Below are 54208 nucleotides of genomic sequence, written 5' to 3' on the forward strand. Positions count from 1 at the left end.
CATTGTCATTTCATGCACCGCCGTTAGTTTCGGATCGGGCAGAACCGAACCGGAGCAATGAACATGGCGAGAAGGCCCATCGACACGGCGCCAAAGGACGGCAGCAAAGTCGAGGTGTGCTGGACCGACCGCGACGGCCAGGAAAACCAGTCCGTGGCGCACTACCGTTCGCTCGAAAGGCTGCGGATGGCGGGCGGCGACTGGGACGAGGCGGATACCGGCTGGTGGGCTTATATCGACAGCGAGACGCAGAAGAAGATTTCGCCGCATAGCTGGGTATCAGCGGAAGAAGACGACGAATGACCGCTGAGCGCTCAGCTCTTTTGTTCCAGGGCAAGCTCGCCAGCCCCATTGTTGTTCGGTTTCAGCAACAGGCCGCGGATTTCCGCCAGCGCAGCGTCGGCCGCCGCCAGACGGGCACGGTTGCGCGGCGTCAACAGATCGGGCCGCTGCAGCTTCAGGCGCGCCGTGGCGTAGGCGGCGAGTTGGGCGGCATGGACGCGGGAAAGTTCGCGGAGCGCTTTCTCACCGGTGTAGGGCGACGGCATTGCGGTTCTCCTTCGATCGCCAACGTCCGATTTCGTACAAAGTTTCGTCGCAACCGAAAGCTTGGTTAAGAAAACCGTAACCGTTCGGCCGATGACATTTCGCCCCGCCCCTCGCCGGCCTTGGCCCTGCCGAAGACCGCTCCTGTTGGTCCAGCGGCGTGGAGAGTGGTTTGTTACTTGATCTTGGGCGAGCCATTTGCATCATCGCGAGCCAAAAGACGGGGTTTTGATGCAAGCGATTTTCGACGGCCATAACGACGTTCTGCTCCGCCTCTGGAACCGCCGCAAGGAAGGTGCCGATCCGGTAGCGGATATGAGCGGCGGGGTGGCGGCCGGCCATATCGACCTGCCACGCGCACGTGCCGGCGGCCTGGTCGGCGGTCTTTGCGCCATATACATCCCGTCCGGCGGCCTGGTGCTCGACCAACCCAAGGCAGATGGACGCTACGCGACGCCGCTTTCCAAACCGCTGGAGCGCGCGCCGTCGCTTGATATAGCCATCGAAATGACCGCGATCGCCTTGCAGTTGGAACGCGCCGGCTGCTGGAAGCTCTGCAGGTCGAGCGCAGATATCGACGCGGCCATGGTCGGCGAAAAATTCGCCGCCGTGCTGCACATGGAAGGCTGCGAGGCTATCGGCGAGGATCTGGCCGCGCTGGAGGTGTTCTACGCTGCGGGGCTGCGCTCGCTCGGCCCGGTCTGGAGCCGCAACAACATCTTCGCGCATGGCGTGCCCTTCGCCTATCCGATGAGCCCCGATACCGGGCCCGGCCTGACCGATGCCGGCCGCGCGCTCGTGCGCGAATGCAACCGCATCGGCATCCTGATCGACCTGTCGCACATCACCGAGAAGGGCTTCTGGGACGTGGCCGAGCTCAGCGATCAACCGCTGGTGGCCAGCCATTCGAACGCCCACGCCCTCGTGCCCGTCGCCCGCAACCTCACCGACCGGCAACTCGACGCCATTCGCGAAAGCAAAGGCCTGGTCGGCCTGAACTTCGCCGTCACCATGCTGCGCGCCGACGGCCGCGAAAACGCAGACACGCCCATCAGCGAGATGGTTCGCCACATCGACTACCTCGTCGGCCGGCTCGGCATCGACGGGGTGGCGATCGGATCGGACTTCGACGGCGCGCTGATCCCCAGGGAAATCGGCGACGCAAGTGGGCTTCAGAACCTCGTTGCCGGACTGAAAAGCGCCGGATATGGTGACGCCGATCTCGCGAAAATCTGCCGCGAAAACTGGTTCAGGGTGCTGCGTTCCGCATGGAAGGAGCATCCGGCGAACTGATCCAAAGACAAAAACTCGTCAACAAAAACAGGGAACAGCCAAAATGATGATGGGAAAGATCAACGGACGCTTTCGCGTTCTCCTCGCAGGCGCCGCGCTTTCGGCGCTGGTTTTCGCAGGTGCGCCTGCATATGCAGAAACGCCGGCCGACACTCTGGTCCTCGCCTGGGCGATCGACGACATCATCACCCTGGACCCGGCCGAATCCTTCGAGATCAGCGCCGGCGAGATGATGGGCAACAGCTACGACCGGCTGGTGCGCTTCGATCCGGCCGATCCGTCGAACATCTATGGCGACATCGCCGAAAGCTGGACGGTTTCGGACGACGGCAAGACCTTCACCTTCAAGATCAAGCCCGGCCTGAAATTCGCTTCGGGCAATCCCGTGACCGCCGAGGACGTCGCCTTTTCGATCCAGCGCGTCGTCAAGCTTGACAAGAGCCCGGCTTTCATCCTGACCCAGTTCGGCCTGACCAAGGACAATGTCGACGAGAACGCCAAGGCGACAGACGCCAGCACCTTCGTCTTCGTCACCGACCAGGCCTATGCGCCGACTTTCGTGCTGAACTGCCTGACTTCCAACCCCGCCGCGGTGGTCGACAAGAAGCTGGTGCTCGAGCATGTCGAGGCGGTGACGCCCAGCGAAGAGAACAAGTTCGACAATGATTTCGGCTACGCCTGGCTGAAGACCAATTACGCGGGCTCGGGCCCGATGAAGATCCGCGACTGGCGCGCCAACGAGATCCTGGTGCTGGAGCGCAACGACAATTATTACGGCGACAAGGCTCCGCTCGCCCGCGTCATCTACCGGCACGTCAAGGAGAGCGCCACGCAGCGCCTGATGCTTGAGAGCGGCGACATCGACATCGCCCGCAACCTCTCGCCCAACGATCTCGACGCCGTCAGCGCGAACGAGAACCTCGCCGTCACCTCGACGCCGAAAGGCACCGTCTATTACATCAGCCTGAACCAGAAGAACGAAACGCTGGCCAAGCCGGAAGTGCGTCAGGCCTTCAAATATCTGGTCGACTACGACGCTATCGGCGAAACACTGATCAAGGGCATCGGCGAAATCAACCAAACCTTCCTGCCCAAGGGCATGCTGGGATGGGCCGACGACAAGCCGTTCACGCTCGACGTGGCCAAGGCCAAGGAGCTGCTTGCGGCCGCCGGCGTCCCCGAGGGGTTCTCGGTGACCATGGACGTCCGCAACACGCAGCCGGTCACCGGCATCGCGGAATCCTTCCAGCAGTCGCTGGCCGAGGCCGGAATCAAGATGGAAATCATCCCCGGCGACGGCAAGCAGACGCTGACCAAATACCGCGCCCGCAACCACGACATGTATATCGGCCAGTGGGGCGTCGACTATTGGGATCCGCATTCCAACGCCGACACCTTCACCTCCAATCCGGACAATGCCGACGACGCCAGCTCCAAAACCCTGGCCTGGCGCAACGCCTGGGACATCCCGGAATTGACCGCCGAAACCAAATCCGCCGTGGTCGAGCCGGATTCGGCCAAGCGCGTCGAGATCTACAAGAGCTTGCAGAAGAAGTTCGCCGACACCAGCCCTTTCGTCATGATCTTTCAGCAGACGGAAGTGGCGGGCATGAGCAAGGCCGTGCAGAACTTCAAGCTCGGACCGTCGTCCGACACCACCTATGTCTACAAGGTTTCGAAGAACTGATCTGAAGTAAAACTTCGTGACTGTCGTTGAGATCCCGACCAAGAGCGGGCGCAATCGCGCCCGGTCTTGGTCGATGTCGATCGGGCGCTTCCTGATCATCGTCGCCACCACCTATCTCGGCCTGCTCGCGGTCACCTTCTTCATCGGCCGGGTCATCCCGATCGACCCCGTGCTGGCCATCGTCGGCGATCGCGCGCCGGCCCATGTCATCGAGCGGACGCGCGAGGAAATGGGCCTCAACCTGCCCTACTGGCAGCAGTTCCTCCTCTACGTTAAAGGCGTGTTCCAAGGCGATTTCGGCCGCTCCGTGCTGACCACCAACCCGGTCATGGAGGACATCCGCCGTGTCTTTCCGGCGACTGTCGAACTGGCGACGCTCGGCACGCTGATTGGCGCGCTGATCGGCGTGCCCTTGGGCGTGCTCGCCGCCGTCAAGCGCGGCAGCGTCACCGACCAGATCGTGCGCGTCATCGGCCTTATCGGCTATTCCGTGCCGATCTTCTGGCTCGGCCTGCTGGCGCTGCTGGTGTTCTACGCCAGGCTGCGCTGGACCGCCGGGCCGGGCCGCATCGACGTCGTCTTCGAATACACTTTCACCCCGATCACCGGCTTTTATCTGCTCGACTCGATCCTGCGGCGCGACTGGGCTGCGTTTCGCGACATCTTCGCCCACATCGTCCTGCCCGCCTCGCTACTCGGATATTTCTCGCTCGCCTATATCAGCCGCATGACGCGCTCCTTCATGCTGAACGAACTCAGCCAGGAGTACATCGTGGCGGCCCGCGCCAAGGGGCTCAGCGAAACGCGCATCATCTGGGCCCACGCGCTTCGCAACGCCGCCGTGCCCCTGGTCACGGTGATAGCTCTCTCCTATGCCGGGCTTCTCGAAGGCTCCGTGCTGACCGAGACGGTATTCGCCTGGCCGGGCCTCGGGCTCTACATCACGGACTCGCTGCAGAACGCCGACATGAATGCCGTGCTGGGCGGCACCATCGTCATCGGTTCGGTGTTCATCGGCATCAACCTGTTTGCCGATCTGCTTTACCGCACGCTCGATCCAAGGACGCGAAACGCATGAGTCTCGCCACGATGACCCGCCGCGATTGGCTGCTCAGCGAGCGGCCGCAATCGCGTATGCAGGCAAGGCTCGGGCGCACCTATGTCACCTGGCGGCGCTTTTCGGCCAACCGGCTGGCGCTGGCCGGGCTTGCCATAATCGTCGCGCTTCTGATCGTCGCCGCACTTGCCGATGTGATCTCCCCTCATTCGCCGGTCATCGGCGACCTGCGCGGCTCGCGCCTGCTTCCGCCCGGCCCGGAGCACTGGCTCGGCACCGACGGCCAGGGTCGCGATATTCTTTCCCGGCTGATCCATGGTTCGCGGCTGACGCTGTTCGTCGTCGTTCTCGTCGCCATCATCGCCGCGCCGGTCGGGCTGCTGGTGGGAACCGTCGCCGGCTATGCCGGCGGCTGGACCGACGCGATCCTGATGCGCATCACCGACATTTTTCTCGCCTTTCCCAAGCTGATCCTGGCGCTGGCCTTCGTCGCAGCGCTCGGGCCGGGCATCGAAAACGCAGTGCTGGCCATCGCCATCACCTCGTGGCCGCCCTATGCCCGCATCGCGCGCGCCGAAACAATGACGGTACGCAATTCGGACTATATCGCCGCCGTCCGGCTGATGGGCGCTTCGCCCTTGCGCATCGTCATCCTCCACATCATGCCGCTCTGCATTTCCTCGCTCATCGTGCGCGTCACTCTCGACATGGCCGGCATCATCCTGACCGCTGCCGGGCTCGGCTTTCTCGGCCTCGGCGCGCAGCCGCCGCTGCCCGAATGGGGCGCGATGATCGCCGACGGCCGGCGCTTCATTCTCGACCAGTGGTGGGTGGCGGCGGCGCCCGGCGCGGCGATCCTGATCGTCAGCCTCGGCTTCAACCTGCTCGGCGACGGGCTGCGCGACGCTCTCGACCCGCGAGGCGGCGGCCAATGAGCACAATGCTCGCCGTGGAAAATCTGAGCGTCAGCTTCCCGACGAGAACCGGGATGATCGAGGCGGTGCGCGGCATCTCCTTCTCGCTCGGCCGCGAGCGGCTGGGCATTGTCGGCGAATCCGGCTCGGGAAAATCGCAGACCGGCCGCGCGATCATGGGGCTGACGCCGCCCAACGCGCTGATTTCCGCCGACAGTCTCGAATTCGACGGCATCGACCTCCTGAACGCACCGCCGCAATTGCGCCGCGACCTGCGCGGCAACCGCATCGCCATGATCCTGCAGGATCCGAAATACTCGCTGAACCCGGTGATGAGCATTGGCCGCCAGATCGTCGAGACCTTGCGCACGCATGGGAATGTCGGCAAGGCGGAGGCGCGCGACCGGGCGCTCGCCATGCTGGAAGCCGTGCAGATCAGGGATGCGCGGCGCGTCTACGACCTTTACCCGCACGAGGTTTCCGGCGGCATGGGGCAACGCGCCATGATCGCAATGATGCTGATCGCCGGCCCGGAACTGCTCATCGCCGACGAGCCGACATCGGCGCTCGATGTGACGGTGCAACTCGACATACTCGGCATTCTCGACCGGCTGGTGCGCGAGCGCGGCATGGGGCTGATCTTCATCTCGCACGATCTGCGCCTCGTGTCGTCCTTCTGCGACCGGGTCATCGTCATGTATGCCGGCAGGATCGTCGAGGAACTGCCCGCGACCGAACTCGCCAATGCCGAGCATCCCTATACGCGCGGGCTCCTGAACTGCATGCCCGAGATCGGCGTCGGCCGCCACCCGCTGCCTGTCCTCGACCGCCGGCCGGAGTGGGCGCTATGAATTCTGCGCTCAGCATCGACCGGCTCGAGGTCGCCTACGATCATTTCCGGGCGCTGAAGGGCGTCAGCCTCGATGTCGCCGCCGGCGAATCCTTCGGCCTGGTCGGCGAATCCGGCTCGGGAAAATCGACGCTGCTGCGCGCCGTCGCCGGCCTCGCGCCGGTCAGCGGCGGCACGATCATCGTCAACGGCGAAAAGCTCGGCGACAGGCGCGACAAGGCGTTCTACCGCGAGGTCCAGATGGTGTTCCAGGATCCGTACGGCTCGCTGCATCCGCGCCAGACCGTCGACCGGCTGCTGCTGGAGCCGCTGGTCATCCATGGATTCAAGGACATCGAGCCGCGTATCATCCGCGCCCTGGACGAGGTCGGCCTGGGTTCAGGTTTCCGCTTCCGCTATTCGCACCAGCTCTCAGGCGGCCAACGCCAGCGCGTGGCGATCGCGCGGGCGCTGATTCTCGAACCGTCGATCCTGCTTCTCGACGAGCCGACTTCGGCGCTCGACGCCTCGGTGCAGGCCGAGGTGCTGAACCTCTTGGAACAGGTGCGCCGCGACCGCCGCCTGACCTTCGTGATGGTCAGCCACGACCTCGCGGTGATCACCCATATGTGCGACCGGCTGATGGTCATGCAGGATGGCGAGGAGGTCGAGCGGCTTTCAGCGCCCGATCTCTCGGCGCGCCGGGTCACCAAAGATTATACGCGCAACCTTTTGGTCGCCTCTGAAGGCTTTCGCCGGACTGCCTGAAAGCCGCAGGAAAAGACGTTTCATCTGTGGGTTTTCTCTGTCCGTTCGCACATCCGCGTTGCCGTGGTGATAAGCAGGGCGGCAAGTTCGGCCCGACCGAGTCTCGGCCAACAACACAAGAGCGGAATATGACAATGCTTGCGCGGGCCGGAAAATCCGCATGAAAGTCGGCATCGACATGGGGGCGACGTCCACCGGGACGGCGGCGACGCTCGATCTCGAGGAACTCTTGGCGACGCGCCTTCTCGTCCAGGGCAATTCCGGCTCAGGCAAGTCGCATCTGCTGCGCCGCCTGCTCGAACAGAGCGCGCCCTGGGTGCAGCAATGCGTCATCGACCCGGAAGGCGATTTCGTCACGCTGGCGGAAAAGTTCGGCCATGTCGTGGTCGACGCCGCCCGCACCGAGGCAGAACTCACCCGCATCGCGGCGCGCATCCGCCAGCATCGCGTTTCGGTGGTGCTCAATCTCGAAGGCCTCGATGTCGAGCAGCAAATGCGCGCCGCCGCTGCCTTTCTCGGCGGACTGTTCGATGCCGAGCGCGACTACTGGTATCCGGTCCTGGTGGTTGTCGACGAGGCGCAGCTCTTTGCGCCGGCGGTGGCTGGCGAAGTCAGCGACGACGCGCGAAAACTCTCGCTCGGCGCGATGACCAACCTGATGTGCCGCGGCCGCAAGCGCGGGCTTGCCGGCGTGATCGCCACGCAGCGGCTGGCCAAGCTCGCCAAGAACGTCGCGGCGGAAGCCTCCAATTTCCTGATGGGCCGAACCTTTCTCGACATCGACATGGCGCGCGCCGCCGACCTGCTCGGCATGGAGCGGAGGCAGGCGGAGATGTTCCGCGATCTCGGCCGCGGCCATTTCGTCGCGCTCGGTCCGGCAATGTCGCGCAGGCCGCTGCCCATCACCATCGGCACGGTCGAGACCGCGCCGCGCTCGTCGAGTCCCAAGCTGACGCCGCTGCCCGACGCGCCGGAAGACGCGAGCGAACTGATCTTCACCCCCGGCCCGGAGGAGCGGCGGCCGATCGTCCGCCGTCCGCCCCCGCCTCCAACGCCGACCTCGACGGCTGACATTCTCGCCCAGTTGTCGCGTCCGAAACCCCAGGCGGAACCGGCGGCCGAGCCGCAGTTTCCGGCGATCGACGAGGCCGAGCGCGAGGCGCTGGTCGAGAGCGTGCTGCGTGAAATACTGGAGGACGCCGACGCTTCGTTCCGCTCCGACGCCGTGCTCTACCAGGATTTCCTGGTGCGCTGCCGCATTCGCCGCGTGCCGGGTGAGCCTTTGACGCTGCCGGCTTTCCGGCGAAGATTCGCCGTCGCCCGCGCCGGCGTCGACCAGAAGACGGCTTCCGGCGAAGCCTGGCAGCAGGCGCTGGCGATATCAGAGAGCGTTCCCGACGACATACAGGGCGTGTTCCTGCTGGTCGCGCAGGCCGCAATCACCTCAGCACCCTGCCCCTCCGACGCCGAACTGGCGCGCGCCTATGGCAGCCATTCGGCAAGGCGCGCGCGGCGGCTCCTGACCTATTTCGAGGAGCGCGGGCTCCTGGTGCTGCGCACCGATTTTCGCGGCAACCGCGTCGCCGCCTTTCCCGATCTCGGCTGCGAGACCGCGCCGGGCGATCCGAACCGGCCGGACGCGGCATTGGACGAGCAACTGGCGGCAGAATAGGCCGGCCGAAAATATGCTGAAGAAATTTTTAAAAATCGGCCGGAACTTTTTTCGTGCGCGCCGGTTGTAGCGATGCAGCAGGCATCAGGATCCCCTCCACCAGCCTGTTGCAAGCATAAAAAAGCCGCCTTCCCCCCGAGGCGGCTTTTTTATGCGTCAACGATTTGGCGCAGCGAAAGCTCGAAGCAGATCGTTTTTCAGACTTTGCTGAAACCTATTCGCAGACGATCCGAATGCGGCCAGCCGCCTGAGAGTCGTTCCGGCAGACCAGCGGCTTTGACGGCTCGGCCTGGGTTGCCGGCTTGCTGCTGGCTGCCGGCTGCGGCGGCACTGCCGCCGTGACGGGGCGTGGCCGCGGGCGCGCCTTTGGCGGCGCTGGTTTGGTGCGGGCTACTTGCTGAGGCGCGGGCGGCTTGCGCGGAAATTGTGCCGCGGCGCTTTGCACGGGAGCCGGCTGCGATGCTCGCCAACTGGGGAGCCGGAGTTTGAATAAGTTCGGAATCCTGGGCTGCGCAAGTTCGAGCCTGTTGAGCTCGATGGAGCCGTCCGAAGTCCGCGTGCAGGCGGCAGTCGCCAGAAGAGCAAAGCAGGCCAGCATGACCGCCGCCAGCCTTGCTGTTTCGAACCGTTTTGTCTGAAGGGAGCCTGGCACCGATTTCACCGCTTGCGTAGGCCGTCGGAAGACGGCTTCGCCCCGAATAGCCCATGTGTCGCGAAAATCTGGTACGCCCAAGGGGAATCGAACCCCTGTTTGCGCCGTGAGAGGGCGCCGTCCTGACCGCTAGACGATGGGCGCTGACAGTTCGGCGCGTATAGTCCGGCCGCCAGAAAAATGCAACCGCGATTCGCGACACCTTGGTAGTTCGATTCCAGTGCGCGGCCTCATGCCTCAGCTACGCGGCTCGATCAGATCCCAGAGATTGCCATAGAGGTCGGCGAAGACCGCGACCGTTCCATAGGCCTCACGGCGCGGCTCTTTGCGAAACTCGACGCCTCGCGCCAACATGGCTTCATGGTCGCGAGAGAAATCATCGGTCTCAAGGAACAAGAAAACCCGGCCGCCGGTCTGGTCGCCCACATGTGAGCGCTGCCTGTCGCCATCGGCTCGGGCAAGAAGGAGATCTGCGCCGGCACCGCCCTTGGCAGGGCGGACCGTGACCCAGCGCCTGCCACCACCGAGGTCAACGTCCTGGACGAGCTGAAAGCCGAGCTTCTGCGTGTACCAGGCAATGGCTTCGTCGTAATCGGCTACGACCAGCGCGACCGTGGCGATCTTTCGCGCGCCTTCAGCCATCATCCGCTCACTCGGATTTGAGGTCGAAGCGGCCGATGACACGCTTCTCGGCGATGTCGTAAAGGAAAATCGCCCGCCCGCCCCCGGCAAGCTCGGCATCCAGCGTGATGCGGTTTTCCGACAGCGAGTGGGAAACGAGCCTCGCCCCGGCGGGAAGCATGATCTCGCCGGCGATCACGCCACTTTCGGCGGGAGCTGGCACGGCCTCGTTGCCCCCGACAGTCGCGACCTCGCTCGGCGCGCCGGTTTTGTAGACAATCGCCGCCAGCACCGCCATAAGGGCCAGGAACAGCAGGCCGAGATTGATCGCTACGAAGCGGACGAGTTTGCGGCGCACCTTCTCGACGGCCGGATCGAGCGGTTTTTCCTCGTTATCGTCAATCGTCGGCCGCGCCATAGTGGGAAAAACCTGGAATTTGTCTGCGATGAGCGACCCTGATAGCGAAGCCGGCGCTGCATTGAAAGGGCTGACGGCCGGCCCCGACGCCGCAGGGCTGCGGCTCGACCAGTGGCTCGCGGCAGCCCTTGGTCCGGATTTTTCGCGCAACCGAGTCCAGGCGCTGATAAGACAAGGCGCGGTCCGCGTCGGTGGCGCGGTGGTCAGCGAGCCCAAGCGCAAGATGGTTTCGGGCGACGCCGTGGCGCTGGAATTGCCCGAGCCGGAACCGGCTGAACCTGTCGGCGAAGACATCCCGCTCGACATACTTTACGAGGACGATCAGCTGATCGTGCTGAACAAGCCGCCCGGCCTTGTGGTGCATCCCGGCGCCGGCAACTGGACCGGCACGCTGGTCAATGCGCTGGTCCATCATTGCGGCGACAGCCTTTCGGGCATAGGCGGCGTCAGAAGGCCTGGCATCGTCCACCGTCTCGACAAGGACACCAGCGGCGTCATGGTGGTTGCCAAGACCGACCGCGCGCACCAGGCGCTGTCTGAGGCCTTTGCCGATCACGGCCGCGCTGGCGACCTCGAACGCGCCTATATGGCGCTGGTCTGGAACATCCCGCAGCGCAGGGCCGGCACGATCGACGCGCCGTTAGGCCGCGCCTCCGACAGGACTAGGCGGGCGGTGGTGCCGGAAGGCCGCGACGACGCCCGCCACGCCGTAACCCACTACGCCGTGCTGGAGCGCTTCGGCGAAAAGCAGGAGGAATTCGCGAGAGCGGCTTTGGTCGAGTGCCGGCTTGAAACCGGCCGCACGCATCAGATCCGCGTGCACATGGCCCATATCGGCCACCCCGTGATCGGCGATCCCGACTACGGCGCGGCCTTTCGCAGCAAGGCGAACCGCCTGCCCGAACCTCTAAAATCGAAGGTCAATGCCTTCCCGCGTCAGGCCCTGCATGCCTGGCTGCTGGCCTTCCGCCACCCGGTTTCGGGCGAGTTGATGCGCTTCGAGGCGCCGCTGCCGACCGACATGGAAGAGCTCGTCGCCGGCCTTCGGAATCTCTGAACCTCGGTTGAGAAAACCTGACTGGCGTTGTTCACTTTGGCGTGACACACTGTTTAAGGTTGAACAAATGCTAGATTTTCCGGTTTTGTTCCTATATAAGAGTGTTTGTCGCGGACGGGCGACAATGCCACCGCGCCATATGCCCGCCTTGTTCAGGGGGCAAATTTTCGAGAGGAGGGTGCTTTATGGCCCAGACACTACCAAGCATTGTTTCCGGGGAAGGCGGCCTCAGCCGCTATCTGGAAGAAATCCGCCGTTTTCCGATGCTTCAGCCGCAGGAAGAGTACATGCTCGCCAAGCGGTATCAGGAGCATGAGGATACAGGCGCGGCACACAAGCTCGTGACCAGCCATCTGCGTCTCGTGGCCAAGATCGCCATGGGCTATCGCGGCTATGGGCTGCCGATCGGCGAGGTCATTTCCGAGGGCAATGTCGGCCTGATGCAGGCCGTCAAGAAGTTCGAACCGGAGCGCGGCTTCCGGCTGGCGACCTACGCCATGTGGTGGATCAAGGCCTCGATCCAGGAATACATCCTGCGTTCGTGGAGCCTCGTGAAGATGGGCACCACCGCCAACCAGAAGCGTCTGTTCTTCAACCTGCGCAAGGTGAAGGGTAAGATCCAGGCGCTGGACGAAGGCGATTTGAAGCCGGAGCAGATCGCCGAGATCGCTACCCGGCTAAACGTCAGCGAGGCCGAAGTCATCTCGATGAACCGCCGGCTGTCGGGCGACGCTTCGCTCAACGCGCCGATCCGCGCCACCGAAGGCGAATCCGGCGAATGGCAGGACTGGCTGGTCGACGACCATGACAGCGCCGAGACCATTCTGATCGAGCAGGACGAGCTGGAAAACCGCCGCTCGATGCTTGCCGGCGCCATGTCGGTCCTCAACGATCGCGAAAAGCGCATCTTCGAGGCCCGCCGCCTGTCGGAAGAGCCACTGACGCTCGAGGAACTGTCGAGCGAGTTCGACATCAGCCGCGAGCGCGTCCGCCAGATCGAGGTGCGGGCGTTCGAGAAGGTGCAGGACGCGGTGAAAGCCGCAGCCAAACGCCAGGCGCAGGCCCTGCGCACCATCGAAGCCCAGCCGGCGGCGTAAGCCCCGCGCTTCGGCGAACTGAACTGGAAATAAGAACCGCGTCGGCCTTGCCGGCGCGGTTCTTTGTTGAGGTGCGACTACTCCTTCCGCACCGCCAGCTTCAGCGCCAAATCTTCCATCCGCTGCGCCAGGCCGCTGAGCGCGCCGGTCAGTGCGGCGTCGTTCTTGTCGGCCTTGATCAGCGCGTCGTCACGGGTCTTGCGCAGGGTCATGATCTCGCTTTCCATGCCCTTGACGCGCTTTTGCAGTTCCGCAAGCTCATCCATGACCATGATGCCGGCCATAACGGTCAGCCGCTGGTCGCCGATCTCGCCGAACGAATCCTTCAGATGCGAAACGTAGCGGTCGAAGCGCTGGGCGAGGTCGATCAGATGTTCTTCCTGGCCTTCGTCACAGGCCATGCGGTAGGCTTTGCCGTCGATCGTGACTGTCACTTGCGCCATCGGATCACCTGTCCAGAACCGCGCGGATGGTTTCCATGGCGGTTACGAGACGCCGGGAAACTTCCTTGTTGGCTTCCTCCAGCCTCTCGGCACGGGCCTCGGAATTGTCGAGCTCCTGCGCCAGTCGGCTGCGGTCGGCGTTCATGCGCTGCACTTCGGCTTCGGCTTCGGAATAATCCTGCTCGTGTTCGAGGCGGGCCGCGACGCCCTGTTCCAGCGCATCGATGGCCTTGCCGAGCCGGCTTATGACTTCTTTGAGCGTCGTTTCCCCGGTCATGGCTCCTGTCCAACCCCGCCCATCACCGAATCGTCCGCGTTCAGAACGATTTATCCCCGAAACATTAGGCGTCGTGTGAAGCAGCCGTCAACAAAGTGATTCGGGCTGTCCCCTGCTATCGCGCCACAACCTGCCGCGAGGCGGCCGAACCGGCGTGGAAAGAGCGCCGCTTTTGTTGACTCACGCGGCGCGCCTGCTATGTGTCGCCTGCCTTTTTCGGGGGACACGACGCCGCTGTTGCCCCGCCGTCCACTCTGCAGCGAGCACATGATGAACCAGCGTGAAAAACATGACCGGATGGCCAATGCGATCCGCTTCCTTGCGATGGACGCGGTCGAAAAGGCGAATTCCGGCCATCCCGGCCTGCCGATGGGCGCGGCCGACATGGCGACGGTGCTCTACACCCGCTTCATGAAGCATGACCCGAAGAACCCGTCCTGGCCGGACCGCGACCGCTTTGTCCTCTCGGCAGGCCACGGCTCGATGCTGCTCTACTCGCTGCTCTATCTGACCGGCTACGAAGACATCACCATCGACGAGATCAAGCACTTCCGCCAGCTCGGCTCGCGCACTGCCGGCCATCCCGAATACGGCCATGCCGCCGGCATCGAGACCACGACCGGCCCGCTCGGCCAGGGACTGGCGAACTCAGTCGGCATGGCGCTCGCCGAGCGCATCCTCAACGCGCGCTTCGGCGACGCGCTGGTCGACCATTACACCTATGTGATCGCCGGCGACGGCTGCCTGATGGAAGGCATCAGCCAGGAGGCGATCTCGCTTGCTGGGCACCTGAAGCTGTCGAAGCTGATCGTGCTTTGGGACGACAACAACATCTCCATCGATGGCCCGGTATCCCTTGCCGATTCCACCGACCAGCTTGAGCGCTTCGCCGCTTCCGGCTGGAATACCATGCGCTGCGACGGCCATGACCCGGACGCCATAGCCGACGCGATCGAACTCGCACACCATTCGGACCGGCCGACGTTGATTGCCTGCAAGACCACAATCGGCTTCGGCGCACCGACCAAGGCCGGCACCAACAAGGCGCATGGCTCGCCGCTCGGCGCCGAAGAGATCGCGGCGACGCGCAAGGCGCTGGGCTGGACTGCCCCGGCATTCGAGGTGCCTTCCGACATTCTCGACGCATGGCGCCTGTCTGGCCTCAATGCCGGCAAGAAGCGCAAGGAATGGGAACAGCGCCTCGCCGTCGCCGAAAGCGAGATCCGCACCGAATTCGAGCGCCGCATGCGCGGCGAACTGCCCGGCGGCCTGGATGGAGTGATCGCGGAGTACAAGCAGAAGCTCGCCAGCGACAGGCCGAAGGTCGCCACCCGCAAGTCGAGCGAAATGGCGCTCGAGGTCATCAACGCGGTGGCGCCTGAAACCATCGGCGGCTCGGCCGACCTCACCGGCTCCAACAACACCAAAACCAGCCAGACCAAGCCGATTTCGGCCGGGAACTACGGCGAGCGCTACGTCCATTACGGCATCCGCGAACATGGCATGGCGGCTGCGATGAACGGTATGGCGCTGCATGGCGGCGTCATCCCCTATTCCGGCACCTTCCTGGTCTTCTCCGATTATGCCCGCCCGGCGATGCGGCTTGCCTCGCTGATGGGCATACGTTCGATCTTCGTGATGACGCACGATTCCATCGGCCTCGGCGAAGACGGCCCGACGCACCAGCCGATCGAGCAACTGGCGGCGCTGCGAGCCATCCCCAACCACACCGTGTTCCGCCCCGCCGACGCGACGGAGGTCGCCGAATGCTGGCAGCTTGCGCTGGAATCGGCGAAGACGCCGTCGACCATTGCGCTTACCCGCCAGAACCTTTCGGCGGTGCGCACCGAGTTCGTCGAGGAGAACCTCTGCGCATATGGCGCCTATGAACTCGCGACGGCCAACGGCGACGCCGAGGTCACCATCTTCGCCAGCGGCTCGGAGGTCGAGATCGCGCTTGCCACCCGCACCGCGCTGCAGGCGCGCGGCCATCCGACCCGCGTCGTGTCCGTGCCCGCCTTCGAACTGTTCGAGAAGCAGAGCGACGATTACAAGGCAGCGATGATCGGCAATGCGCCGGTCAAGATCGCCATCGAAGCGGCGATCCGGCTCGGCTGGGACCGCTTCATCGGCCTCGATGGCATCTTCATCGGCATGACCGGCTTCGGCGCCAGCGGTCCGATCGAGCAGCTCTACCCGCATTTCGGCATCACCGCCGAAGCGACGGTGAAGGCTGCGGAAGCGCAGCTGCACAAGAAGTCACATTGATCTTTGCCACGGGCGCGTTGATCTTGACCCCGCGGCACCGACTTTCGCCCCCCAAGGAGAACCGAGCATGACTGTCAGAGTTGCCATCAACGGATTTGGCCGCATCGGCCGCAACATCGTACGCGCCATCTACGAATCCGGCCGCACGGATATCGACGTCGTCGCCGTCAACGATCTCGGCCCGGTCGAGACCAACGCACACCTGCTGCGCTACGACAGCGTGCACGGCCGCTTCCCGCGCGAGGTGGAAGTCAACGGTGACATGATTAGCGTTGGCAAGGAGAAGTTCAAGGTGCTGGCGGTGAAGGACCCGTCGCAGCTACCCTGGAAGGATCTCGGCGTCGACATCGCGCTGGAATGCACCGGCATCTTCACTGCCAAGGACAAGGCGTCCGCGCATCTTGCCGCCGGCGCCAAGCGCGTCATCGTCTCGGCCCCTTCGGACGGCGCCGACCTGACCGTGGTCTACGGTTGCAACCACGATAAGATCACCAAGGACCACATGGTGATCTCCAACGCCTCCTGCACCACCAACTGCCTGGCGCCTGTGGCGATGGTCCTCAACAATGCCATTGGCATCGAAAAGGGCTTCATGACGACGATCCACGCCTATACCGGCGACCAGCCTACACTGGACACAATGCACAAGGACCTCTATCGCGCCCGCGCCGCAGCCATGTCGATGATCCCGACCTCGACCGGCGCGGCGAAAGCCGTTGGCCTGGTGCTGCCGGAACTGAAGGGCAAACTCGACGGCGTGTCGATCCGCGTGCCGGTGCCGAACGTCTCGGTGATCGACTTCAAGTTCGTCGCCAAGCGCACGGTCACGGTGGAGGAGGTCAACGAGATCCTCGTCGCCGCCGCCAACGGCCCGCTGAAGGGCATCCTCGCCTATACGGACGAGCCGCTGGTTTCGATCGACATGAACCACAACCCGGCGTCCTCGACCTTCGCGCTCGACCAGACCAAGGTGATCGAGGGCAACCTCGTGCGCGTCATGTCCTGGTACGACAATGAATGGGGCTTCTCGAACCGCATGGCCGACACGGCCGCCGCTTTCGGCAAGGTCATCGCCTGACGCTGGAAGAATTTTCGCTCAATCAAAACGCCCGGCTTCGTCCGGGCGTTCTTCGTTCGGGGCTGCGGCAAATGCGGCGCGGAGGCCTAATAGTCAGGCAATTTTCTTGCGTGCCACCTTACCTTCGCCGCACTCTGCGTTAAGCAGGAGAACACGCAGAGGGAAGGGGCTAAATGGAGCAGTCGATCTATCTCGTTACACTGGTTGGCGCCGCCCTTGTGCTAGCCGCTGCGTTTTCGAGCCTGATTGCCTTCCGTTTCGGCGCCCCGCTGCTTCTGCTCTTCCTCGCCATCGGCTTGGCTTCGGGAGTCGACGGCCTCGGCATCCAGTTCGACAACACGCAGCTAGCCTATTTTGTCGGCTCGCTGGCGCTGGCTGTCATCCTGTTCGATTCCGGCTTCGGCACCCCGCTGAATGTGCTGCGCCAGGCGGCGCTGCCGGCCCTGTCGCTCGCGACAATCGGTGTGCTGGTGACCGCCGGCGTATTCGGCGTCGTCGCCTTCTACATGACCGACCTCACCTGGCTGGAAAGCTTCCTGCTGGGAGCGGCCGTCGCGTCGACCGACGCCGCCGCGGTGTTCTTCCTGCTGCGCGCCGGCAATGTCAATTTGCGCGAACGCGTCCGCTCCACGCTCGAAATCGAGTCCGGCACCAACGATCCGATCGCCATATTCCTGACCATCACGCTGGTCGAGATCATCGCCGCGGGCGCTGATCCCAATGCCGAACTCCTGTTCATCGACCTCGTTATCGGCTTCGTCGTGCATATGGGACTTGGCGCAGCCGCCGGACTGATCGGCGGCTTCCTGATCGTGCGTCTGGTCGAACGCCTCAACCTCGACAGCGGTTTGCTGCCGATCTTCGTCTTGACTCTATCGCTGATGGTGTTCGCCGCCGCCGGCGCCATCCACGGCTCCGGCTTCCTCGCGGTCTATCTGGCCGGCCTTGTCGCGGGCAACTCCGACATCAGGGCGGTCTCGGTGCTCAGGCGCTTCCAGGCCGGCATGTCGTGGCTCGCGCAGATCATCATGTTCCTGGTGCTCGGACTGTTTGCGACGCCCTCGCAATTCCCGGAGATTCTGGCGGTCGCCTTCGTGCTCGGCCTGTTCCTGATCTTCGTCGCGCGCCCGCTGGCGGTCTGGCTCTGCCTGCTGCCCTTCAACATGCCGCGCCAGGAGACGGCATTCATTTCCTGGGTCGGCCTGCGCGGCGCGGTGTCGATCCTGCTCGCCATCACGCCGATACTCGGCGGGCTGGAGAACGGCCGCGAGATCTTCAACATCGCCTTCATCGTGGTGCTGGTCTCGCTGGTGATCCAGGGCTGGACCGTCGGCCCGCTGGCCCGCCGCTTGGGGCTGATCGTGCCGGCGCGGCTCGGCCCGCTGGAAAAGGTGGAGCTGGAGTTGCCCGGCTCCGCGCATCACGAACTCCTCGCCTATACGATCGTGCCGGGCAGCCCGGTGGCGCGCGGCCAGCGCATTCCCCGCTGGGCGCGCCCGTCGCTGGTGGTGCGCGAAGGCCGTTCGATAAAATTCCAGGATGCCGGCCGGCTGACCGAAGGCGACCACGTCTACATCTTCGTGCCCGACCGCTATCCGCGCCTGCTCGACCGGCTGTTCGCCAGCCGGACCGAGGTCGACCCGGAGGACGCTGATTTCTTCGGCGCCTTCGCCGTGGACCCGACCCGCCCGGCCGCCGACCTAGAAGCTGCTTATGGGCCGGGTCTGACGGAAGCCGAAACCGCCATGACCATCGGCCAGTTGATCCTTGCCCGGCTCGGCGGACACGCCGAATATGCCGACCGCGTCACCATCGGCCCGATAGAGCTGATCGTGCGCGAGGTCGACGAGAAGGGCCGCATCATTTCGGTGGGCGTGTCGCTAGAGCCTGCCGCGCCGGCGCCGCCGATACCTGCCTTCCTCAGCGCCAGCGAAATCGGCGACCGGTTGCGCAAGCTTTTCGCCAGGCTGAAGAAACACGGCGTCACTTCGGCGCCGGCCGCCGATGCCGAGACGCCCGATTCCTACAACAGCCGCGGCCATTGAACTCATTGCATCCGGCGTTCGGCGAGATAGGCTGCGGCAAATTCAGCTCAAAGGTGGTGCAATGGCCGGTTTCAGGACGCTCGACGACATTGGCAATGCGAGGGGCAAGCGCGTGCTGGTCCGCGTCGATTTGAACGTGCCGGTCGCGGACGGCAAGATCAGCGACTTCACCCGCATCGAACGAATCATCCCCACGCTAACCGAACTGTCCGACAAGGGCGCCAAGGTCATCCTGCTGGCGCATTTCGGCCGGCCGAAGGACGGCCCCGATCCGGTCTTCTCGCTCGATCCGGTGGCGAACGCCGTGTCTGCGATGATCGGACGGCCGGTCGCCTTCGCGGCCGACTGCATCGGCAATGAAGCGGCGGACGCCGTCTCTACCATGAAGGACGGCGACATCCTGCTCCTGGAAAACACCCGCTTCCACAAGGGCGAGGAGAAGAACGACCCCGACTTCACCAAGGCCCTCGCCGCCAATGGCGACATCTATGTCAACGATGCCTTCTCTGCAGCCCACCGTGCGCACGCCTCGACCGAAGGGCTCGCCCATCTGCTGCCGGCCTATGCCGGACGCACCATGGAGGCGGAACTGCAGGCGCTGGAAAAAGGCTTGGGCAACCCCGCCCGCCCGGTGGTCGCCATCGTCGGCGGCGCCAAGGTTTCGAGCAAACTCGACCTCCTGATGAACCTGGTGAAAAAGGTCGACGCGCTGGTGATCGGCGGCGGCATGGCAAACACCTTCCTCGCCGCCCGCGGCGAAAGCGTCGGCAAGTCGCTCTGCGAGCACGATCTGGCGGGGACGGCGCGCCAGATCATGATCGAGGCGGCCAGCGCCGGCTGCGCCATTATCCTGCCCTCCGATGGGGTCGTCGCCCGCGAATTCAAGGCCGGCGCGGCTAACGAGACGGTGGTGATCAACGCTGTGCCCGATGACGCGATGATCCTCGATGTCGGCCCAAAAACGGTCGAGGCTGTGAACCAGTGGATCGATCGCGCCGCTACCCTGGTGTGGAACGGGCCGCTCGGTGCGTTCGAGATCGAGCCTTTCGACACCGCGACCGTTGCCGCGGCCAGGCACGCAGCGGAGCGCACCCGCGAGGGCAAGCTCGTCTCTGTGGCCGGCGGAGGCGATACGGTCTCGGCGCTGAACCACGCGGGCGCGGCCGACGATTTCACCTATGTTTCCACCGCCGGCGGCGCTTTCCTTGAATGGATGGAGGGCAAGGATCTGCCGGGAGTGGAGGTTCTGAAGGCGTAGAGCACTTTGCAGCCAGGTGGACCGCTTGGCGTCGCACAAATGCGGTCAATAGCCAGACGGGTCGGAGTGTCCCCGAATGCATTCGGCTTCTTCTCGAGGCGGATGAAACACTTCCACACCGCAAGTGATATCTTTCAATCGATTCAGGTTTTTGCTGGCATTCCATCGCAAAAAATCTTCTGATAATCGCCCGGGCAGACAATCAGGAGAGTGATGGGATGAACAAGGAAATGGCCGCGCAGGCCGCAAACAAGGACGGCTTCATTGCAGCGCTCGATCAGTCGGGCGGCTCTACACCGAAAGCGCTCAAGCTTTATGGCGTCGATGAAAGCGCGTGGTCGAATGAAGCGGAGATGTTCGACCTCGTTCACCAGATGCGCACGCGGATCATCAAATCACCTGCCTTCACCGGCGACAAGGTCATGGGCGCGATCCTGTTCGAGCAGACCATGGATCGCGACATCGACGGCACGCCGACGGCGCAATATCTATGGGATAAGCGCGGCGTGGTGCCGTTCCTGAAAGTCGACAAGGGGCTGGCGGACGCGAAGGACGGCGTCAGGCTGATGAAGCCCATGCCGGATCTCGACGCGCTCCTGAACCGCGCCGTCGCGAAGGGAATTTTCGGCACCAAGATGCGGTCGGTGATCGATGCGGCGAACGCGAAAGGCATCGCCGCTGTCGTTGACCAGCAGTTCGAAGTCGCCAAGCAGATCCTGGCGCACGGCCTCGTCCCGATCATCGAGCCGGAAGTCACGATTTCGATCCCGGACAAGGCGGAAGCGGAGGACATCCTGCTTGAGGAAATCACGAAGCAGCTCGACGGCGTGCCGGCCGGCAAGCAGATCATGCTGAAGTTGACGCTGCCGACGAAAGCGAACCTCTACAAGCCGCTGATCGACGATCCGCGCGTTATGCGCGTGGTCGCGCTCTCCGGTGGCTATTCACGCGACGAAGCGAATGAAAAACTCGCGCAGAACAAGGGCATGATCGCGAGCTTTTCGCGCGCATTGACCGAGGGTCTGTCGGCGGACCAGAGCGATCAACAATTCAACGCCGCGCTGGCTTCGGCGATCGACAGCATTTTCGAAGCATCCCGCGCCAACTGAAGGGCACCCTGCTTCGGCTCAAGGGGAACGACAGCGCCAATGTCGCGGCTCGCCACCCTCCTCACTTGGCTCGCCTTTCCGGTCTATGTCTGGCAGGGGCTCGGCGTGCGCCGGCGCACGGAGCGCATGTATCCCGCCAAGGGTCCCGTACTGCACGCCATTCCGGGCGACGCGCCTGCGATATCGCTACTGGTGCTCGGCGATTCTTCGGCCGCCTCGGTCGGCATCGGCCATTCCGAGAACGGCCTTGCCGCGCAGCTTGCGCTGATCCTGTCGCGGCGGACCGGCCGCGCCGTGCGCTGGCGCGCGGCGGGCTTCAATTCCGCCACGTCCGGGCAGGTCCGCGATCATGTCCTGCCCAATCTTTCCGCCGACCCCTGGACCCATATCGTGCTGTCCATCGGCACCAACGACACCAAGAATTTCCATTCCGTGCCGCGCTTCAAGAGGGAGTTCGGTGGTCTTCTCTACGCGCTCCGCGCCAAATGGCCGGAGGCCCGCGTCGTGTGGTCGCCGGTGGTCGAGTTCACTCGCGTCCCGGCGCTGCCGCCGCTGCTCGGGCGCATACTGGAAATCCGGGCGAGTGCGATCAACCGCATGGGCGAGCGCCTCTGCCTGGAGCGCGGCGCGGTGCCGGCGGCGCGCCTGCCGATCCTCGATCCTCAGCTTGGGTTTTCGACCGACGGCTTCCACGCCTCGGAAGCGGGCTACCGCGCCTGGGCCGAGCATCTGGCCGACCTCGTGCTCGGCGAAGTTGACGATTCAGTTAAAGCCGCATGATCTTGTCCGAAAGGTCTGCAACTTTGCGGGATCATGCTTTACTGCCCGTGACTTAGAAGTACCGTCAGCGAGATCGCTCCCAGCGCGACGACCGCCAGCTTCCAGAAATCACGCCGATGCCGCAGGCCCGGAAGGCCGAGCGGCTTGATGATCTGGATGACCATCATGGCGACGATAACGAGCGATAGAGCCTTGGACATGCGGCCTTTGAGCAGGAACGGCGCGCGCTGTCAAAGCACCGGCTAACCCATTAGTCAGATGGACGCACGGGTCGGCGATTAGCTAGGGTGCGTTGAGATTCAGGTCAGGCCGAGCCGAAAATGGTGGATTTCGAGAACCGGAGCGGAGCGTACATTTGGGTACGTGAGCACCGGAAGCGCAGAAAGCCGCCATTTGCAGGCCGGCATCACCTGAATATCAACATACCCTAGGGAGGGCGGCGGCATGGCTTCGCGCTATCACGAAGTTTACGACAACTGGAAGCGCGACCCCGAAGGCTTTTGGGCCGAAGCCGCGCGCGAGATCGACTGGTTCAAGCCGTGGGACGCGGTCTTCGATCCGAAGTCCGGCCCATACGGACGCTGGTTTCCCGGCGCCGAGTGCAACACCTGCCACAATGCGGTCGACCGCCATGCTGACGGCGAAAGGGCCGGGCAGCTCGCTCTCGTCCACGACAGCGCCTATTCGGGCGAGCGCAGAAAATTCACCTATGCCGAGCTCAAGGCGGAAGTGGTTGCGCTGGCGGCGGTGCTGAAGGACCGCGGCTTCGAAAAGGGCGACCGCGTCATCATCTATATGCCGATGGTTCCGGAGGCGGTGTTCGCCATGCTCGCCTGCGCCCGTATCGGCGCGATCCACTCCGTCGTCTTCGGCGGCTTCGCCGCCAAGGAGCTGGCGACCCGCATCGACGACGCTACGCCGAAGCTGATCATCTCGGCTTCCTGCGGTATCGAGCCGGGGCGGGTCATCGCCTACAAACCGCTGCTCGACCAGGCGATCGAATTCGCCCGCCACAAGCCCGAGGGCTGCATCATCCTGCAGCGCCCGCAGCTGACCTGCGAACTGACCCCCGGCCGCGACATGGGCTATGCGGAAAGCGTGGCCGCCACCAAGGCTGCGGCGCGAAAAGTGCCTTGCGTTCCGGTCCTCGCCACCGACCCGCTCTACATCCTCTACACCTCCGGCACCACCGGCCAGCCAAAGGGCGTGGTGCGCGACAATGGCGGCCATATGGTCGCGCTGAAATGGTCGATGGAAAACGAGTTCGGCGTGAAGCCGGGCGAGACATTCTGGGCGGCCTCCGATGTCGGCTGGGTAGTCGGGCACTCCTACATCGTCTATGCGCCGCTGCTCGCCGGCTGCACGACCATTCTATATGAGGGCAAGCCGGTCGGCACACCCGATGCCGGCGCGTTCTGGCGGGTGATATCCGAGCACGGCGCGGTCGCGCTATTCACTGCGCCGACCGCCTTCCGCGCCATCAAGGGCCAGGATCCGAAGGGCGAGTTCGTGCCGAACTACGATCTGTCGAAGTTCCGCACCTTGTTCCTCGCTGGCGAGCGCGCCGACCCCGAGACGGTCAAATGGGCCGAGCAGAAGCTCGGCGTGCCGGTGATCGACCATTGGTGGCAGACCGAGACCGGCGGGCCGATCAGCCAGAACCCGGTCGGGCTGGGGCAGCTTCCGGTCAAATACGGCTCGCCCGGCGTACCGATGCCCGGCTACGACGTGCGGATTCTCGACGATGCCGGCCACGCAGTTCCCCGCGGAACGCTCGGCAATGTGGTGATCAAGCTACCGCTGCCGCCCGGCTGCCTGCCGACGCTTTGGAACGCCGACCGGCGCTTCCACGATGCCTATCTCGCCGAGTTTCCCGGCTTCTACAAAACCGCCGATGCCGGCTATATCGACGGGGACGGCTACCTCTTCATCATGGCGCGCACCGACGACATCATCAATGTCGCAGGACACCGTCTGTCGACCGGAGCCATGGAGGAGGTGCTGGCCGAGCATCCGGACGTCGCCGAATGCGCGGTGTTGGGTATAGCCGACACCATGAAGGGCCAGGTTCCCTGTGGCTTCGTCGTACTTAATTCGGGCGTCGCGCGCGATGCGGCGGTAATCGAGAAGGAGATCGTCCAGCTCGTGCGCTATCGCATTGGGCCGGTAGCCGCCTTCAAGACGGTGGTGACCATCAAGCGACTGCCCAAGACGCGCTCTGGCAAGATCCTGCGCGCGACGATACAGAAGATCGCCGACGGCGAAGCTTGGACCATGCCCGCCACCATCGACGACCCGGCGATCCTCGACGAGATCGCGCAGGCGCTGAAGGAGAAACGCATCGGAGGATAGCGCCAGGCACGCAACTCCCGGACGTTTTCATCTTGCAGTAGCGACTCAGCTAGTAACTCGGAAACCGCGCCAGACCCAAAGAGCCGTCTTTACTATCGCCACCGCGAACAACCCAAAAATATACAACAAAATTGGCCCAAGGGGGAACAGAAACCAATTATAGTAGAGGCTCCACCAGAACCAAGTCCAGCCCTCTTCAACACCGGGCGTGTCCCCAAGCACCCCTTGAGTTTCCATTCCATCCGCAAGAAAGTAAACAAGAAGGCCGACAACCCAGATCACTGAAGCGATCACCCAAAGGCGAAGGAGGCCGCGCTTCCATCTGATCTGCATCGCGTTGGTCCCGCATAGTCGAAATCAGAGTTTAGGTCCAAAAACCTGTCCTCAGCAAGGAAATAGGAGTTCGGGCGGAGATACGATAACGGTTTAAAATCGCTGAATCTTCAAACTCAGAAACTACCATATTGCGCCCGCATATCACACGCTCCAAATTGCTCGGGATAGCTGAACAGCGGCGTGAGGCAATCCCATGGTGCGGAACTGGATCGTCAGGTTTTGGCTGTCCTTCTCGACGACCGGGCTGCTGCTCGGCACACTGTTCTTTGCCGCGTCGCTGACGCCGACCCTCCTGCCGCGCAACTATCTGACCCAAGGCGTGCTATCGGGATGCAGCCTGGCCGTCGGCTATGGCATCGGCGTATTCCTGCACTGGCTTTGGCAATATATGGAGCTGCCTGAGCCCAGGGCCCGCATCAGGCGAAACACCAAGCTCGTCGCCGCACTCGCCTGCGCCGTTGTCGGCATCGTCTTCCTGTGGCGGGCGACGGAATGGCAGAACTCGGTCCGCGGCGTCATGGGAATGGATCCTGTCGACACCGCCCACCCGCTCGAAGTCGGCCTGATCGCGCTCGCGACCTTCGTCGTCCTCATCGCGCTGGCGCGGCTGTTCCGGCTGACGCTCGTCTACATATCCGAAAAGCTCAACAAATTCGTGCCGAGGCGCGTTTCCTATGTCATCGGCAGCACCGTTGCGATCCTGCTGTTCTGGTCGATCGCCGACGGAATCCTTTTCCGATACGCGCTGCGCGCCGCCGACAGCTCGTTCCGGACGCTCGATGCCCTGTTGGAACCCACGACGCAGCAACCGTCGGACCCGACCAAGACCGGCAGCGCCGCATCGCTGGTCCGCTGGGACGAACTCGGCAGGAGGGGGCGCGAATTCGTCGCGACAGGACCGACGCGCGCGGAGTTGAGCGCTTTCCTCGGCCGGGATGCGCTGGAGCCCGTCCGCGTCTATGTCGGCCTGCAATCGGCCGAAACCCCGCAGGAGCGAGCAAAGCTTGCCCTGGAAGAGCTCAAGCGCACCGGCGGGTTCGAGCGCTCGGTGCTTCTCGTCATCATGCCGACCGGCACCGGCTGGATCGACCCCGCGGCCATGGACCCGGTGGAGTATCTCCATGGCGGCGACATAGCCAGCGTCGCCATCCAGTATTCCTACCTCGCAAGCTGGCTGTCGCTGCTGGTCGAACCCGGTTACGGCGGCGAGGCCGCCCGCGCCCTGTTCTCGGAGGTTTACGGCTACTGGACGACGCTGCCCAAGGACAGCCGCCCTCGCCTCTATCTCTACGGCCTCAGCCTCGGCGCGCTGAGTTCGGAGCTGTCGACCGAACTGTTCGAGGTGCTCGGCGATCCCTACCATGGCGCGCTTTGGAGCGGCCCGCCATTCCAGAGCAGCGGCTGGCGCTCGATCACCAATCGCCGCAATCCGGGCTCGCCGGAATGGCTGCCCCGCTTTCGCGACGGCTCCTTCGTTCGCTTCACCAGCCAGCAAAACGCCCTCGGCATTCCTGGCGCCAAGTGGGGGCCGCTGCGCATCGTATATCTGCAATACGCCAGCGACCCGATCACCTTCTTCGACTACCACTCGCTCTACCGCGAGCCCGACTGGATGAAAGCGCCGCGCGGACCCGACGTTTCGCCGGAGCTGCGCTGGTATCCGGTGGTCACCTTTCTGCAGCTCGCGCTCGACATGGCGATGGGCACGACCACGCCCATGGGATACGGCCATGTCTATGCGCCCGAACACCATGTCGACGCCTGGATGGAAGTGACCGGCGTACAGGGCTGGACGCCTGAGGATGTCGAGCGGCTGAAGGCGACGCTGGCGGTGCGGTAGCGAACGCCGTCGCAACCTGCAATTTTATTCCGCTGACCGGCCTGTCCTGAGAACGGCGTTCCGCAAGCGGCGGAACTCCTCGAAGCCCCGGCCTTGTTCGCCGCCGCCGCTGTCCTAGATTGCAGCGTCATCTCCCCGCGGCGAAGAATCCCCGCAAGACCAACGGAAAACGCACATGAACTGGCTCAAATCGCTCATCGTCGCAAGCGCCATCCAGGCGCTCGCCATCCTGCCCGGCAATGCCGGCGCCAATCTCGACGCCATCAAGGCCGCCGGCGTCCTCAAGATCGGCACCGAGGGCACCTATGCCCCGTTCACCTATCATGACCAGAGCGGCAAGCTGGTCGGCTTCGACGTGGAGATCGGCGAGGAGATCGCCAAGCGGCTCGGCGTGAAGGCTGAATTCCTCGAAGGCAAATGGGACGGCCTCATCGCCGGCCTTGATGCCAACCGCTACGATGCAGTCATCAACCAGGTCGGCATCACCGAGGAGCGCAAGGCGAAATACGACTTCTCCGACCCTTATATCGCCTCCAAGGCCGCGCTGATCGTCCGCGAGGACAATGCCGAGATCAAAGGTTTTGCCGACCTCACCGGCAAGAGGGCGGCGCAGTCGCTGACCAGCAATTACGGAAAGATAGCGGAACAAGCGGGCGCCGAGCTCATCGGCACTGATGGCTTCGACCAGTCGATCGCGCTCGTCGTACAGGGCCGCGCCGACGCCACCATTAACGACAGCCTGTCCTTCCTCGACTTCAAGAAGAAGCAGCCCAATGCGCCGGTGAAGATCGCCGCGACAGAGGACGAGGCGGCCTATTCGGGCGTCATCGTCCGCAAGGGCGATCCCGAACTCGTGGCCGCGATCAACGAGGCTCTCAAAGCCATGAAGGCTGACGGCACGTACCAGAAGATTGCCGAGAAGTATTTCGGCCAGGACGTTTCGCAGTAAGGTTCGGGTCTGCCAGGCGGCCCTCTTCCCGTGCGGTGTCATGAACTCTGAGCGTGCTGCTTATCGGCATCTGCACCGAGGGAAGAGTGCATTGATTGGCGCCGTGCTCGTCATTCCGGGGCCGCGGAGCGGAACCCGGAATCCAGAGCGTCGGCCCTGAAGGAACGAGATGCATCCGATGCGATCGGAACGAGATCGGACGCTTTCGGACAACTGGACGAGGACCAGCGTGCTGGATTCCGGGTTCCGCTCCGCGGCCCCGGAATGACGATGACCTGAGATGAAGTTGTGAAAGACAATGCCACCCGCATCTGCGTTTTGCCGGCTCGCCTGCTAGGCTGACGGCGTTTCAGTTTCAAAGACCGACGGGAGCCCCCCTTGCCGCACTGGCTGCAATTGATGCTCGATTCGCTCGGCCCGCTTCTGTGGGCCGGTCTTATTTTCACCATCCCGCTGACGCTGCTGTCCTTCGTTCTAGGCCTCGGCCTCGGACTGGTCTCTGCGCTCATCCGCCTGTTCGGGCCGAGACCACTGGCGGCAGTCGTTCGCTTCTATGTCTGGATCATCCGAGGCACGCCGCTGCTGGTCCAGCTTTTCCTCATCTTCTACGGCCTGCCCTCGATCGGCATCGTGCTCGATGCATTCCCGGCCGCGCTCATCGGCTTCACCTTGAACATCGGCGCCTACACTTCCGAGATCATCCGCGCGGCGATCTCGTCGGTCGCGAAGGGTCAGTGGGAGGCGTCCTTCTCGATCGGCATGTCGTGGGGCCAGACCATGCGCCGCACCATCCTGCCGCAGGCCGCCCGCGTCGCCGTTCCGCCGCTGTCGAACACCTTCATCTCGCTGGTCAAGGATACCTCGCTCGCCGCCGCCATCACCGTGCCCGAACTGTTCCAGGCGGCCCAGCGCATCGTCGCAACCACCTACGAGCCGCTGATCCTCTACGTCCAGGCGGCGATCATCTATCTCGCCATCAGCTCGGTGCTTTCGGCGTTGCAGGCGCGGCTGGAGGTACGTCTCGGCCGCTATGGCGGCTTCATGGAGGCGCGCTCGTGATCGAACTCTCGCATATCGAGAAGAAGTTCGGCGACCACACAGTGCTGAACGACGTCACCGTCACCTTCGCGGAGGGCAGCGTCACCGCGCTTGTCGGTCCGTCGGGCGGCGGCAAGTCGACACTGCTGCGATGCATCAACCTTCTGGAGATTCCGACTTCGGGCCGCGTCCGGATCGGCGACGATGCCATCGATTTCCATCCCGGCGACAAGGTCGGCTGGACCGCGATTCAGCGGCTGCGCCGGCAGACCGGCATGGTCTTCCAGAACTTCCAGCTTTTCCCCCACCGCACCGCCATCGACAACGTCTCGGAGGCGCTGACGACGGTGCTAAAATGGCCCAGGGAGCGGGCGTTGCTGCGCGCGCGAGAACTGCTTGAAAAAGTCGGACTGGCGCACAAGGCCGAGGCCTGGCCGGCAACGCTGTCAGGCGGCCAGCAGCAGCGCGTGGCGATCGCACGGGCGCTCGCGCCCTCGCCAAGGGTGCTGCTTTGCGACGAGCCGACCTCGGCGCTCGATCCCGAACTGTCGGGCGAGGTGGTGGAGGTGCTCGCCCAGCTCGCGCGCGAAGGCACCACGATGGTTATTGCCACGCACGATCTGCGCCTCGCCTCCACAATCGCGCAGGAAGCGATCTTCCTCGACGCCGGCGTGGTCGTCGAGAAAGGTCTGGCTCGCGACATTTTCACCAATCCCGAGCGCCAGCGCACCAAGCGCTTCATCGCGACGCTGACCCAGAGGCCCGCCGAGCAGGAAGGCAGCGGTATCTGAGAGGCCGGCAGCTCTGTCGGTCGCCCCTGTCCGGAGCCGGGCTTGCCCGCTATAAGGGCGGCGATCAGGAGAGAACGATATGGCGCTCGAGGGCAAGACGGCGATCGTAACGGGCGGCGGCGGAGGCATCGGCTTTGCCATTGCCCAGCGTTTCCTGCGCGACGGCTGCAAGGTGATGGTTGCGGATATCGACCAGGAAAAGGGCGAGAAGGCCGAGCGCGATCTCGCCAAGCTCGGCGAGGTGCAGTTCGTCAAGGCCGACATCGGCAAGCGGCTCGACATCCACAATCTCGTGGCGGCGACCATCGATGCCTTTGGTGACATCGACATCCTCGTCAACAACGCGGCGATCGTCCACGGGGCAGATTTTCTCGACCTCAAGGAAGCCGATTTCGACCGGGTGCTGCGCGTCAATCTCAAAGGCTCCTTCCTCGCCGGCCAAGCGGTCGCCCGCTACATGGTCGACAAGGTCAAGGCCGGCGGCGCGGCCGGATCGATCGTCAACATGTCCTCGGTCAATGCGGTTTTCGCCATTGCCGAACAACTCGCCTATTCGGTCTCGAAAGGCGGCGTCAACCAGCTCACCAAGGCCATGGCGCTGTCGCTGGCCCCTTACGGCATAAGGGTGAACGCGATCGGCCCTGGCTCGATCATGACCGACATGCTGGCCGCCACCAACTCCGATCCGGCGGCTACAAAGCGCCTGCTTTCGCGCACGCCGCTCGGCCGCCTGGGCGAGCCGTCGGAGATCGCCGCCATCGCTGCTTTCCTGGCTTCGGAGGACGCCAGCTACATCACCGGACAGACGATTTACGCCGATGGCGGGCGGTTGCCGCTGAATTATACGGTCGCAGTGCCGGAAACCTGATTTGGCGTCGCTGCTCCTGACAGACTGCTGTCAGTAGGGGTGTGCGATAGTGTCTCCATCAAAACAAGGAGGCACCGCCATGAACATCACGCCGAACATCTTCCGCGCCATCAGGCACTATGCCGGCAAGGTTCAGACCATGCGCGACGAAGTCCGCACCGAGCGGCTTCTCAACTCGCTGCCGGCATCCGTCCGCAAGGACATCGGCTGGCCGGACAATTACGCGATTCGCCGCTCCCGTCGCGGCTGAACCGGCAAGCCGGAACTTCCGGCAGGACAGAAGGTTCTGCCGGAAGTTCGAAATGGAAGGAGGCCGACAATGTCCGCTGCAAAAACCATAGGGTTCATCTTCATCGACGGGTTCGCGGACTGGGAGTATGGCCTCCTGTCGGCATCAGCGGTCGAGTGGTTCGGCGCGCGCGCGGTTTCGCTCTCGCCCGGCGGCTCGCCGCGGAAGTCGATGAGCGGCTTCCATCTGACGCCGGATCGCAGCTTCGAAGTTGCGGAAAACGCCGATCTCGACGCCGTGGCCGTCATTGGATCGGACCACTGGGCTTCCAGCTCACATCCCGATCCGTCACCCTTGTTGAAGGCCGTGGCGGCGCGCGGCGGCGTTGTCGGCGGCATTTGCGCAGGCACGCTGGCGCTGGCCCGCTCTGGCCTGTTCGAAGCTGCCAGGCACACCAGCAATGGCCGCGACTGGATCTTGATGCACGAGCCCGACTATGCCGGCTCGGCGCATTACCAGGACGTGCCGCACGCGGTCGCAGATGGCAGGACCGTATCTGCCCCCGGCTCCGCGCCAGGCACGTTCGCGCTTGCATTCATGAATGCGCTCTATCCAGAGCAGGAAGGGCGGCTCGCCGAAATGAGGACGCTCTTCGCCAAGGAATTCACCGGCGCGCCGGCCCGAGCCTCCTGACAATATGCTGTCAGGAGCTCCGTGCCATGGTGATCGGACCGATCGAGGGAGAAGACATATGAACGCTCATGTACCTGCCCACGCCGCCGTCTGGTTCGAGGTCCCGGTGACCGACATGGAGCGCGCCCGCGCATTCTACGGCGCCGTTCTTCAAAACGAGCTTTCGCTGAACGAGGATGGCCCCAATCCGATGGCGATGTTTGCCGCGAAGGACCGCAACTCGGTCGCCGGCCACGTCTATCCCGGCAAGCCCGCGGCTGCTGGAACAGGCCCGACCATCCATCTTTCCGTGGCTGCGCCGATCGAAGCGGCAATGGAGCGCGTGACCAGAAATGGCGGGCAGGTCGTTTCGCCGGTCATCGAGATCCCCGCCGGGCGTTTCGCATACTGCCTCGACCCGGACGGCAACAGTTTTGGCTTGTTTGTGCAGTAGAGCTATAGATGAAAGACTAGAGCATCGTGCCGAAAAGTAGATACCGGTTTTCGGCAAAAACGATGCGAAAACAAAAAGCTAGAGCGAGATGCCTGATTCCCAAATCGGGTGGCTTACTCTAGAGATCGGCAGGAAGACGATGCGGCGCGCAGACAGACTGTTCCAGATCGTCCAGCATTTTCGCGGTGGCCGGCTCGTCACCGCGCAGAAACTCGGCCAGTGGCTCGAGGTTTCGGAACGAACGATCTACCGAGACATCGCCGATCTCCAGTCGACCGGCGTCCCGATCGATGGCGAAGCCGGCGTCGGTTACATTATGAGAGAGGGTTTCGACCTTCCACCGCTGATGTTCACACGCGACGAGATAGTGGCGCTGGTCGCCGGCGCCCGCATGGTCCGGGCCTTCGGCGGGGCGGCGATGGCGCGAGCCGCAGACGAGGCGCTGGTCAAGATCGGCGCTGTCCTGCCCGACGCCGAAAAGGACCGCATCGCCCGCACCGAGATCCACACGCCGATGTGGGTGGTCAGCGACGCCGACCGCGTAAACATCGATCTGATCGAGCGCGCGGTCGAGAAGCGCCAGGTGCTGAAGCTGGATTACCGTGACGAGGCGGGGCGCAGTTCGGTGCGCGATGTCCGCCCGCTTGGCCTGTGGTTCTGGGGCAAGGTCTGGACGCTGGTGGCGTGGTGCGAGATGCGCAATGATTTCCGCGCCTTCCGCATCGACCGGATCGCCACGGTGAACCCCGCCGACCGCACCTTCAAGCCCGAGCGCGGCAAGACGCTCACCGATTTCTACCGCACCATGGAGCGCGGCGGAGATACGCCGGACCGGGCGGCCCAGACTTGATTTCCCAAAAGAGAGGTCAATCGTCTTCGCTATTTGTCTCGACTAAGCTTTCATCGTGATAATTATCGAGCGACAGATCGAGTCCCAACGCCGCCATCTTCGCGAGCATCGTCGAGGGGTAAGTTTCACCCGCCTGATCTCCCAAATAGAACCCAACAAAGAATTCACTCCGGCCGCCTTCCTCCCTAAGCCGCGTCAAGAAGGCTTGGTAGGGGATTAGTCCATCCAACACCTGGTCAAGTTCTTCCGCTAGTTCCTGGGGCGGCATGCGCCCTTCGCAAACGTTCGCATACCAATAGGTTTGGCGGAATACGCCCGCAATTGGAGTGCCTTTGGGAGTTGTGCGGGGTTCACCAGCTTTCCAGGCGCGCTTGGGCTCCATTTGAAGAGCGGTCGTGATTTCGTCTGGGTCCATTGATGGATGGATGAGGCGAAGGCTCACTCTATAGCGGCTGACGCCCATGAATTTTGCTGCTCCAGCGTAGAATGTCGGTGTTCAGTGCAGGCTCGTTTGTCTGCCTGTTCTACTCGTCTTCCTCGGCATCCTTCGACTTCAGCGCCGTCAGCTTGGCGAACACGGCGTCGGCGTCGAGCTCCTTGTCCTCGTCCTTGGGCTTTTCCGTCTCCGGCGTCAGCCGCTCGGTCATCGAGGCCGGCAGCAGCGTGTCGCCCGCCGGAGCCGCCGGCTGCCTGCCATGCGATGCGCGCTGCACCTCGATGTCGAGGTCGATCTGCGAGCAGAGGCCGAGCGTCACCGGATCCATCGGCACCAGACTGGAGGAATTCCAGTGCTTGCGCTCGCGGATCTGGTCGATTGTCGACTTGGTCGTGCCGACCAGCCGCGAGATCTGTGCGTCCTTCAGCTCCGGGTGGTTCTTAACCAGCCAGAGGATTGCGTTGGGGCGATCCTGGCGCTTGGACAGCGGCGTGTAGCGTGGGCCCTTGCGCTTCGATTCCGGCACGCGGACCTTCGGGTCGAGCAGTTTCAGCCGATGGCTGGGATCGGCGACGGCCTTGGCGATCTCCTCGCGGCTGAGCTGGCCGGTCATGATCGGATCCATGCCCTTGATCCCCTGCGCCGATTCGCCGTCGGCGATCGCCTTCACCTCGAGCGGATGCAGGCTGCAGAACTGCGCGATCTGCTCGAAAGACAGCGCGGTGTTGTCGACCAGCCAGACAGCGGTCGCCTTCGGCATCAGAAGCGTATTGGCCATCAGATAATATCCTCTCGTTCGCCCGCGTCCCGTGCGCGGGCGGTGGTCAGACCACCGAAAATGGGAAATTCGAGGCGTATATAACGCTGTTTCCGGCCGGGGGCAAGAAATCTTCGCCGGGGGACAGGCTGTCATGGAACCGTCGTGGAAGCGTCATCCCATTGAAATATCGGGCGCTCAAAGCAAGACCGCACCCTATCGAACAGGAGAGGTCTTCGATGCCCCGCCATTCCCGTCTTTTTGCCCTTACCGCCGCACTCGCGGCCTCCGTCGCGATGCCTGCCCATGCCGAGATGATGTTCAACCGGATCGCCACTTTCGCCGTCGCCGACAATCTGCCGGCCGATGCCGACAGGACCAGGCCGACCTCCTCCGAAATCATCGCGGCCAGCGAGGACGGCATGACGCTGGTCTATTCCGATAGCCCGCTCGGAGCCGTCGGCTTCATCGACATCACCGATCCCAAGGCGCCAAAACCGGCAGGCATGCTCAAGATCGAGGGCGAGCCAACCTCGGTCGTCGTTTCAGGCGCGAAAGCGCTGGCCGGCGTCAACACGTCCGAGAGCTATGCAAATCCCTCCGGCAACCTTGCCGTCATCGATCTCGCCTCGAAAGCCATCGAGAGCACTTGCGATCTCGGCGGCCAGCCCGATTCGCTTGCATTGAGCAAAGACGGAAAATTCCTGGCCGTCGCTATCGAAAACGAGCGCGACGAGGAGCTGAACGACGGCGAAATCCCGCAAATGCCGGCTGGCGACCTGAAGATATTCACGCTCGCCGCCGGCGTGCCTGACTGCGCGACGATGAAGACCGTGACGCTCACCGGCATGGCGGAAGTGGCCGGCGACGACCCGGAGCCGGAGTTCGTCGCCTTCAACGATGCGGGCGAGGTCGCGGTAACGCTGCAGGAAAACAACCACATTGCTGTCGTGGACGCAGCCACAGGCCAGGTCACCACGCATTTCTCGGCGGGTTCCACCTCGCTCGAGAACATCGACACCAAGAAGGACGGCGCGCTGAACTTCACCGGCAAGGCCGAAAATGTCGCCCGCGAGCCCGACGCCGTGAAATGGCTCGACAATGACCGCCTCGTCGTCGCCAACGAGGGCGACTACAAGGGCGGTTCGCGCGGCTTCACCATCTTTTCCAAGACCGGCGAGGTCCTGTTCGAAGCCGGCAACGAGCTTGATCACGCCGCTGCCAATGTCGGCCACTATCCGGAAGCCCGCAACAAGAAGGGCGTAGAGCCGGAAGGCCTGGAGACCGGTAAGTTCGGCGACGAGCAGCTATTCTTCGTGGCGCTGGAGCGCGCCTCGCTGATAGGCGTCTACAAGGACGCGGGTGCGGCCCCGGAACTGCTCCAGCTTCTGCCTTCGGGCGTCGGCCCGGAAGGTCTGGTCGCCATCCCCTCGCGCGACCTGCTGGTCACTGCCAATGAGGCGGACCTTGTCGAGGATGGCCTCGCCCGCTCGCATGTCATGATCTACCAGCGCGCCGATGGCCCAGCCGCATATCCGCAGATCATGGCGGCGCTGACTGATGAGGGGACGCCGCTCGGCTGGGGCGCCCTATCGGGCCTAGCCGCCGACCCGAAGGGTGCCGGCCAGCTCTATGCCGTCTCGGATTCGGTCTATCGCTCCGCGCCCTCGATTTTCACCGTCGACACGACGCAGACCCCGGCGCTGATCACGGCAAAGACGATCGTCACCCGCGACGGCATGCCGGCCCAAAAACTCGACCTCGAAGGCATCGCACCAGATGGCGAGGGCGGCTTCTGGCTGGCCTCGGAAGGCAATTCCGGCAAGCTGACGCCGCACGGCATCATCCGCGTCAACGACAAGGGCGAGATCAAGCAGGAGATTGCCTTCCCGGCGGAACTTCTGGCTCATGAAATCCGCTTCGGCCTGGAAGGCATCACCACGGTTGGTGAAGGCGACGACCTCATGCTGGTGATGGCGATGCAGCGCGAGTGGAAGGACGATCCCAAGGGCCAGGTCAAGCTTGTCGCCTACAAGCCGAAGGCCAAGGAATGGTCGGCCGTGCGCTATCCGCTCGAGGCGGCCGGCGAGGGCTGGATCGGCCTCTCGGAAATCACCGCGCACAACGGCAAGCTCTACATCGTCGAGCGTGACAATCTGATCGGCGCGGACGCCAAGGTGAAGCGCATCTACAGCGTGGCGCTCGACACGTTCAAGCCGGCAGCGCTCGGCGGCGAACCGCCGCTGGTCGAGAAGACGCTGGTGCGCGACCTGATCGGGGACCTGCGGACCGCCGCCAACGGCTATGTCCTCGACAAGGTCGAGGGCTTCGCTATCGACGCCGGTGGCGAGGCTTTCGTCGTCACCGACAATGACGGCGTCGACGATTCGTCCGGCGAAACCCTGTTCATCCGCCTCGGCAATATCGAGGCTGTCAACTGAAGCTTGGACTCCAGAAAGAAGGCCCTGGCTGTGTCCGGGGCCTTCTTACGCAACGTCGAGCACGATCTTGCCGATATGCTCGCCCTCTTCCATCCGTTCATGCGCCCGCCACGCTTCCCTGAGCGGGAATATCATGTCCATGACAGGAACCACCCGCCGCGCCGCCAGCAGCGGCCAGACCTGGGCCTCGAGCGCCGCCGCGATCTGCCCCTTGAACTCGACTGTGCGCGGCCGGAGCGTCGAGCCGGTGTGAATGAGCCGCTTGACCATCAGCTTGGAAAAGTCGGCGCTCGCCACCGCCCCGCCCTGCGTGGCGATCTGGACGATACGGCCTTCAACCGCCGCTGCGTCGTAGTTGCGGCCGACATAGTCGCCACCGACCATATCGAGAATGACGTTGGCGCCGCGCCCGTCCGTCGCCTCCTTCACGGCCGCGACGAAATCCTGCTCGCGGTAGTTGACCGCGCGGTCCGCGCCGAGCTTCAGGCAGGCTTCGCACTTTTCCGCCGAGCCGGCAGTCGTGATCACATAGGCGCCGAGGGCCGAGGCGAGCTGGATCGCCGTGGTGCCAATGCCCGACGAGCCGCCATGGACGAGCAGCGTTTCGCCGGCTTTCAGCCCGCCACGCTCGAACACATTGTGCCAGACCGTGAAGAAGGTTTCCGGCAGGGCGGCCGCCTCGGTCAGCGTGAAGCCCTGCGGCACGGGCAGCGCATTGCTTTCATGCACCTTGGCGTATTCGGCGTAGCCGCCGCCCGGCGTCAGCGCACAGACGGCATCGCCCAGCCGCCAGCGCCTCGCGCCTTCTCCGACGGCCACCACTTCGCCGGACACTTCGAGGCCGGGCAGGTCGGACGCGCCGGGCGGCGGCGGATACGCCCCCTTGCGCTGCTGCACGTCAGGACGATTGACCCCGGCGGCGCGCACGCGGATGAGGATCTCGCCTGCGCCGGGCTCCGGCACGTCGCGCTTTTCCGGCTTCAGCACCAGCGGTCCGCCGGGCTGCGAAATCGCGACCGCCGTCATCTTCGCCGGTATCTTGTCTCCATTGGCCATTCTCGGCATCCTCCCAGGCTCGGCCCGCCGCCCGCGGCGATTGCATCGCCGCCCTCCTCTTATGTAGTCTGTCGGCCGATCAGGCAAATTGGAGATGCGGCGATGGCGATCTTCGACGAAGAACCGAAAAAACCGGCGAGCCGGCACGAGATAGGCCAGGATCTCTCTCTGCTTTCCGCGTCCGAACTTTCCGAACGGATCGGCCTATTGCGCGACGAGATCGCCCGGCTGGAGGCCGAACTGAAAGCGAAGGGCGCTACCAAGAGCGCTGCGGAAGCGCTTTTCAGCCGCAGATAGTCGCACCGCTGCCGCCGGAACGCCTCAAAGGGCGGTATGTTCGGGGCTGATTCTCCTCCAGCCGGACCAGCGCATGTTCATGTTCGCCGCCTACCGACCGATCCTCTCGCTCCTGCGCGGCACCGCCTTTCTCCTGGCCGCATCTGGCCTGCACGGCCTGCTTCTGCCGTTGCGCGGCCAGGAGGAAGGTTTTTCGACGGCCGTTCTCGGCCTTTTGGGAACCGCTTGGGCGGGTGGCTTCGTCACCGGCTGCTTCTTTGCCCCGCGGCTCGTGCGGCGCGCTGGCCATGTCCGCGCCTTCGGCGCATTTGCGGCCTCGGGGGCGATTATAGCGCTAATGACGGGGCTGGTCATCGACGAGATCGCCTGGATCATCCTGCGTGCCTTTACAGGCTTCACGATGGCCGGCGCCTTCATGGTCATCGAAAGCTGGCTCAACGAGACGTCGACCAACGAGAATCGCGGCACGGTCTTTGGCCTCTATATGATGGTCACTTTTGCTTCGATCATGGCCGGACAGATGATCGTCGCGGTGGGGGACGTCAGATCGGCATCGCTGTTCATGGTCACAGGCATATTTTTCTGCCTGTCGCTCATTCCGACCGCCGTCTCGACCGCCGCAACTCCCAAGCCGCTGCAGGACGTCTCGCTCGATCTGAAGGGCCTTTACGCGAATTCGCCGGTCGCATCCGTCGCCTGCGTGCTCATCGGCATCGCCAATGGCGCGTGGGGCACACTGGGAGCGGTCTATGGCGCGCGCATCGGCATTTCGACCGCCGAGATCGCGCTGATGATGAGCCTCGTCGTCGTCGCGGGCGCCGCCATGCAATTGCCGGTCGGGCGTGTTTCCGACAAGACCGACCGCCGCTTCGTTCTCGCCGCCGCCTCGCTGGGATCGGCCATGTTCGGGCTGATGGTCTTCGTGGCGACGCCGCGCTCCGGCGCCTTCGTGATCGCGATGACCGCGTGCTACGGCGCGCTTGCCTACACGCTCTATTCGCTCGCCGTCGCCCACGCCAACGACCACGCCAAGCCCGAAGAGTTCGTCAAGGTTTCGGGAGGGCTGCTGCTGCTCTACGGCTTCGGGACCATGATCGGCCCGGTGATCGGCGCGCTGCTGATGGGTGCGATGCGGCCGGAAAGCGTGTTCCTGGCGACCGCGCTCGCCCATTTCTCGCTTGCGGGCTACACGGTGCTTCGCATCGGCCGCCGCGCACCGGTGCCGCTCGAGGATCGCGAAGCCTTCAAGACGCTGCCTTCCGAGCGTGGCGTCACACCGGAGGCGGTGCGCCTCGACCCGCGCACGCCGGCCGAACAAGACAGTTGAGATTCGGCGATTATTGCCTCACAAGAAGCGATGATCCTGACCGATGCGTTCATGGCCATTGCGGATTCCAACCGGCGTCATCTCCTGGAGGAGTTGCGCCGCGGACCCAAGACCGTCGGGCAACTGGCAGCCGGCCTGCCGGTTTCGCGGCCCGCCGTTTCACAGCATCTGAAAGTCCTGCTCGATGCCGGGCTGGTCAGCGCGCGCCCGGACGGAGCGCGCCGCGTCTACGCCGTTAGCGAGCACGGTTTTCTCAAGCTCAATATCTGGTTGGATCAGTTCTGGCAGGCTTGAACATCCCCCGAACTGGCGGACAAACCGCCTATCGTTGCCGAAGCCCAGAGGCTTCGAGCGCGCGAATAACAAAGGAAGATATCCCGGCGACACCGCGTACCGCCGGAAAGCTGGCCGCGCCTATATTGGCGCGCTGCCTTTAGCCTTAGTGCCTGGTCGGATTCGCCCTCAGTTTTTCAATCTCGTCCTTGAGCGCCAACTTGCGCCGCTTGAGGGTCACGATTTCCAGGTCGTCGACGGAAGGATGGGCCATGGCCTGGTCGATTTCGCGTTCGATATCACCGTGTTTCCGCTGCAGCTCTTCAAGATGGTTAGCAAGAGACATGATTGGTTCTCCCTTTCATGGTTTCCTCGGACAGTACGCGCCACGGAACGCGTCCACCGCTGGGCGCTCCATGACGGTACGATGACAGTTTGCCATCAGACGGTCTGGATGTCGAATACGCGTTGGTAGGATTTCCTGAATGACCGAAATGTGCTATGGGCTCCGCGCCGGGCGGCATCCGCTTCCGGACCCGCCCTGATTGGCGCAATTCGGGCGCCGGAATTCTACAGACGGTACATGATGTCGGACCAGGAACAAACCGAGATTCGTCTTGAGTTTGCGAAGCTTAAACAGGAACACGCGGACTTCGACGCTGCGATCAACGCCATGATCGCGACCTCCTGCGATCCGCTGCAGATCCAGCGCATGAAGAAGAAAAAGCTGATCCTGAAGGACAGGCTGTCCAAGCTCGAAGACAAGATAATCCCCGATATCATCGCCTGACTGGAGGAGCGGGGCGGCGGCGATCCTTGCGGCATGCCCGGATTTCCGTTATTCGCCACCCTTCAACCGGCGGGGATCGAAGGTTTGAGCAGCAAGCGCGCCGACGTAGCGATCATCATGGGCAGCCAGTCGGACTGGGCGACCATGTCGCATGCCGCCGACACGCTGGCGGCGCTTGGCGTCTCCCATGAAAAGCGCATCGTCTCGGCGCACCGCACGCCGGAGCGCCTCTACGAATTCGCCAGGGGCGCCAAGGCGGCGGGTTTCAAAATCATCATCGCCGGAGCCGGAGGCGCGGCCCACCTGCCCGGCATGACGGCGGCACTTACGCCGCTGCCCGTGTTCGGCGTGCCGGTCGAATCTAAGGCGCTTTCCGGCCAGGATTCGCTGCTTTCCATCGTCCAGATGCCGGCCGGCATTCCGGTGGGCACGCTCGCCATCGGCAAGGCGGGCGCCGTCAATGCGGCGCTGCTGGCCGCTGCGGTTCTGGCGCTCGGCGACGACGACCTCGCAGCGCGGCTTGACGCCTGGCGGGCCGCCCAGACGGCCAAGGTCGCCGACGCACCAGCGGACGCACCGTGACGAAAGCGTTGGCCGCAGGTTCGACCATAGGCATCATCGGCGGCGGGCAACTCGGCCGCATGCTGGCCATGGCGACGGCACGTTTGGGCTATCGCACGGTCATCCTCGAGCCACAGCCGAACTGCCCGGCCGCTCAGGTCGCCAACCGGCAGATCGTCGCGGCTTACGACGATCGCGCCGCACTTGCCGAACTGGCAGCCGCAAGCGACGTGGTCACATACGAATTCGAGAACGTGCCGGTCGATGCTGCGACATTTCTCGCAGCAAGCGTGCCGGTGCACCCGCCGGCGCGCGCTCTCGATGTCGCCCAGGACCGCTTGACCGAAAAAACCTTCCTGAACGGCATCAGGATATCCACAGCCGATTTCCGGCCTGTGGATAATGACGGCGAGTTGGCAGCCGCGCTGGCGGCATTCGGCGGCAGCGGAATATTGAAGACCCGCCGCATGGGCTACGACGGCAAGGGCCAGCGCGTCTTCCGCGATTTTTCCGGCAGCGTCGCCGGAGCATTCGACGCAATGGGCGGCGTTCCGCTGATCCTGGAATCCTTCATCCCCTTCGAGCGCGAAATCTCGGTGATCGCCGCGCGCGGTGCTGACGGCGCGCTTGCGGCCTACGATCCGGCCGAAAACATCCATCGCGGCGGCATTCTCCACACCTCGACCGTGCCGGCCGCGATCGGCCCGGCCACCGCCAAAGCGGCGACCGACGCGGCTTTCGCTATCCTCGAGGCGCTGGACTATGTCGGCGTCATCGGCGTCGAATTCTTCGTGCTTCCCGACGGCTCGCTGCTCGTCAACGAGATCGCGCCGCGCGTCCACAATTCCGGCCACTGGACCGAGGCCGCCTGCGCCATCTCGCAGTTCGAGCAGCACATCCGCGCAGTTGCCGGGCTGCCGCTGGGCGACACGCGACGCCATTTTGACTGTGTGATAGAGAATCTGATCGGCGACGACGTGCTCCGCGCGGAAGCGCTACTGGCGGAGCCGAATCTCGTTCTGCACCTTTACGGCAAGGCCGAAGCCCGCCCCGGCCGCAAGATGGGCCATTTCACGCGGCTGAAGCCGAGGGATGTTGGTTAAGTGGTGATTACTCCGCCGGCACCGGGCAACTCATGTCGCCCTCCTCGCATTCCAGATAGCCGCCGAGCTGCTCGGTGCGTGCTTCGGTGAGGCCCTGAAGGCATCCGGACACCAACATCGGATGGATCGAGCCGCCCTGGCTGTCGGCGGTTGAGAAATCGCACTCGGCGTCGCGGAAGGCGATCCAGGCGCGTTGCGCCGCCTGCAGCCGCTTTCTTGCGTTGGTATCGTCGGAAAGCCGCTTCATGACCTCGCTGTAGGTCTTGTTGAGTTTTGCGTCCGCGGCCTCGTAGTCCTCATGGGCGCAGATGTTCATGCCCGTCTGGCTTTCGTCGGAGCGGTCGCATTCCTGGGCGAAGGCGGCGGACGATGAAAGCAGTCCGGCGAGGAGCGTTATCGGCAATCGCATGGTGTTTGTCCCGTATGGAGTGAGATACGGCATCTTGCCAATCCTCGCCGGCACACGCAATGCGCGAATCGCGACGATGCCGGCCATGATCTACCGCGCCGGCGGTTGACATTCCTTGGCCACCTCGTCTATGAGCCAGTCACGAATTCGGGCGCGCTCTTGGGCGCGTCTTTTAGTTAGGCCCGACAAGGCCCCATTCGACAGGCAAGACCATGAAGATCAAGAACTCGCTCAAGGCCCTCAAGGGCCGCCATCGCGACAACCAGCTGGTTCGCCGCAAGGGCCGCATCTACATCATCAACAAGACCGCGCCGCGCTACAAAGCCCGCCAGGGCTGATCGCGCCATCACGCGAAATTCAGTTTGACCTTCTGCTGCGCGGGGTTAGATTCCGCGCATGCGGAAGTTTTTTGCATTCCTGCCGGCCATTGCCCTGACGTTAGCGTCCGCGCCGGCCATAGGCGCTGAAACGTCGCCTCCACCTGCTAAACCCGCCGTCGCGACGCCCGAAAGCCGCCTCGAAACGCTGTTCGGCGAATTGAAGCGCGAGCGCAACGAACGCGCGGCCGAGCGCATCGCCGCCAGAATATTTGAGGAATGGAACCGCTCTGGCAGCGCCTCCGTCGACCTTATGATGCAATGGTCGCAAAAGGCCATGCAGGCGGAAAAGTTCGATGTCGCGCTCGATTTCCTCGACCAGGTGGTGACGCTGTCGCCAACCTACGCGGAAGGCTGGAACCGCCGCGCCACCGTTCATTTCATGATGCGCAGCTTCGGCAAGTCGATGGCCGACATCGACCGCACGCTGCAGCTCGAGCCCCGCCATTTCGGCGCGCTGGCCGGCTTGGCGCAAATCATGAAGGAGCGCGGCAGCAAAGAGCTGGCGCTCAACGCCTACCAGCGGGTTCTCGACATCTACCCGATGATGCGCAGCGCCCAGAACGAGGTCGCGACCCTTTCGGAAGAGCTTGCCGGCGAAGGAATTTGATGCGCATCTGCGGGACGCGCAAAACTTTTGAGTTCCACATTCCGCTTCTGCTTCCGCTTTCCTCCGGCCCAACATCTCCCGCGTGAATCTGATCTATGCCCTCGTCGCCTTCCTGCTCGCGCTGCTCTTGGTGCTTGTCGGCATCACGCGCGTCGGGTCATGGCTGATTGAACGCCGCAATCCGGCGATCGGCAGCTTCGCCGAGATCGACGGCGCCCGCCTGCACTATGTCCATGTGCCCGCGCCGGAAAATCCCGATCTCCCCCCGATCGTCTTCATCCATGGCGCCAGCGCCAATCTCAGAGACCAGATGATTCCGCTCCGGCCGCTTCTGGAGGGCCGGGCCGAACTGCTGTTTCTCGACCGGCCGGGCCATGGCTGGTCGGGCCGCGGCCCGGGCAACAACGGGACGCCGGCCGGTCAGGCCGCTTCCATTGCCGCATTGATGGACCATCTCGGCATCAGTGACGCGATCATCGTTGGCCACTCCTTCGGCGGGGCGGTCACCGCCGCCTTCGGGCTTGAACAGGCGGACAGGACGCGCGGGCTGCTGTTCATCGCCGCAGCGACCCACCCCTGGCCGGGCGGCAAGACGTCCTGGTACTACAAGCTGACGACCGTTCCGGTCCTCGGCCGGCTGTTTTCCGAAACGCTGGCCAACCCGGCGGGCTCGCTGCGTATCGTCGCGGCCGCGACCTGCGTCTTCGCGCCCAACCCGGTGCCGGAGGCCTATCTGGACGACGCCTCGATTTCGCTGGTGCTGAGACCGCGCGCCTTCCGCGCCAATGCTGTCAATGTCGAGGGGCTCTACCGCCACGCGCTCGCTGCAGCTCCGCGCTACCGCGAGACCACGGCGCCGACCATCGTGATTTCAGGCGACTAAGACACGGTTGTCTATGAGGAGCTGCATTCGACCGGTCTCGCCCGCGACATTCCCGGGGCGGAACTGGTCTGGGTGAAGAACCTCGGCCACAAGCCGGACTGGATCGCGCGCGATCTGGTGGTGGCGGCGATCGAGAAGGCCGCAGGGATGGGCCGCGATCTCCCCGACATTGCCCGCACCGTCGAGGCGCGGATTGCCGGCGACCGCTCCGGCGAAGGCGTCTGCATCAACGAGAAGGCGTCGACAGCGGAGCCGGAGCTGGCGCCGGAGTAGGGGAGTAGGGGAGTAGGGGAGTAGGGGAGTAGGGGAGTATCTCACGAGGCGACGAACAAGCAACGTCTTCTTATTCCCCTACTCCCCTACTCCCTTATTCCCCTACTCCCTCATCCCTTAGACCCCATGCCCGTCCGCGCCGACATAGGCGATGCGCAGCATGTTGGTGGCGCCGGGCGTGCGCAGCGGGACGCCGGCGGTGATGATGACGCGATCGCCGGTACCCGCGAATGTCTCGGCATAGGCGATGCGGCAGGCGCGATCGACCATGTCGTCCAGGTCGATGGCGTCCGGTGTGACCACGCAATGCGTGCCCCAGACCAGTGACAGCCGCCGCGCCGTCTCGACCACCGGCGACAGCGCGACGATCGGAACCTGTGGGCGCTCGCGCGCGGCGCGCAGGCCGGTCGTGCCGGATGCGGTGTAGGTGACGATCGCCGACAGTTTCAGCGTCTCGGCGATCTGGCGCGCCGCGAGCGAAATCGCGTCGGCGCCGGTCGCTTCGGGCTCCGAGCGCTGCGCGTTGATGATCCCGGCATAGGTCGGATCCTGCTCCACGCGTTCTGCGATGCGGTTCATCGTCGCCACCGCCTGGACCGGATATTCTCCGGCCGCCGATTCCGCCGACAGCATGATCGCGTCGGCGCCTTCGAAGACCGCGGTGGCAACGTCGGACACTTCTGCGCGAGTCGGCACCGGAGCCGAGATCATCGACTCCAGCATCTGCGTGGCGACCACCACCGGCTTGCCGGCGCGGCGACAGGCGCGCGTGATCTGCTTCTGGATGCCGGGCACCGCTTCGAGCGGCATTTCGACCCCGAGATCGCCGCGCGCCACCATGACAGCGTCCGAAAGCTCGATGATCTCGGCCAGCCGCGCGACCGCCTGCGGCTTCTCGATCTTGGACATGAGCAGCGCCCGGCCACGCGCGATCTTGCGCGCTTCAGCCAAGTCCTCCGGGCGCTGAATGAAAGACAGCGCCACCCAGTCCACTCCCGTCGAAAGCACTGCGTCGAGGTCGGCGCGGTCCTTTTCGGTCAGCGCGCCGACTGGCAGATCGGTGTCGGGAAGGCTGACCCCCTTCTTGTCGGAGATCTTGTTGCCGGCAACCACCGTGCTGACGATGGACTTACCATCGGAGCTGACGGCCTTCAGCTCAAGCCTGCCGTCGTCGATCAGCAGGCGGTCGCCCGCTTCGACCGAGGTGAGGATTTCCGGATGTGGCAGGTGCACGCGCGTCGTGTCGCCCAGCGCCGGATTGTCGTCCAGCGTGAATGCCTGCCCGGCCTTGAGCGCGACCTTGCCTTCGGTGAACTTGCCGACCCTGAGCTTGGGGCCCTGGAGGTCGGCCAATATGCCGATTGGACGGCCGAGCGCGGTCTCGACCGCACGGATGCGCCCGACCAGCGTTCGCATCAGGGCGTGGTCGGTATGGCTCATATTGATGCGGAAAACGTCGGCGCCGGCTTCGAAGAGTTTCCTGATCATTTCCTCCGAGGAGGAGGCAGGACCGAGCGTGGCGAGTATCTTGACCTTGCGGCTGCGTCTCATTGAGGGGGTGTTCCCGTGACGGCTGCGGCGCCGTCCGTTGCGGGCTCGTCGGTCAGCTGGACCATCCAGCTCGCCTGCTCGCCCGTGTCGTATTCCTGGAAGCCGGCTCGCTGGAAGCCGCGCGCGACGCAATCGTTGACGCCGGCGATCTTGAACTCTTTTTCGGCCACGCACATGTTGATCGGGCCGTCCCAGCGCCCGCCGCGCTCGGCGTCTTCAGCGTAGAGGTAGTAGAATCGCGAAGACAGCGGACCTTCGATCAGCGTCTTGCAGGTCGAGCCTTCTATATGCCACCAGCCCTCGGTCACCCAGCCGGCCTTGGCGCGGTAGCCGATGCCGACGCCGACCAGGCTCTGGGTAGCGTTGCAGACGCGGAAATCGGCGAGCGCCGCAGTGGTGGAAAAGAGCGGGAAACACAGCGAAAGCACCAGCACAGCCAGGGCGGAGCGAATCCGCATACCTCCGGCCAGTACCATTCCCAAACTCCTCGATTGCTCGGCAAACATGTGTTGATGCCCCTTTTCGGAAATGTCCGGGCGCATGTCAACGCGCGCAACAGCGCCTATCCAATCGATTTAGAAAGTGCCAAGCCGCACCGCATTCCGCCCTTGTCCGATTTCGCCCAAAAAGATTGGCGAAACAACGGCGTTGCACGTCGCAAGGCTTCGTGAAAAGACAGGGCAAATCCCCTCCTGTCCAAAAAATGCTCTCCGGGACATTCCAGCCGATGACGCGATCAGCACTTTTTGCCCCGTTCGAGGTCGTTGAAGGCGACCGCAGGCTCGGCCTGGTGCTGCTGGCCGACCATGCGCGGTGCGACCTGCCCGAGGAATATGCCGGCCTGGGGCTCCCGGCGGAAGAATTCCAGCGCCACATCGCCTATGACATCGGCGTCGAGACGGTGACGCGAAAGCTCGCAGCGCTGACCGGCGCGCCGGCGGTGATGGCCAATTTCTCGCGGCTCCTGATCGATCCCAATCGCGGCGAGGACGACCCGACGCTGATTCGCCAGCTCTATGACGGCACGGTGGTGCCGGGCAATTATCCGATGTCGGCCGACGAGCGCGAAAGGCGGCTCGAACGCTACTATCGGCCTTATCACGACGCGGTCGGCTCGGTCGTGGCTTCGGTGGCGAAACAATCGGGCGCGGCGCCCTTCATCTTTTCCGTCCATTCCTTCACGCCTATCATGCAGGGCCATGTGCGCCCGTGGCAGGTAGGCGTGCTGTGGGACATGGATCATCGCGCCGCCTGGCCGCTGATCGAAATGCTGGCGGAGGACAAGACCATGACGGTCGGCGACAACGAGCCCTACGACGGCGCGCTGCGCGGCGACACCATGTTCCGGCACGCGATCGTCAACGGCTACGCGCATGCGCTGATCGAGATCCGCCAGGATCTGATCGCCGACGAAGCCAGCGCCGAAGACTGGGCGGCAAGGCTGGCGCCGATCGTTGACGCGATCAACGCCCGTCCCGATATACATGAGGTCAAGCAATTCGGCTCGCGCACCGGGCCAGTGTGAGGATCAAGCGATGACCCGACTGAGCGAAGAGCAGAAGCGCGATTTCGAGGCGGCCGCGTTCCGCACACTGGTCGAGCACCTGCGGACACGCAGCGACGTGCAGAACATAGACCTGATGAACCTTGCCGGCTTCTGCCGCAACTGCCTGTCCAACTGGTACCGCGACGCGGCAAACGCCGCCGGCGTCGAGATATCCAAGGACGAATCGCGCGAGATCATCTACGGCATGCCCTATGCCGAATGGCAGGCGCTGCACCAGACCGAGGCTTCCGAAGCCAAGAAGGCCGAGTTCGAGGCCCGTCGCCCGAAGGATCACTGACTCGGTCCACCCCCCTTGCGGGAAGATGGCGCGACGCGCCAGAGTGGGTCGGTGCGGTGAGCGCGAAGCATTAAAGCAACACCGCACCTCCGCAGCGGTCCCACCGATGCCTTCCGGGCGACCTCTCTCATCCAGAGGGATTCCGCCCTTGACCCCTACCGCGCCTTCGGGCATCGAACGCTCCACCTTGAGCCGCGAGTCGCGGACACCCCCTCCCTGGAGAAAAGCATGGCCGACGAGATCACCGAAACCAGCCAGACTGTTGCCGCAGGCCAGCTCCGCGCCTTCATCGAGCGCGTCGAGCGGCTCGAAGAGGAAAAGCAGACGATCGCCGACGACATCAAGGAAGTGTTTGCCGAGATGAAGGGCACCGGCTTCGACACCAAGGCGGTGCGGACCATCATCCGGTTGCGCAAGAAGGATCAGGCCGAGCGCCAGGAAGAGGAAGCAATCCTCGACCTCTACAAGGCCGCGCTCGGCATGGAGTAAGGCTACCGACGCCGGGTCTTGCAATTCTCAACCTGTCTTTCCTCCAGGCACGGTCACGCGCTGGCCGGTGCGGCATTCTATGCGCAGGGATGGGATCGATTTGCTCAATCCTTCGAGCTCAACGGGGCTGCAGGAATGGCCGATTGCTGCTGGACGGCCTGCCTTTTTCCATATTTCGAGATTGCCGGGCAGTGTCGGGTGGGTCGGCATCCGTATCCAGTCGGCGCGGCCTTGCGACTGTAGCAACTCGGCTGGTGATCCGGCCGGAAGATGGCCGGTAAGCAGGATCGGGAATCCGGCCCCATCGGCACGCGGCAGCAGCAGTGAGGACGGGCCGATTTTACCCATTCCGTCATCCGCCAGAAGCGGACATGACGGCAAGGGATCACCGTCCGTCCAGTCCGCCGCTTGGCTGAGCCGCGCGCCAAGCAGCTCGGCCGCTCGCGGCAACAGGGCAGCGGTGGCGCTGATTTGCGCTGAGAGAGACGCGCGCATTCCCGTGTGAATGGCAAACTGGCCGGGCAGCACCGCTATCAGCTCGAGCGAGCGTCCGGACAGCGGCGTCGGCAACAGGCAGCCTCCCGGATGCCTGTCGATCCAGGCCGAAATGGCCTCAGCGCGCGCCGGACCCGGAACGGTATCGGCGCCATAGGATGCGTCAAGAATGAGCAGGTCGCATTGCGGCATCGCATCCATTGCAAAGACATTACTGTCCGGCACAACGTCGCCTGAATAGACGGCGCGCCGGCTGCCATCATCGACGGCAAACCAGACGCCGCCGACGGTATGTCCCGAACGCCCGGTGTTGATGGCGAGGTCCCCGCACCTCAGAATCTGTCCGGTTTCGAAGAGTTCGATCCTGTCTTGCGGAAACGGAAATGCCTTCAGGTGCTCTGGATCCGCATAGCCGGCAAGGGTAGCCGGCGCTTCAGCCCGCGTTTCGGCGGTCATCAGGATGCGGCCACGATAGCCCCGGGACAACAGCCAGCTCAGCGCTCCGACATGGTCTTCATGGGCGTGCGATATGAAGAGTGCGTCGATGTCTTCGACCGATCCCCCGATCGCGGGATAGTATTCGGCGCCTGCCGCGCCGACCTTTATGCCGGCGTCGAGCACGATGCGGCTGCCGCCGCTTCTGATCCCGACGCTGGTTCTCCCTTTCTCGCCAAACCCGCCGAGCAGTTCGATCTCCATCGTCATGCTGCTATTCGCCGGAAATCAGCCAGCCCGATTTAAGGCGCATGCGCGCCTCGGCTCCGCTCTCAAACGAGTTCGGGTCGGGTTGTTCGAAGTGCAGGTCGAGTTCGGGATTCGCCAGCGGCGAGAACTCGATACGCGCCTTGCCGCCCTGATAGACGGCCCGCTTGATCAGTGCGTCGAAACCCGGCTCGGACGGCCCGCCAGCCTCGATGTCGGATGCCCGGCAGCAGATTTTGGCGTTGCCGCGCGGCCGCTCGCCGGGGCGGCAACGGACGACCACCTCCTGCCCCAGCACCTCGACCCGACAACGACCAGATTCGGCGGCGCTCAGCACGCGCGCGGGCAGGAGTATTCCCTGCGAGATGAAAGACGCGACCATCTCATTGGCCGGTTCCATATAGAGCTGGCGTGGGGCCGCCAGTTGCGCGAGGCGGCCGTGGTCCATGACCGCGATCCGGTCGGCCAGCGCCATCGCTTCGGCCTGGTCATGGGTGATGTAGACGATGGTGGTTCCGGTGCGCTTGTGAAACGCGGCGAATTCGTCCTCCATTGAGGCCCGCAAATGCACGTCGAGGTTGGCTAGCGGTTCATCGAACAGGACCAGCGAAGGCGCAGCCACCAGGCAGCGCGCAAGCGCCACGCGCTGCCTCTGTCCGCCGGAGAGATTGGCTGGCCTGCGGTCGCCAAATCCCTTGAGATTGACCAGCGCCAGGGCATCCGCGATCTTTCGTTCGCGAGCGGCTTTCTCCACTTTCGCGACTTTCAGCGAGTATCCGACGTTCTCGGCGACGGTCATGTGCGGCCAGAGCGCATAGTTCTGGAAGACGATGCCGACACGCCGCCTCTCCGGCGGAACATTGCCGCTGGTGCTGGATACGGTTTGGCCGCCGATCCGGATTTCCCCCGAGGTGAGTCTTTCAAAGCCTGCGACCAACCGCAGCAAAGTCGTCTTGCCGCATCCGGATGGGCCCAGCACCGCGAGAAATTCGCCGTCCTTCACGTCGAAAGACATGTCTTTCACCGCATCGAAGCCGTCGAAGGACTTGGTTACGTTGCTTAGGGTCAGTCCCGCCATGGCAGCACTCCGCTCGGAAGGTGCGGCGCGAGCAAATTGGTCACCAGCATCAGGACGAAGGTGATTGCCACCATTATTGCCGATATCGCCGCCGCGTAGTTGGAATCCCCGCCCTGCTCGAACGAGAACATCACCACGCCGATGGTTTCCGCGCCTGAGGACCAAAGCAGCGCCGACACTGTCAACTCACTCAGCGCGGTCATGAAGATCAGCAGTCCGCCGGCCATCGCAGCCGGCGCGACGAGTGGAAAGATGATGGTTCTAAGCCGCGTGAACAACCGGGCCCCGGCGACCTGGGCGGCTTCCTCCAGCGCCCTGTCGACCTGGTGATATCCGCTGACCGTGGGTCTCAGCGCCAAAACCAGAAACCGGGCGAGATAGGCGTAGAGAATGATCCAGACCGTGTTGTAGATCTGAATCCCGGTCAGCGGGATCGGCTTCAGGAACAGAAGAAGCGAAGCGATCGCCAGCACCACCCCCGGCAGCGCATAGGGCAATTCGATCGCAAGGTTGAGCAGCCTCACATTCCTTTGCGTGCTCCAAGCGATCAGATAGCCGATCGGGATAGCTGCAATGACCGAGAACGCCGCCGCTGCGATCGACAGGCCGAAGCTGTTCAGGAAGGCGCGGCTGGCGGCAGTGTGTTCGAGCAGAACGAAACGGTAATTGTCGAGCGTGGCCGTCGCCGCGTTGAGCGGGATGCCGTAGCCGGGCACCAGCGACGTGAGGAGAAGGCCGACCAAGGGCAGGAACAGGATGGCGAAAATCAGGATCCACATTCCGGCCTGGACTGGAAGCCGCCAGCCGCCCAACTCGTAAGGCTCGGCGATCATCGACGTCGAACTGATGCGATAGTCGCGACGGCGGCTCATTGCCTCCTGCGCCAGAATTCCCGCCATTGCGATAACGCCGATCAACACCGACAGGAACGCCGCTTCACCCAGCGACGCCGGGCCGCCGCCTGCAAGCCGCTGGTAGATCAGCGTCGGCAGGACAAGATAATTTGCCGGAATTCCCAGAAAGGCCGGGATTCCGAAATTGCCGACACAGGAAACAAATGCGAGTGCTGCGGCCGCCATGATCGATGGCGTCATCAGCGGCAGAACTATCGTGCACAACACCGTGAACCAGTCCGCGCCGCCGGCGCGCGCCGCTTCGACCAGTTCCCGCGGAAGCTTGCGCAGTCCGGCCCGGACCAGCAGGAACACGAGCGGGCCGTATTGGACGCCCAGCAGCAGGATAATGCCTTCGGGTGAATAAAGCGGATTCCGGGCGCCGAGCGGCGGCGCGAGGCCGAGAAGTCTCAGCAACGGGCTCGCCGGTCCGAACAATTGCAGCCAGGCGAGCGCGGTCACTTGAGGCGCGACCATCAGCGGCATCACGTAACACAGCACGAATGGGCCGCGCCCCCGGACATCGGTCAACGTGACCAGAACGGCGACCAGCGTCCCCAGTATGACCGCAAGGATCGTGCCCCCGATGCCCACGACAAGCGTATGGCCGGTCGCGACCCATGTGGACGAATTTGCCAGTCCCGCGTCGATCGCCGCGCGGGAAAGGCTTCCCCCCGGCGCGACGATCTCCATGATCAGCCGCAGCATGGGCAGGATCGACAGCACGACGACAACAACAGCAACGACCGCCGTCAGGGCCATCTCTTGGCCCCGACTTTCCTTCAGCCTTACCGCCATGCTGGTTTTCCTACACCTGTCCGCAATTAACAAAGCGCCACGAATAGGGGCCAGTCGGGTTTGTTGAGCCCCCCGTCCCATGGTTTGTCGCTGATGGGACGGACAGCATCAACCGCCGAACAGTTGCGAGAACTTTTCCTTGTCGGCCTCGGTGGTCTCTACAACGGCTTTGATGTCGAACGACATCACCTTGACTTCGACACCCTCCGGCAGCCAGTCCGGGCGTCCAACGGAAGGCTTGGCCGGCAAATATCCCTGCTCCAACGCAAGCTTCTGGCCTTCTTCCGAGAGGATGAAGTCCACGAACTTCTTGGCGCCCTCGATATTCTTGGCCGTCGAGAGAATTGCGACCGGTTCGGTTACCGCGGGCACGCCTTCGGACGGGAAGATGAACTCGACGGGAGAGCCCTTCTTCTTGGCGTTCATGGCCATGAAATCGACCAGGATGCCGTAGGGCTTTTCGCCACTGGCTACCGATTTGAGCACTGCGCCATTGCCGCGCACACTGATCGTGTTGTTCGCTTTCAGCTTCTCGAAAAAGCCCCAGCCGTAGTCGGGATTGCCGGCAAAGCCGGACAGAAGATAGGCGGCCGCCCCGGAGTAAAGCGGGCTCGGCATCACCAGGCCGTCTGCATAGGCAGGCTTGGCGAGATCCGCCCAGTGCTCGGGCTTTTCGGCCGCCGCGGCGTTGTAGGCGATTCCGGTCGTGATCAGCTTGGTGCCGAAATACGTCCTGTCCGCATCATAAGAATCGGGCTGGAGGCCTTCGACATCAGCTTCCGGGTAGGCCGTTAGCCTGGAATCTCTCTTCAGCAACTCCATGCTCACTGCATCCGCGATCAGCAGGACATCGGGTTGCGGACTGTTGGCTGCGAATTCAGCGGCGAGCTTGGTGAGAATATCGCTCGTTCCAGACCGATAGATCTCCACTTCAATGTCTGGATTGGATTTCTTGAACGCGTCCACGGTCTTGGCCGCATCGGCTTCGGGCTGCGAAGTGTAGAGCGTCAGTGTCTCGGCGCTTGCGATCCCCGCAAAAAGCATGGTCGCAAGCACGACCTGGCTGGCCGCCAGCCTGGCTGTTATCGTTTTCATGAAGCCTCCAATGGTGTCTATGCAAAACGAAGCCAGCCTCAGCCGGGCCCTCGTCTGCACCTCCCTGCACGGCGCCTGTGACCAGTGGATGACAGTACGCTGACGCTTCAACCTGACAAGGCATTTCAGCCCTGCGCTCGGGTGGCGGTCAGATAACGTTTGGAAGCAACGACCGTGCGGCCGGACGCGGAGCTCCGATCGTTGTTCGAATATCTCGATCGGGCTCCGTTGCGGTTGGCGACCGTGCTTCGTCCGATCGAACATTCAGGTCGCGTGAGTGCCGCCGGGCTCAACCACCCGCCTTGGCGGCCGCGTCGATGCAATCACCACTCCAGGTTCGGCCGGGCAATCATGAGCCAGAAGATCGCCATGACCGCGCCGAAGGCCGGAAACCCGAAAAGGAACCACAGCCGAAACAGGCGATGGTAGCGGGGCGGCAGCGGCGTTTCGGCGGCAGCCGCCTTCTCCGCGAGCCTTCTCATCTCCATCTGCATCCAGACGACCGGGAGCCAGAAGGCGCCGGTGAACAGATAGAGCACGATCGACAAGGCGATCCATCCGTCCCAGAGCGAATAGCCGACATGCCAGGCTAGCGCGACGCCGGTTATGGGCTGCAAAACAACGGCGGTGGCGGTGAAAAGGAAGTCGGCAACAACGACGACCCTTGCAACGGCGGCCACCGTGCGCGCCTCGCCCGTCCGGTGGGCGAGCAGCATGAAGAAGGCGATGCCGGCACCAGTGCCTAGCAGCACCGACGCGCCGATGACGTGCAGATATTTGAGCGTGAAGTACAGCATCAGCGCTCTTCCAGAATTGCCAGTGCGACAAGGTTCAGGGTGAGGATCGGCCAGATCTTGACCAGCGCGCCCAGAGGGTCGCTCCACAGTCCGGGAAGCAGGACGGTGGCGGCAGCCAGATAGAACAGGGAAAGCGCCAGCGCGCCGTAAAGGCCGTATCTGGCCGTTGGGCGGTAAGCGATGGCAACGCCGACGGCAATATCCGCAAGCGCGCCGGCGACGACCCCGGGCGCGGCCAGCGCTCCCGCGCCCGCGCGCCGCATGAGGTCTACGCCGGCATCGTATCCCGTCGTGAGCGACACGATGCCGGTCACCAGCCAGAAGACAGGAAGTACCGTGAAGATGACCGGCTTGAGGAAGAACAGTTTTGCGTACCATCGTTCCTGCACGGACGCCGGTTCGGCCCGCAGCGCGGCCGCAAGGGGCCGGGGCTCGATTCCGGTCATCGCCGTCCACGGCCGCGGATCGCCTATCGCCCCTCGTGCAATCTCCTTGCGGGCGGTCGTTCTCATCGCCGGCCGCCAGCCAAGCGAGCCGGCGAGATCGCCAAGGCGATAGAGGGTCGCCGCAGCCCATTCGGGAAGCATAACCGTGCGTGCGGGTGGCCAACCCATCCATGCGCGGT

The 54208-nt window shown here is 63.8% G+C and carries 58 protein-coding genes, 1 tRNA gene and 1 pseudogene (1 of these 60 only partly in view); 39 read left to right on the top strand and 21 right to left on the bottom strand.

What is annotated here, in order from left to right; genetic code table 11:
• Nucleotides 1–63: 63 nt before the first annotated feature.
• Nucleotides 64–303 carry a hypothetical protein gene (locus G6N73_RS11970; protein WP_165027795.1) on the top strand — a complete coding sequence of 80 codons (240 nt, stop codon included), beginning with the start codon at nt 64–66 and terminating at the stop codon, nt 301–303.
• Nucleotides 304–314: 11 nt separating this feature from the next.
• On the opposite strand, the gene G6N73_RS11975 is transcribed toward G6N73_RS11970, so the two are convergent.
• Nucleotides 315–548 carry a hypothetical protein gene (locus G6N73_RS11975; RefSeq protein WP_165027797.1) on the bottom strand — a complete coding sequence of 78 codons (234 nt, stop codon included), beginning with the start codon at nt 546–548 and terminating at the stop codon, nt 315–317.
• 229 nt (nt 549–777) lie between these two features.
• Here G6N73_RS11975 and G6N73_RS11980 point away from each other — a divergent pair, with 229 nt between their 5' ends.
• From G6N73_RS11980 to G6N73_RS12010, 7 genes are all read left to right on the top strand, one after another.
• A complete protein-coding gene (locus G6N73_RS11980) occupies nt 778–1839 on the top strand; it encodes a dipeptidase (protein WP_165027799.1) in 1062 nt (353 codons plus the stop codon).
• A gap of 46 nt (nt 1840–1885) precedes the next feature.
• On the top strand, nt 1886–3526 hold the full coding sequence (locus G6N73_RS11985) for an ABC transporter substrate-binding protein (protein ID WP_206078817.1): 1641 nt from the start codon (nt 1886–1888) through the stop codon (nt 3524–3526).
• A 73-nt stretch (nt 3527–3599) separates the two neighbouring features.
• Nucleotides 3600–4604 (top strand): ABC transporter permease, encoded by a 1005-nt coding sequence (locus tag G6N73_RS11990; RefSeq protein WP_206078818.1) that lies wholly within the window; start codon nt 3600–3602, stop codon nt 4602–4604.
• Entirely contained in the window at nt 4601–5518 is a 918-nt protein-coding gene (locus G6N73_RS11995; protein ID WP_165027803.1) for an ABC transporter permease, read from the top strand. The genes G6N73_RS11990 and G6N73_RS11995 overlap by 4 nt, the downstream gene beginning before the upstream one ends.
• Nucleotides 5515–6348 (top strand): ABC transporter ATP-binding protein, encoded by an 834-nt coding sequence (locus tag G6N73_RS12000; protein ID WP_165027805.1) that lies wholly within the window; start codon nt 5515–5517, stop codon nt 6346–6348. The genes G6N73_RS11995 and G6N73_RS12000 overlap by 4 nt, the downstream gene beginning before the upstream one ends.
• A complete protein-coding gene (locus tag G6N73_RS12005) occupies nt 6345–7094 on the top strand; it encodes an ABC transporter ATP-binding protein (RefSeq protein WP_165027807.1) in 750 nt (249 codons plus the stop codon). Before G6N73_RS12000 ends, G6N73_RS12005 begins: the two co-directional genes overlap by 4 nt.
• A gap of 160 nt (nt 7095–7254) precedes the next feature.
• Nucleotides 7255–8766: an ATP-binding protein gene (locus G6N73_RS12010; protein ID WP_165027808.1), complete on the top strand. Its 1512-nt coding sequence runs from the start codon at nt 7255–7257 to the stop codon at nt 8764–8766.
• Between the two features lie 721 nt (nt 8767–9487).
• Here the strand turns inward: G6N73_RS12010 and G6N73_RS12015 are convergent.
• From G6N73_RS12015 to G6N73_RS12025, 3 genes are all read right to left on the bottom strand, one after another.
• Nucleotides 9488–9562 (bottom strand) — tRNA-Glu (locus G6N73_RS12015).
• Between the two features lie 93 nt (nt 9563–9655).
• The gene (locus tag G6N73_RS12020; RefSeq protein WP_165027810.1) at nt 9656–10063 is read right to left on the bottom strand and encodes a VOC family protein; all 408 of its coding nucleotides are present in this window, start codon (nt 10061–10063) and stop codon (nt 9656–9658) included.
• A gap of 4 nt (nt 10064–10067) precedes the next feature.
• Nucleotides 10068–10457 carry a fimbrial protein gene (locus G6N73_RS12025; protein ID WP_165027811.1) on the bottom strand — a complete coding sequence of 130 codons (390 nt, stop codon included), beginning with the start codon at nt 10455–10457 and terminating at the stop codon, nt 10068–10070.
• Between the two features lie 28 nt (nt 10458–10485).
• On the opposite strand from G6N73_RS12025, the gene G6N73_RS12030 reads away from it, so the two are divergent.
• Together G6N73_RS12030 and rpoH are read left to right on the top strand one after the other, a co-directional pair.
• Nucleotides 10486–11514, top strand: coding sequence for an RluA family pseudouridine synthase (locus G6N73_RS12030; protein WP_165027813.1), 1029 nt, complete (start codon nt 10486–10488; stop codon nt 11512–11514).
• 185 nt (nt 11515–11699) lie between these two features.
• Nucleotides 11700–12611, top strand: coding sequence for an RNA polymerase sigma factor RpoH (rpoH, locus tag G6N73_RS12035; RefSeq protein ID WP_165027814.1), 912 nt, complete (start codon nt 11700–11702; stop codon nt 12609–12611).
• Nucleotides 12612–12688: 77 nt separating this feature from the next.
• Here rpoH and G6N73_RS12040 read toward each other — a convergent pair whose 3' ends face one another.
• Both G6N73_RS12040 and G6N73_RS12045 read right to left on the bottom strand, forming a co-directional pair.
• Entirely contained in the window at nt 12689–13054 is a 366-nt protein-coding gene (locus G6N73_RS12040) for a cell division protein ZapA (protein WP_165027816.1), read from the bottom strand.
• Nucleotides 13055–13058: 4 nt separating this feature from the next.
• Nucleotides 13059–13331: a DUF4164 domain-containing protein gene (locus tag G6N73_RS12045; RefSeq protein ID WP_165027817.1), complete on the bottom strand. Its 273-nt coding sequence runs from the start codon at nt 13329–13331 to the stop codon at nt 13059–13061.
• 270 nt (nt 13332–13601) lie between these two features.
• Between G6N73_RS12045 and tkt the strand changes: the two genes are divergently transcribed.
• The 6 genes from tkt (at nt 13602) to G6N73_RS12075 (ending at nt 21869) form a co-directional block, all read left to right on the top strand.
• The gene (gene tkt / locus G6N73_RS12050) at nt 13602–15599 is read left to right on the top strand and encodes a transketolase (protein WP_165027819.1); all 1998 of its coding nucleotides are present in this window, start codon (nt 13602–13604) and stop codon (nt 15597–15599) included.
• 67 nt (nt 15600–15666) lie between these two features.
• Complete coding sequence (gap, locus tag G6N73_RS12055) at nt 15667–16677, top strand: type I glyceraldehyde-3-phosphate dehydrogenase (RefSeq protein ID WP_165027820.1); 1011 nt, start codon at nt 15667–15669, stop codon at nt 16675–16677.
• A 173-nt stretch (nt 16678–16850) separates the two neighbouring features.
• Entirely contained in the window at nt 16851–18722 is a 1872-nt protein-coding gene (locus G6N73_RS12060) for a potassium/proton antiporter (RefSeq protein ID WP_165027822.1), read from the top strand.
• Nucleotides 18723–18783: 61 nt separating this feature from the next.
• Complete coding sequence (locus G6N73_RS12065) at nt 18784–19980, top strand: phosphoglycerate kinase (RefSeq protein WP_165027823.1); 1197 nt, start codon at nt 18784–18786, stop codon at nt 19978–19980.
• Between the two features lie 218 nt (nt 19981–20198).
• On the top strand, nt 20199–21089 hold the full coding sequence (locus G6N73_RS12070) for a fructose bisphosphate aldolase (RefSeq protein ID WP_165027825.1): 891 nt from the start codon (nt 20199–20201) through the stop codon (nt 21087–21089).
• Between the two features lie 39 nt (nt 21090–21128).
• Entirely contained in the window at nt 21129–21869 is a 741-nt protein-coding gene (locus G6N73_RS12075) for an SGNH/GDSL hydrolase family protein (protein WP_165027826.1), read from the top strand.
• Nucleotides 21870–21907: 38 nt separating this feature from the next.
• Here G6N73_RS12075 and G6N73_RS12080 read toward each other — a convergent pair whose 3' ends face one another.
• Nucleotides 21908–22069: a hypothetical protein gene (locus G6N73_RS12080; RefSeq protein WP_165027828.1), complete on the bottom strand. Its 162-nt coding sequence runs from the start codon at nt 22067–22069 to the stop codon at nt 21908–21910.
• Nucleotides 22070–22313: 244 nt separating this feature from the next.
• Between G6N73_RS12080 and G6N73_RS12085 the strand changes: the two genes are divergently transcribed.
• On the top strand, nt 22314–24221 hold the full coding sequence (locus G6N73_RS12085) for a propionyl-CoA synthetase (protein WP_165027829.1): 1908 nt from the start codon (nt 22314–22316) through the stop codon (nt 24219–24221).
• A 45-nt stretch (nt 24222–24266) separates the two neighbouring features.
• Here G6N73_RS12085 and G6N73_RS12090 read toward each other — a convergent pair whose 3' ends face one another.
• Entirely contained in the window at nt 24267–24554 is a 288-nt protein-coding gene (locus G6N73_RS12090; RefSeq protein WP_165027830.1) for a hypothetical protein, read from the bottom strand.
• Nucleotides 24555–24750: 196 nt separating this feature from the next.
• On the opposite strand from G6N73_RS12090, the gene G6N73_RS12095 reads away from it, so the two are divergent.
• The 9 genes from G6N73_RS12095 to G6N73_RS12135 all read left to right on the top strand — a co-directional run bounded on the left by G6N73_RS12095 (nt 24751) and on the right by G6N73_RS12135 (nt 32248).
• Entirely contained in the window at nt 24751–26397 is a 1647-nt protein-coding gene (locus tag G6N73_RS12095) for an alpha/beta hydrolase (protein ID WP_165027831.1), read from the top strand.
• A gap of 175 nt (nt 26398–26572) precedes the next feature.
• Nucleotides 26573–27346, top strand: coding sequence for an amino acid ABC transporter substrate-binding protein (locus G6N73_RS12100; RefSeq protein WP_165027832.1), 774 nt, complete (start codon nt 26573–26575; stop codon nt 27344–27346).
• Between the two features lie 378 nt (nt 27347–27724).
• Nucleotides 27725–28405 (top strand): amino acid ABC transporter permease, encoded by a 681-nt coding sequence (locus G6N73_RS12105; protein ID WP_165027833.1) that lies wholly within the window; start codon nt 27725–27727, stop codon nt 28403–28405.
• On the top strand, nt 28402–29175 hold the full coding sequence (locus tag G6N73_RS12110; protein ID WP_165027834.1) for an ATP-binding cassette domain-containing protein: 774 nt from the start codon (nt 28402–28404) through the stop codon (nt 29173–29175). Before G6N73_RS12105 ends, G6N73_RS12110 begins: the two co-directional genes overlap by 4 nt.
• 79 nt (nt 29176–29254) lie before the next feature.
• The gene (locus G6N73_RS12115) at nt 29255–30043 is read left to right on the top strand and encodes an SDR family NAD(P)-dependent oxidoreductase (RefSeq protein ID WP_165027835.1); all 789 of its coding nucleotides are present in this window, start codon (nt 29255–29257) and stop codon (nt 30041–30043) included.
• 79 nt (nt 30044–30122) lie between these two features.
• Complete coding sequence (locus G6N73_RS12120) at nt 30123–30293, top strand: hypothetical protein (RefSeq protein WP_165027836.1); 171 nt, start codon at nt 30123–30125, stop codon at nt 30291–30293.
• A 69-nt stretch (nt 30294–30362) separates the two neighbouring features.
• Nucleotides 30363–30965 carry a DJ-1/PfpI family protein gene (locus tag G6N73_RS12125; protein ID WP_165027838.1) on the top strand — a complete coding sequence of 201 codons (603 nt, stop codon included), beginning with the start codon at nt 30363–30365 and terminating at the stop codon, nt 30963–30965.
• Between the two features lie 58 nt (nt 30966–31023).
• Nucleotides 31024–31398, top strand: a complete 375-nt coding sequence (locus G6N73_RS12130) for a VOC family protein (RefSeq protein WP_165027839.1) — start codon at nt 31024–31026, stop codon at nt 31396–31398.
• Between the two features lie 139 nt (nt 31399–31537).
• Nucleotides 31538–32248 (top strand): helix-turn-helix transcriptional regulator, encoded by a 711-nt coding sequence (locus G6N73_RS12135; RefSeq protein ID WP_165027841.1) that lies wholly within the window; start codon nt 31538–31540, stop codon nt 32246–32248.
• 16 nt (nt 32249–32264) lie between these two features.
• Here the strand turns inward: G6N73_RS12135 and G6N73_RS12140 are convergent, their stop codons facing one another.
• Nucleotides 32265–32711, bottom strand: a complete 447-nt coding sequence (locus G6N73_RS12140; protein ID WP_165027843.1) for a DUF4279 domain-containing protein — start codon at nt 32709–32711, stop codon at nt 32265–32267.
• Between the two features lie 61 nt (nt 32712–32772).
• Entirely contained in the window at nt 32773–33462 is a 690-nt protein-coding gene (locus tag G6N73_RS12145) for a DUF1013 domain-containing protein (protein WP_165027844.1), read from the bottom strand.
• A 218-nt stretch (nt 33463–33680) separates the two neighbouring features.
• Here G6N73_RS12145 and G6N73_RS12150 point away from each other — a divergent pair, with 218 nt between their 5' ends.
• On the top strand, nt 33681–35882 hold the full coding sequence (locus G6N73_RS12150; protein WP_165027846.1) for an esterase-like activity of phytase family protein: 2202 nt from the start codon (nt 33681–33683) through the stop codon (nt 35880–35882).
• A gap of 45 nt (nt 35883–35927) precedes the next feature.
• On the opposite strand, the gene G6N73_RS12155 is transcribed toward G6N73_RS12150, so the two are convergent.
• Nucleotides 35928–36938 (bottom strand): NAD(P)H-quinone oxidoreductase, encoded by a 1011-nt coding sequence (locus G6N73_RS12155; protein ID WP_165027847.1) that lies wholly within the window; start codon nt 36936–36938, stop codon nt 35928–35930.
• 102 nt (nt 36939–37040) lie between these two features.
• Here G6N73_RS12155 and G6N73_RS12160 point away from each other — a divergent pair, with 102 nt between their 5' ends.
• The 3 genes from G6N73_RS12160 to G6N73_RS12170 all read left to right on the top strand — a co-directional run bounded on the left by G6N73_RS12160 (nt 37041) and on the right by G6N73_RS12170 (nt 38856).
• A complete protein-coding gene (locus G6N73_RS12160; protein WP_165027849.1) occupies nt 37041–37235 on the top strand; it encodes a DUF1192 family protein in 195 nt (64 codons plus the stop codon).
• Nucleotides 37236–37314: 79 nt separating this feature from the next.
• Entirely contained in the window at nt 37315–38562 is a 1248-nt protein-coding gene (locus G6N73_RS12165; RefSeq protein ID WP_165027905.1) for an MFS transporter, read from the top strand.
• A gap of 30 nt (nt 38563–38592) precedes the next feature.
• Nucleotides 38593–38856 (top strand): ArsR/SmtB family transcription factor, encoded by a 264-nt coding sequence (locus G6N73_RS12170; RefSeq protein WP_165027851.1) that lies wholly within the window; start codon nt 38593–38595, stop codon nt 38854–38856.
• 145 nt (nt 38857–39001) lie between these two features.
• Here G6N73_RS12170 and G6N73_RS12175 read toward each other — a convergent pair whose 3' ends face one another.
• Nucleotides 39002–39181: a YdcH family protein gene (locus tag G6N73_RS12175; RefSeq protein WP_165027852.1), complete on the bottom strand. Its 180-nt coding sequence runs from the start codon at nt 39179–39181 to the stop codon at nt 39002–39004.
• Nucleotides 39182–39421: 240 nt separating this feature from the next.
• Here G6N73_RS12175 and G6N73_RS12180 point away from each other — a divergent pair, with 240 nt between their 5' ends.
• From G6N73_RS12180 to G6N73_RS12190, 3 genes are all read left to right on the top strand, one after another.
• The gene (locus G6N73_RS12180; protein ID WP_008834854.1) at nt 39422–39625 is read left to right on the top strand and encodes a YdcH family protein; all 204 of its coding nucleotides are present in this window, start codon (nt 39422–39424) and stop codon (nt 39623–39625) included.
• An 84-nt stretch (nt 39626–39709) separates the two neighbouring features.
• Entirely contained in the window at nt 39710–40207 is a 498-nt protein-coding gene (gene purE / locus G6N73_RS12185; RefSeq protein WP_165027854.1) for a 5-(carboxyamino)imidazole ribonucleotide mutase, read from the top strand.
• Nucleotides 40204–41289 carry a 5-(carboxyamino)imidazole ribonucleotide synthase gene (locus tag G6N73_RS12190; RefSeq protein WP_165027857.1) on the top strand — a complete coding sequence of 362 codons (1086 nt, stop codon included), beginning with the start codon at nt 40204–40206 and terminating at the stop codon, nt 41287–41289. Before purE ends, G6N73_RS12190 begins: the two co-directional genes overlap by 4 nt.
• Nucleotides 41290–41296: 7 nt before the next feature.
• Here G6N73_RS12190 and G6N73_RS12195 read toward each other — a convergent pair whose 3' ends face one another.
• Nucleotides 41297–41698: a lysozyme inhibitor LprI family protein gene (locus G6N73_RS12195; protein WP_165027859.1), complete on the bottom strand. Its 402-nt coding sequence runs from the start codon at nt 41696–41698 to the stop codon at nt 41297–41299.
• 212 nt (nt 41699–41910) lie between these two features.
• On the opposite strand from G6N73_RS12195, the gene ykgO reads away from it, so the two are divergent.
• The 3 genes and pseudogenes from ykgO (at nt 41911) to G6N73_RS12210 (ending at nt 43841) form a co-directional block, all read left to right on the top strand.
• Nucleotides 41911–42036 carry a type B 50S ribosomal protein L36 gene (ykgO, locus tag G6N73_RS12200; RefSeq protein WP_008834857.1) on the top strand — a complete coding sequence of 42 codons (126 nt, stop codon included), beginning with the start codon at nt 41911–41913 and terminating at the stop codon, nt 42034–42036.
• Between the two features lie 58 nt (nt 42037–42094).
• A complete protein-coding gene (locus G6N73_RS12205; protein WP_165027861.1) occupies nt 42095–42685 on the top strand; it encodes a tetratricopeptide repeat protein in 591 nt (196 codons plus the stop codon).
• 82 nt (nt 42686–42767) lie between these two features.
• A pseudogene (locus G6N73_RS12210) lies at nt 42768–43841 on the top strand (alpha/beta fold hydrolase).
• A gap of 117 nt (nt 43842–43958) precedes the next feature.
• Here the strand turns inward: G6N73_RS12210 and pyk are convergent.
• Nucleotides 43959–45392, bottom strand: a complete 1434-nt coding sequence (gene pyk / locus G6N73_RS12215) for a pyruvate kinase (RefSeq protein ID WP_165027862.1) — start codon at nt 45390–45392, stop codon at nt 43959–43961.
• Nucleotides 45389–45850, bottom strand: a complete 462-nt coding sequence (locus G6N73_RS12220) for a DUF1036 domain-containing protein (protein ID WP_425484077.1) — start codon at nt 45848–45850, stop codon at nt 45389–45391. Before G6N73_RS12220 ends, pyk begins: the two co-directional genes overlap by 4 nt.
• A gap of 269 nt (nt 45851–46119) precedes the next feature.
• Between G6N73_RS12220 and G6N73_RS12225 the strand changes: the two genes are divergently transcribed.
• From G6N73_RS12225 to G6N73_RS12235, 3 genes are all read left to right on the top strand, one after another.
• Nucleotides 46120–46917: an N-formylglutamate amidohydrolase gene (locus tag G6N73_RS12225; protein ID WP_165027866.1), complete on the top strand. Its 798-nt coding sequence runs from the start codon at nt 46120–46122 to the stop codon at nt 46915–46917.
• Nucleotides 46918–46927: 10 nt separating this feature from the next.
• Nucleotides 46928–47236 carry a DUF1244 domain-containing protein gene (locus G6N73_RS12230; RefSeq protein WP_165027867.1) on the top strand — a complete coding sequence of 103 codons (309 nt, stop codon included), beginning with the start codon at nt 46928–46930 and terminating at the stop codon, nt 47234–47236.
• A gap of 228 nt (nt 47237–47464) precedes the next feature.
• Nucleotides 47465–47725 (top strand): DUF2312 domain-containing protein, encoded by a 261-nt coding sequence (locus G6N73_RS12235; protein WP_008834845.1) that lies wholly within the window; start codon nt 47465–47467, stop codon nt 47723–47725.
• Between the two features lie 27 nt (nt 47726–47752).
• Here G6N73_RS12235 and G6N73_RS12240 read toward each other — a convergent pair whose 3' ends face one another.
• The 6 genes from G6N73_RS12240 to G6N73_RS12265 form a co-directional block, all read right to left on the bottom strand.
• Nucleotides 47753–48919, bottom strand: coding sequence for an MBL fold metallo-hydrolase (locus G6N73_RS12240; protein WP_165027907.1), 1167 nt, complete (start codon nt 48917–48919; stop codon nt 47753–47755).
• Nucleotides 48920–48929: 10 nt separating this feature from the next.
• Complete coding sequence (locus G6N73_RS12245; protein ID WP_165027869.1) at nt 48930–50000, bottom strand: ABC transporter ATP-binding protein; 1071 nt, start codon at nt 49998–50000, stop codon at nt 48930–48932.
• A complete protein-coding gene (locus G6N73_RS12250; RefSeq protein WP_165027871.1) occupies nt 49988–51691 on the bottom strand; it encodes an ABC transporter permease in 1704 nt (567 codons plus the stop codon). The genes G6N73_RS12245 and G6N73_RS12250 overlap by 13 nt, the downstream gene beginning before the upstream one ends.
• Nucleotides 51692–51799: 108 nt before the next feature.
• A complete protein-coding gene (locus G6N73_RS12255; protein WP_165027873.1) occupies nt 51800–52786 on the bottom strand; it encodes an ABC transporter substrate-binding protein in 987 nt (328 codons plus the stop codon).
• A gap of 323 nt (nt 52787–53109) precedes the next feature.
• Nucleotides 53110–53583, bottom strand: a complete 474-nt coding sequence (locus G6N73_RS12260; protein WP_165027874.1) for a DUF2269 family protein — start codon at nt 53581–53583, stop codon at nt 53110–53112.
• Nucleotides 53583–54208, bottom strand: partial view of an SDR family oxidoreductase gene (locus tag G6N73_RS12265; protein WP_165027876.1) — the end only. It continues 661 nt past the right edge of the window; the window shows 626 of its 1287 coding nt (coding positions 662–1287); its start codon lies off the right edge, out of view; it ends in the stop codon at nt 53583–53585. Before G6N73_RS12265 ends, G6N73_RS12260 begins: the two co-directional genes overlap by 1 nt.

Source organism: Allomesorhizobium camelthorni (assembly GCF_011045125.1).
GTDB classification, from domain to species: Bacteria; Pseudomonadota; Alphaproteobacteria; order Rhizobiales; family Rhizobiaceae; genus Allomesorhizobium; species Allomesorhizobium camelthorni.

What these genes read in the sequence shown, in the direction of transcription:
- G6N73_RS11970 (WP_165027795.1), top strand. Translation starts at nt 64, where the DNA reads ATGGCGAGAAGGCCCATCGACACGGCGCCAAAGGACGGCAGCAAAGTC.
- G6N73_RS11975 (WP_165027797.1), bottom strand. Translation starts at nt 548, where the DNA reads ATGCCGTCGCCCTACACCGGTGAGAAAGCGCTCCGCGAACTTTCCCGC.
- G6N73_RS11980 (WP_165027799.1), top strand. Translation starts at nt 778, where the DNA reads ATGCAAGCGATTTTCGACGGCCATAACGACGTTCTGCTCCGCCTCTGG.
- G6N73_RS11985 (WP_206078817.1), top strand. Translation starts at nt 1,886, where the DNA reads ATGATGGGAAAGATCAACGGACGCTTTCGCGTTCTCCTCGCAGGCGCC.
- G6N73_RS11990 (WP_206078818.1), top strand. Translation starts at nt 3,600, where the DNA reads ATGTCGATCGGGCGCTTCCTGATCATCGTCGCCACCACCTATCTCGGC.
- G6N73_RS11995 (WP_165027803.1), top strand. Translation starts at nt 4,601, where the DNA reads ATGAGTCTCGCCACGATGACCCGCCGCGATTGGCTGCTCAGCGAGCGG.
- G6N73_RS12000 (WP_165027805.1), top strand. Translation starts at nt 5,515, where the DNA reads ATGAGCACAATGCTCGCCGTGGAAAATCTGAGCGTCAGCTTCCCGACG.
- G6N73_RS12005 (WP_165027807.1), top strand. Translation starts at nt 6,345, where the DNA reads ATGAATTCTGCGCTCAGCATCGACCGGCTCGAGGTCGCCTACGATCAT.
- G6N73_RS12010 (WP_165027808.1), top strand. Translation starts at nt 7,255, where the DNA reads ATGAAAGTCGGCATCGACATGGGGGCGACGTCCACCGGGACGGCGGCG.
- G6N73_RS12020 (WP_165027810.1), bottom strand. Translation starts at nt 10,063, where the DNA reads ATGATGGCTGAAGGCGCGCGAAAGATCGCCACGGTCGCGCTGGTCGTA.
- G6N73_RS12025 (WP_165027811.1), bottom strand. Translation starts at nt 10,457, where the DNA reads ATGGCGCGGCCGACGATTGACGATAACGAGGAAAAACCGCTCGATCCG.
- G6N73_RS12030 (WP_165027813.1), top strand. Translation starts at nt 10,486, where the DNA reads ATGAGCGACCCTGATAGCGAAGCCGGCGCTGCATTGAAAGGGCTGACG.
- rpoH (WP_165027814.1), top strand. Translation starts at nt 11,700, where the DNA reads ATGGCCCAGACACTACCAAGCATTGTTTCCGGGGAAGGCGGCCTCAGC.
- G6N73_RS12040 (WP_165027816.1), bottom strand. Translation starts at nt 13,054, where the DNA reads ATGGCGCAAGTGACAGTCACGATCGACGGCAAAGCCTACCGCATGGCC.
- G6N73_RS12045 (WP_165027817.1), bottom strand. Translation starts at nt 13,331, where the DNA reads ATGACCGGGGAAACGACGCTCAAAGAAGTCATAAGCCGGCTCGGCAAG.
- tkt (WP_165027819.1), top strand. Translation starts at nt 13,602, where the DNA reads ATGAACCAGCGTGAAAAACATGACCGGATGGCCAATGCGATCCGCTTC.
- gap (WP_165027820.1), top strand. Translation starts at nt 15,667, where the DNA reads ATGACTGTCAGAGTTGCCATCAACGGATTTGGCCGCATCGGCCGCAAC.
- G6N73_RS12060 (WP_165027822.1), top strand. Translation starts at nt 16,851, where the DNA reads ATGGAGCAGTCGATCTATCTCGTTACACTGGTTGGCGCCGCCCTTGTG.
- G6N73_RS12065 (WP_165027823.1), top strand. Translation starts at nt 18,784, where the DNA reads ATGGCCGGTTTCAGGACGCTCGACGACATTGGCAATGCGAGGGGCAAG.
- G6N73_RS12070 (WP_165027825.1), top strand. Translation starts at nt 20,199, where the DNA reads ATGAACAAGGAAATGGCCGCGCAGGCCGCAAACAAGGACGGCTTCATT.
- G6N73_RS12075 (WP_165027826.1), top strand. Translation starts at nt 21,129, where the DNA reads ATGTCGCGGCTCGCCACCCTCCTCACTTGGCTCGCCTTTCCGGTCTAT.
- G6N73_RS12080 (WP_165027828.1), bottom strand. Translation starts at nt 22,069, where the DNA reads ATGTCCAAGGCTCTATCGCTCGTTATCGTCGCCATGATGGTCATCCAG.
- G6N73_RS12085 (WP_165027829.1), top strand. Translation starts at nt 22,314, where the DNA reads ATGGCTTCGCGCTATCACGAAGTTTACGACAACTGGAAGCGCGACCCC.
- G6N73_RS12090 (WP_165027830.1), bottom strand. Translation starts at nt 24,554, where the DNA reads ATGCAGATCAGATGGAAGCGCGGCCTCCTTCGCCTTTGGGTGATCGCT.
- G6N73_RS12095 (WP_165027831.1), top strand. Translation starts at nt 24,751, where the DNA reads ATGGTGCGGAACTGGATCGTCAGGTTTTGGCTGTCCTTCTCGACGACC.
- G6N73_RS12100 (WP_165027832.1), top strand. Translation starts at nt 26,573, where the DNA reads ATGAACTGGCTCAAATCGCTCATCGTCGCAAGCGCCATCCAGGCGCTC.
- G6N73_RS12115 (WP_165027835.1), top strand. Translation starts at nt 29,255, where the DNA reads ATGGCGCTCGAGGGCAAGACGGCGATCGTAACGGGCGGCGGCGGAGGC.
- G6N73_RS12120 (WP_165027836.1), top strand. Translation starts at nt 30,123, where the DNA reads ATGAACATCACGCCGAACATCTTCCGCGCCATCAGGCACTATGCCGGC.
- G6N73_RS12125 (WP_165027838.1), top strand. Translation starts at nt 30,363, where the DNA reads ATGTCCGCTGCAAAAACCATAGGGTTCATCTTCATCGACGGGTTCGCG.
- G6N73_RS12130 (WP_165027839.1), top strand. Translation starts at nt 31,024, where the DNA reads ATGAACGCTCATGTACCTGCCCACGCCGCCGTCTGGTTCGAGGTCCCG.
- G6N73_RS12135 (WP_165027841.1), top strand. Translation starts at nt 31,538, where the DNA reads ATGCGGCGCGCAGACAGACTGTTCCAGATCGTCCAGCATTTTCGCGGT.
- G6N73_RS12140 (WP_165027843.1), bottom strand. Translation starts at nt 32,711, where the DNA reads ATGGGCGTCAGCCGCTATAGAGTGAGCCTTCGCCTCATCCATCCATCA.
- G6N73_RS12145 (WP_165027844.1), bottom strand. Translation starts at nt 33,462, where the DNA reads ATGGCCAATACGCTTCTGATGCCGAAGGCGACCGCTGTCTGGCTGGTC.
- G6N73_RS12150 (WP_165027846.1), top strand. Translation starts at nt 33,681, where the DNA reads ATGCCCCGCCATTCCCGTCTTTTTGCCCTTACCGCCGCACTCGCGGCC.
- G6N73_RS12155 (WP_165027847.1), bottom strand. Translation starts at nt 36,938, where the DNA reads ATGGCCAATGGAGACAAGATACCGGCGAAGATGACGGCGGTCGCGATT.
- G6N73_RS12160 (WP_165027849.1), top strand. Translation starts at nt 37,041, where the DNA reads ATGGCGATCTTCGACGAAGAACCGAAAAAACCGGCGAGCCGGCACGAG.
- G6N73_RS12165 (WP_165027905.1), top strand. Translation starts at nt 37,315, where the DNA reads ATGTTCGCCGCCTACCGACCGATCCTCTCGCTCCTGCGCGGCACCGCC.
- G6N73_RS12170 (WP_165027851.1), top strand. Translation starts at nt 38,593, where the DNA reads ATGATCCTGACCGATGCGTTCATGGCCATTGCGGATTCCAACCGGCGT.
- G6N73_RS12175 (WP_165027852.1), bottom strand. Translation starts at nt 39,181, where the DNA reads ATGTCTCTTGCTAACCATCTTGAAGAGCTGCAGCGGAAACACGGTGAT.
- G6N73_RS12180 (WP_008834854.1), top strand. Translation starts at nt 39,422, where the DNA reads ATGTCGGACCAGGAACAAACCGAGATTCGTCTTGAGTTTGCGAAGCTT.
- G6N73_RS12195 (WP_165027859.1), bottom strand. Translation starts at nt 41,698, where the DNA reads ATGCGATTGCCGATAACGCTCCTCGCCGGACTGCTTTCATCGTCCGCC.
- ykgO (WP_008834857.1), top strand. Translation starts at nt 41,911, where the DNA reads ATGAAGATCAAGAACTCGCTCAAGGCCCTCAAGGGCCGCCATCGCGAC.
- G6N73_RS12205 (WP_165027861.1), top strand. Translation starts at nt 42,095, where the DNA reads ATGCGGAAGTTTTTTGCATTCCTGCCGGCCATTGCCCTGACGTTAGCG.
- pyk (WP_165027862.1), bottom strand. Translation starts at nt 45,392, where the DNA reads ATGAGACGCAGCCGCAAGGTCAAGATACTCGCCACGCTCGGTCCTGCC.
- G6N73_RS12220 (WP_425484077.1), bottom strand. Translation starts at nt 45,850, where the DNA reads ATGCGGATTCGCTCCGCCCTGGCTGTGCTGGTGCTTTCGCTGTGTTTC.
- G6N73_RS12225 (WP_165027866.1), top strand. Translation starts at nt 46,120, where the DNA reads ATGACGCGATCAGCACTTTTTGCCCCGTTCGAGGTCGTTGAAGGCGAC.
- G6N73_RS12230 (WP_165027867.1), top strand. Translation starts at nt 46,928, where the DNA reads ATGACCCGACTGAGCGAAGAGCAGAAGCGCGATTTCGAGGCGGCCGCG.
- G6N73_RS12235 (WP_008834845.1), top strand. Translation starts at nt 47,465, where the DNA reads ATGGCCGACGAGATCACCGAAACCAGCCAGACTGTTGCCGCAGGCCAG.
- G6N73_RS12240 (WP_165027907.1), bottom strand. Translation starts at nt 48,919, where the DNA reads ATGGAGATCGAACTGCTCGGCGGGTTTGGCGAGAAAGGGAGAACCAGC.
- G6N73_RS12245 (WP_165027869.1), bottom strand. Translation starts at nt 50,000, where the DNA reads ATGGCGGGACTGACCCTAAGCAACGTAACCAAGTCCTTCGACGGCTTC.
- G6N73_RS12250 (WP_165027871.1), bottom strand. Translation starts at nt 51,691, where the DNA reads ATGGCGGTAAGGCTGAAGGAAAGTCGGGGCCAAGAGATGGCCCTGACG.
- G6N73_RS12255 (WP_165027873.1), bottom strand. Translation starts at nt 52,786, where the DNA reads ATGAAAACGATAACAGCCAGGCTGGCGGCCAGCCAGGTCGTGCTTGCG.
- G6N73_RS12260 (WP_165027874.1), bottom strand. Translation starts at nt 53,583, where the DNA reads ATGCTGTACTTCACGCTCAAATATCTGCACGTCATCGGCGCGTCGGTG.